At 69.7% G+C, this 55,957-nt stretch carries 52 protein-coding genes and 1 tRNA gene (1 of these 53 cut by a window edge); 29 read left to right on the top strand and 24 right to left on the bottom strand.

All coding sequences use genetic code 11. The features are described from left to right. Nucleotides 1–254: 254 nt before the first annotated feature. From galE to galT, 3 genes are read right to left on the bottom strand one after another with little or no spacing between them, the layout of a single operon-like run. Entirely contained in the window at nt 255–1,232 is a 978-nt protein-coding gene (gene galE / locus HWD99_RS17185) for a UDP-glucose 4-epimerase GalE (RefSeq protein ID WP_241797412.1), read from the bottom strand. 56 nt (nt 1,233–1,288) lie between these two features. After that, complete coding sequence (gene galK, locus HWD99_RS17190; RefSeq protein ID WP_241797413.1) at nt 1,289–2,473, bottom strand: galactokinase; 1,185 nt, start codon at nt 2,471–2,473, stop codon at nt 1,289–1,291. Beyond that, complete coding sequence (galT, locus tag HWD99_RS17195) at nt 2,470–3,678, bottom strand: galactose-1-phosphate uridylyltransferase (RefSeq protein ID WP_241797414.1); 1,209 nt, start codon at nt 3,676–3,678, stop codon at nt 2,470–2,472. Before galT ends, galK begins: the two co-directional genes overlap by 4 nt. 143 nt (nt 3,679–3,821) lie before the next feature. On the opposite strand from galT, the gene HWD99_RS17200 reads away from it, so the two are divergent. Beyond that, nucleotides 3,822–4,772 carry a LacI family DNA-binding transcriptional regulator gene (locus HWD99_RS17200; RefSeq protein WP_241797525.1) on the top strand — a complete coding sequence of 317 codons (951 nt, stop codon included), beginning with the start codon at nt 3,822–3,824 and terminating at the stop codon, nt 4,770–4,772. 2 nt (nt 4,773–4,774) lie between these two features. Here the strand turns inward: HWD99_RS17200 and HWD99_RS17205 are convergent, their stop codons facing one another. Together HWD99_RS17205 and HWD99_RS18730 are read right to left on the bottom strand one after the other, a co-directional pair. Beyond that, nucleotides 4,775–5,863, bottom strand: coding sequence for a substrate-binding domain-containing protein (locus HWD99_RS17205; protein WP_241797415.1), 1,089 nt, complete (start codon nt 5,861–5,863; stop codon nt 4,775–4,777). Next, entirely contained in the window at nt 5,860–7,659 is a 1,800-nt protein-coding gene (locus tag HWD99_RS18730) for a heparinase II/III family protein (protein WP_241797416.1), read from the bottom strand. The genes HWD99_RS17205 and HWD99_RS18730 overlap by 4 nt, the downstream gene beginning before the upstream one ends. Before the next feature lie 145 nt (nt 7,660–7,804). Between HWD99_RS18730 and HWD99_RS17215 the strand changes: the two genes are divergently transcribed. The 13 genes from HWD99_RS17215 to HWD99_RS17275 all read left to right on the top strand — a co-directional run bounded on the left by HWD99_RS17215 (nt 7,805) and on the right by HWD99_RS17275 (nt 23,079). Beyond that, nucleotides 7,805–9,754 (top strand): DUF2264 domain-containing protein, encoded by a 1,950-nt coding sequence (locus HWD99_RS17215; protein WP_241797417.1) that lies wholly within the window; start codon nt 7,805–7,807, stop codon nt 9,752–9,754. Nucleotides 9,755–9,820: 66 nt separating this feature from the next. Beyond that, a complete protein-coding gene (locus HWD99_RS17220) occupies nt 9,821–11,101 on the top strand; it encodes an extracellular solute-binding protein (protein WP_241797418.1) in 1,281 nt (426 codons plus the stop codon). Between the two features lie 67 nt (nt 11,102–11,168). Next, complete coding sequence (locus HWD99_RS17225) at nt 11,169–12,107, top strand: carbohydrate ABC transporter permease (RefSeq protein WP_241797419.1); 939 nt, start codon at nt 11,169–11,171, stop codon at nt 12,105–12,107. Beyond that, nucleotides 12,107–13,009 (top strand): carbohydrate ABC transporter permease, encoded by a 903-nt coding sequence (locus HWD99_RS17230; protein ID WP_241797420.1) that lies wholly within the window; start codon nt 12,107–12,109, stop codon nt 13,007–13,009. Before HWD99_RS17225 ends, HWD99_RS17230 begins: the two co-directional genes overlap by 1 nt. Nucleotides 13,010–13,012: 3 nt before the next feature. After that, on the top strand, nt 13,013–13,699 hold the full coding sequence (locus HWD99_RS17235) for a DUF624 domain-containing protein (RefSeq protein ID WP_241797421.1): 687 nt from the start codon (nt 13,013–13,015) through the stop codon (nt 13,697–13,699). Next, the gene (locus HWD99_RS17240; RefSeq protein ID WP_241797422.1) at nt 13,696–14,670 is read left to right on the top strand and encodes a hydroxyacid dehydrogenase; all 975 of its coding nucleotides are present in this window, start codon (nt 13,696–13,698) and stop codon (nt 14,668–14,670) included. Before HWD99_RS17235 ends, HWD99_RS17240 begins: the two co-directional genes overlap by 4 nt. Further along, the gene (locus tag HWD99_RS17245; RefSeq protein ID WP_241797423.1) at nt 14,667–16,388 is read left to right on the top strand and encodes a DapH/DapD/GlmU-related protein; all 1,722 of its coding nucleotides are present in this window, start codon (nt 14,667–14,669) and stop codon (nt 16,386–16,388) included. Before HWD99_RS17240 ends, HWD99_RS17245 begins: the two co-directional genes overlap by 4 nt. A 267-nt stretch (nt 16,389–16,655) precedes the next feature. Next, nucleotides 16,656–17,819, top strand: a complete 1,164-nt coding sequence (locus HWD99_RS17250) for a Gfo/Idh/MocA family protein (protein ID WP_241797424.1) — start codon at nt 16,656–16,658, stop codon at nt 17,817–17,819. A 2-nt stretch (nt 17,820–17,821) separates the two neighbouring features. Then, entirely contained in the window at nt 17,822–19,009 is a 1,188-nt protein-coding gene (locus tag HWD99_RS17255) for a dihydrodipicolinate synthase family protein (protein ID WP_241797425.1), read from the top strand. Beyond that, on the top strand, nt 19,006–19,893 hold the full coding sequence (locus tag HWD99_RS17260) for a sugar phosphate isomerase/epimerase (protein ID WP_241797426.1): 888 nt from the start codon (nt 19,006–19,008) through the stop codon (nt 19,891–19,893). Before HWD99_RS17255 ends, HWD99_RS17260 begins: the two co-directional genes overlap by 4 nt. Before the next feature lie 149 nt (nt 19,894–20,042). Next, nucleotides 20,043–20,840 (top strand): sugar phosphate isomerase/epimerase, encoded by a 798-nt coding sequence (locus HWD99_RS17265; RefSeq protein WP_241797427.1) that lies wholly within the window; start codon nt 20,043–20,045, stop codon nt 20,838–20,840. Nucleotides 20,841–20,923: 83 nt separating this feature from the next. Next, nucleotides 20,924–21,982, top strand: coding sequence for a LacI family DNA-binding transcriptional regulator (locus HWD99_RS17270; RefSeq protein ID WP_241797428.1), 1,059 nt, complete (start codon nt 20,924–20,926; stop codon nt 21,980–21,982). After that, entirely contained in the window at nt 21,979–23,079 is a 1,101-nt protein-coding gene (locus HWD99_RS17275; protein ID WP_241797429.1) for a glycerate kinase, read from the top strand. The genes HWD99_RS17270 and HWD99_RS17275 overlap by 4 nt, the downstream gene beginning before the upstream one ends. A 152-nt stretch (nt 23,080–23,231) precedes the next feature. On the opposite strand, the gene pgm is transcribed toward HWD99_RS17275, so the two are convergent. After that, the gene (gene pgm / locus HWD99_RS17280; protein ID WP_241797430.1) at nt 23,232–24,875 is read right to left on the bottom strand and encodes a phosphoglucomutase (alpha-D-glucose-1,6-bisphosphate-dependent); all 1,644 of its coding nucleotides are present in this window, start codon (nt 24,873–24,875) and stop codon (nt 23,232–23,234) included. 62 nt (nt 24,876–24,937) lie between these two features. Between pgm and pheA the strand changes: the two genes are divergently transcribed. Continuing rightward, on the top strand, nt 24,938–25,888 hold the full coding sequence (pheA, locus tag HWD99_RS17285; RefSeq protein ID WP_241797431.1) for a prephenate dehydratase: 951 nt from the start codon (nt 24,938–24,940) through the stop codon (nt 25,886–25,888). 80 nt (nt 25,889–25,968) lie between these two features. Here the strand turns inward: pheA and HWD99_RS17290 are convergent, their stop codons facing one another. From HWD99_RS17290 to HWD99_RS17320, 7 genes are all read right to left on the bottom strand, one after another. Continuing rightward, entirely contained in the window at nt 25,969–26,253 is a 285-nt protein-coding gene (locus HWD99_RS17290) for a DUF6457 domain-containing protein (RefSeq protein WP_241797432.1), read from the bottom strand. Beyond that, nucleotides 26,250–26,876: a molybdenum cofactor guanylyltransferase gene (locus HWD99_RS17295; RefSeq protein WP_241797433.1), complete on the bottom strand. Its 627-nt coding sequence runs from the start codon at nt 26,874–26,876 to the stop codon at nt 26,250–26,252. The genes HWD99_RS17290 and HWD99_RS17295 overlap by 4 nt, the downstream gene beginning before the upstream one ends. Beyond that, a complete protein-coding gene (gene glp / locus HWD99_RS17300; protein WP_241797434.1) occupies nt 26,873–28,138 on the bottom strand; it encodes a gephyrin-like molybdotransferase Glp in 1,266 nt (421 codons plus the stop codon). Before glp ends, HWD99_RS17295 begins: the two co-directional genes overlap by 4 nt. Nucleotides 28,139–28,205: 67 nt before the next feature. Next, nucleotides 28,206–28,415 carry a methyltransferase gene (locus HWD99_RS17305; protein WP_241797435.1) on the bottom strand — a complete coding sequence of 70 codons (210 nt, stop codon included), beginning with the start codon at nt 28,413–28,415 and terminating at the stop codon, nt 28,206–28,208. Between the two features lie 306 nt (nt 28,416–28,721). Further along, nucleotides 28,722–29,642: an endonuclease domain-containing protein gene (locus tag HWD99_RS17310; protein WP_241797436.1), complete on the bottom strand. Its 921-nt coding sequence runs from the start codon at nt 29,640–29,642 to the stop codon at nt 28,722–28,724. A gap of 199 nt (nt 29,643–29,841) precedes the next feature. Further along, a complete protein-coding gene (locus tag HWD99_RS17315) occupies nt 29,842–30,882 on the bottom strand; it encodes an LLM class flavin-dependent oxidoreductase (RefSeq protein ID WP_241797437.1) in 1,041 nt (346 codons plus the stop codon). A gap of 93 nt (nt 30,883–30,975) precedes the next feature. Beyond that, nucleotides 30,976–31,398 (bottom strand): Hsp20/alpha crystallin family protein, encoded by a 423-nt coding sequence (locus tag HWD99_RS17320; protein ID WP_241797438.1) that lies wholly within the window; start codon nt 31,396–31,398, stop codon nt 30,976–30,978. Between the two features lie 122 nt (nt 31,399–31,520). Here HWD99_RS17320 and HWD99_RS17325 point away from each other — a divergent pair, with 122 nt between their 5' ends. Beyond that, complete coding sequence (locus tag HWD99_RS17325; protein WP_241797439.1) at nt 31,521–31,805, top strand: MerR family transcriptional regulator; 285 nt, start codon at nt 31,521–31,523, stop codon at nt 31,803–31,805. Between the two features lie 49 nt (nt 31,806–31,854). Beyond that, on the top strand, nt 31,855–33,585 hold the full coding sequence (locus HWD99_RS17330) for a sodium:proton antiporter (RefSeq protein ID WP_241797440.1): 1,731 nt from the start codon (nt 31,855–31,857) through the stop codon (nt 33,583–33,585). A gap of 74 nt (nt 33,586–33,659) precedes the next feature. Here HWD99_RS17330 and HWD99_RS17335 read toward each other — a convergent pair whose 3' ends face one another. The 5 genes from HWD99_RS17335 to HWD99_RS17355 form a co-directional block, all read right to left on the bottom strand. Continuing rightward, on the bottom strand, nt 33,660–35,084 hold the full coding sequence (locus tag HWD99_RS17335) for a dicarboxylate/amino acid:cation symporter (RefSeq protein WP_241797441.1): 1,425 nt from the start codon (nt 35,082–35,084) through the stop codon (nt 33,660–33,662). A 169-nt stretch (nt 35,085–35,253) separates the two neighbouring features. Further along, nucleotides 35,254–35,595: a hypothetical protein gene (locus HWD99_RS17340; protein WP_241797442.1), complete on the bottom strand. Its 342-nt coding sequence runs from the start codon at nt 35,593–35,595 to the stop codon at nt 35,254–35,256. Nucleotides 35,596–35,690: 95 nt separating this feature from the next. Further along, complete coding sequence (locus HWD99_RS17345; RefSeq protein ID WP_241797443.1) at nt 35,691–35,921, bottom strand: helix-turn-helix transcriptional regulator; 231 nt, start codon at nt 35,919–35,921, stop codon at nt 35,691–35,693. After that, complete coding sequence (locus tag HWD99_RS17350; RefSeq protein WP_241797444.1) at nt 35,918–36,553, bottom strand: DUF2975 domain-containing protein; 636 nt, start codon at nt 36,551–36,553, stop codon at nt 35,918–35,920. The genes HWD99_RS17345 and HWD99_RS17350 overlap by 4 nt, the downstream gene beginning before the upstream one ends. Then, nucleotides 36,553–37,197 (bottom strand): DUF2975 domain-containing protein, encoded by a 645-nt coding sequence (locus tag HWD99_RS17355; RefSeq protein WP_241797445.1) that lies wholly within the window; start codon nt 37,195–37,197, stop codon nt 36,553–36,555. The genes HWD99_RS17350 and HWD99_RS17355 overlap by 1 nt, the downstream gene beginning before the upstream one ends. A 233-nt stretch (nt 37,198–37,430) precedes the next feature. Here HWD99_RS17355 and HWD99_RS17360 point away from each other — a divergent pair, with 233 nt between their 5' ends. From HWD99_RS17360 to HWD99_RS17375, 4 genes are all read left to right on the top strand, one after another. Next, nucleotides 37,431–39,956 carry an ATP-dependent Clp protease ATP-binding subunit gene (locus HWD99_RS17360; protein WP_194764997.1) on the top strand — a complete coding sequence of 842 codons (2,526 nt, stop codon included), beginning with the start codon at nt 37,431–37,433 and terminating at the stop codon, nt 39,954–39,956. Nucleotides 39,957–40,093: 137 nt separating this feature from the next. Continuing rightward, nucleotides 40,094–40,597, top strand: coding sequence for an amino-acid N-acetyltransferase (locus HWD99_RS17365; protein WP_241797446.1), 504 nt, complete (start codon nt 40,094–40,096; stop codon nt 40,595–40,597). A gap of 9 nt (nt 40,598–40,606) precedes the next feature. Then, a complete protein-coding gene (locus HWD99_RS17370) occupies nt 40,607–41,290 on the top strand; it encodes a hypothetical protein (RefSeq protein WP_241797447.1) in 684 nt (227 codons plus the stop codon). A gap of 278 nt (nt 41,291–41,568) precedes the next feature. Further along, entirely contained in the window at nt 41,569–41,979 is a 411-nt protein-coding gene (locus HWD99_RS17375) for a dehydrogenase (protein WP_241797448.1), read from the top strand. Nucleotides 41,980–41,991: 12 nt separating this feature from the next. On the opposite strand, the gene radA is transcribed toward HWD99_RS17375, so the two are convergent. Next, complete coding sequence (gene radA, locus HWD99_RS17380; RefSeq protein ID WP_241797449.1) at nt 41,992–43,359, bottom strand: DNA repair protein RadA; 1,368 nt, start codon at nt 43,357–43,359, stop codon at nt 41,992–41,994. A 100-nt stretch (nt 43,360–43,459) separates the two neighbouring features. On the opposite strand from radA, the gene HWD99_RS17385 reads away from it, so the two are divergent. The 5 genes from HWD99_RS17385 (at nt 43,460) to cydC (ending at nt 50,053) form a co-directional block, all read left to right on the top strand. Next, the gene (locus HWD99_RS17385; protein ID WP_241797450.1) at nt 43,460–44,119 is read left to right on the top strand and encodes a metalloregulator ArsR/SmtB family transcription factor; all 660 of its coding nucleotides are present in this window, start codon (nt 43,460–43,462) and stop codon (nt 44,117–44,119) included. A 109-nt stretch (nt 44,120–44,228) separates the two neighbouring features. Beyond that, nucleotides 44,229–45,644: a cytochrome ubiquinol oxidase subunit I gene (locus HWD99_RS17390; protein ID WP_241797451.1), complete on the top strand. Its 1,416-nt coding sequence runs from the start codon at nt 44,229–44,231 to the stop codon at nt 45,642–45,644. Nucleotides 45,645–45,658: 14 nt separating this feature from the next. After that, complete coding sequence (cydB, locus tag HWD99_RS17395) at nt 45,659–46,681, top strand: cytochrome d ubiquinol oxidase subunit II (RefSeq protein ID WP_241797452.1); 1,023 nt, start codon at nt 45,659–45,661, stop codon at nt 46,679–46,681. Nucleotides 46,682–46,739: 58 nt separating this feature from the next. Further along, nucleotides 46,740–48,386, top strand: a complete 1,647-nt coding sequence (cydD, locus tag HWD99_RS17400; RefSeq protein ID WP_241797453.1) for a thiol reductant ABC exporter subunit CydD — start codon at nt 46,740–46,742, stop codon at nt 48,384–48,386. Between the two features lie 5 nt (nt 48,387–48,391). After that, entirely contained in the window at nt 48,392–50,053 is a 1,662-nt protein-coding gene (gene cydC, locus HWD99_RS17405; protein WP_241797454.1) for a thiol reductant ABC exporter subunit CydC, read from the top strand. A gap of 159 nt (nt 50,054–50,212) precedes the next feature. Here cydC and HWD99_RS17410 read toward each other — a convergent pair whose 3' ends face one another. Then, complete coding sequence (locus HWD99_RS17410) at nt 50,213–50,989, bottom strand: hypothetical protein (protein ID WP_241797455.1); 777 nt, start codon at nt 50,987–50,989, stop codon at nt 50,213–50,215. A 164-nt stretch (nt 50,990–51,153) separates the two neighbouring features. On the opposite strand from HWD99_RS17410, the gene HWD99_RS17415 reads away from it, so the two are divergent. Next, nucleotides 51,154–51,244 (top strand) — tRNA-Ser (locus HWD99_RS17415). A gap of 204 nt (nt 51,245–51,448) precedes the next feature. Here HWD99_RS17415 and HWD99_RS17420 read toward each other — a convergent pair. Genes HWD99_RS17420 through HWD99_RS17435 form a run of 4 tightly spaced genes read right to left on the bottom strand, consistent with a single transcriptional unit; the run spans nt 51,449 to nt 54,584 of the window. Continuing rightward, nucleotides 51,449–52,369 (bottom strand): hypothetical protein, encoded by a 921-nt coding sequence (locus HWD99_RS17420; RefSeq protein ID WP_241797456.1) that lies wholly within the window; start codon nt 52,367–52,369, stop codon nt 51,449–51,451. A gap of 3 nt (nt 52,370–52,372) precedes the next feature. Next, the gene (locus HWD99_RS17425) at nt 52,373–53,317 is read right to left on the bottom strand and encodes a hypothetical protein (RefSeq protein WP_241797457.1); all 945 of its coding nucleotides are present in this window, start codon (nt 53,315–53,317) and stop codon (nt 52,373–52,375) included. Next, nucleotides 53,311–53,859, bottom strand: coding sequence for an SdpA family antimicrobial peptide system protein (locus tag HWD99_RS17430; protein ID WP_241797458.1), 549 nt, complete (start codon nt 53,857–53,859; stop codon nt 53,311–53,313). Before HWD99_RS17430 ends, HWD99_RS17425 begins: the two co-directional genes overlap by 7 nt. Before the next feature lie 11 nt (nt 53,860–53,870). Further along, nucleotides 53,871–54,584 carry a hypothetical protein gene (locus HWD99_RS17435; RefSeq protein ID WP_241797459.1) on the bottom strand — a complete coding sequence of 238 codons (714 nt, stop codon included), beginning with the start codon at nt 54,582–54,584 and terminating at the stop codon, nt 53,871–53,873. Nucleotides 54,585–54,702: 118 nt separating this feature from the next. Here HWD99_RS17435 and HWD99_RS17440 point away from each other — a divergent pair, with 118 nt between their 5' ends. After that, complete coding sequence (locus HWD99_RS17440) at nt 54,703–55,614, top strand: CPBP family intramembrane glutamic endopeptidase (protein ID WP_241797460.1); 912 nt, start codon at nt 54,703–54,705, stop codon at nt 55,612–55,614. Continuing rightward, a protein-coding gene (locus HWD99_RS17445) for a Cpe/LpqF family protein (RefSeq protein WP_241797461.1) crosses the window boundary here: on the top strand, nt 55,604–55,957 show its 5' portion. The gene runs 51 nt beyond the window's last position; only the first 354 of its 405 coding nucleotides appear in the window; the start codon lies at nt 55,604–55,606; its stop codon lies off the right edge, out of view. The genes HWD99_RS17440 and HWD99_RS17445 overlap by 11 nt, the downstream gene beginning before the upstream one ends.

Genomic DNA, 55,957 nt, shown 5'->3' on the forward strand with positions numbered 1-55,957 from the left:
AAGCTAAGCCTCACAGCGCCGATGGTACTGCAGGGGGGACCCTGTGGGAGAGTAGGACACCGCCGGACTTCTTTTAAACAGAAAAGCCACCCAATGCTGGGTGGCTTTTCTGCGTTAACGCGTCGTAAGTGATCGTCGGGAGCGGGCCTTCAGGGGTTCGCATCTCGATCGGATGCCACGGCACATCGTGACCATGACCAAGGGCCCTTCCTCTGCTGAGGAAGGGCCCTTGGTCGTTCTGTGCGCGGTTGCGGCTAGGAGGCGTTGCGGCGGGCCTCCCAGCCCGTGCGCACCATCTCGTCCACCGAGTAGCGCATCTTCCAGTCGAGGTCGCGCGCAGCGAGCTCACCGGTCGCGACGATGCGGTCGGGGTCTCCGGCACGGCGGGGGCCGATCTCCGGCGTGAAGTCGATGCCGGTCACCCGGGCGACGGCATCCATGATCTGCTTCACGCTCAGGCCGTCACCGGACCCGAGGTTATACGCCGGCTCGATCGGCTCTCCCGAGGCGAGACGCTGCGCGGCGGCGACGTGGGCCGCGGCGATATCGCCGACGTGCACATAGTCGCGGACGTTGGTTCCGTCTTCGGTGTCGTAGTCGTCGCCGTTGATGCGCGGGGTCTTGCCCGCCAGCAGCGCCTCGAACACGATCGGGAAGAGGTTGTGCGGGCTCACGTCGTAGACCGTGGGGTCGGCCGAGCCCACCACGTTGAAGTAGCGCAGCGACGTGTGCCGCAGGGGGCTGTCGCTCTCCGCCGTCGCGACCGCCTGGTCACGCAGCAGCCACTCGCCGATGAGCTTCGACTCCCCGTAGGGACTGGCGGGCTTCTTCTCGGTGCTCTCGACGACGAGAGGCACATCGGGCGTGCCGAAGACGGCAGCCGACGAGGAGAAGACGATGTTCGCGACGCCCGCGGCCTCCATGGCCTCGAGGATCACACGCGTGCCCTCGACGTTCTGTGCGTAGGTGTGCAGCGGACGCTGCACCGAGACGCCGGCGTACTTGAAGCCCGCGACGTGGATGACACCGTCGGCGTCGTGGTCCCGCAGAGCCTTCTCGACGATGTCCCGATCGAGGATGCTCCCCTGCACGAACGGCACACCCTCGGGGATGAACGAGGCGACCCCGCTGGAGAGGTCATCCAGGATGACGGGCGCGAGCCCGGCATCCGCCAACGCGCGTACGACGTGCGATCCGATATAGCCGGCGCCGCCGGTGACGATCCAGGACATTCGTTCTCCTCCAGTGGTCAGGTGTCCATTGTTTCAGGCTCCGGCCGGAGAGTCCGTCAGGCGTCGCGGTGCGCGCCCGCCGCCGGAGTCACGGTGAAGATCACCGGTGCGGCGAAGCCTGCATCCGCGAAGGCGGCCGTGACGGCGTCCGACACCTGCTGCACAGCAGCCTGCTCGATCAGCGCGATGGCCGCGCCGCCGAATCCGCCCCCGGTCATCCGCGCACCCAGCGCGCCGGACGCGAGAGCCGTCTCCACGGCGGTGTCGAGCTCCGGAACAGAGATCTCGAAGTCATCGCGCATCGACGCATGCGACGCCACCAGAAGGTCGCCGATCGCGCGGGCGCCCTTCTCGCGGAGGATCGCCACCGTATCGAGCACGCGCTGGTTCTCGGTGACGACGTGGCGCACGCGACGGAACGTCACATCGTCCATGAGCTCCTCGGCGCGGACGAGATCGTCGACCGACACGTCGCGCAGGCTCGGGACGCCCATGATGCTCGCACCGCGTTCACACGCGGCACGACGCTCGCCGTAGCCGCCGGTGGAGTGCGCGTGCATCACACGCGTGTCCATCACGAGGATCGCGAGTCCCGCCTCGGCGATGCCCACGGGCACCAGCTGGGCCTCGAGCGAGCGGCAGTCGAGGAAGATCGCGGCGTCGGGCTCGCCGAGCATCGAGGCCATCTGGTCCATGATGCCGGTGGGGGCGCCGACGGCTTCGTTCTCGGCGCGGCGGCCGATGCGGGCCAGAGCCGTGCGGTCGAGACCGGCGTTCCAGAGATCGTTCAGTGCGGATGCGGTCGCGCCTTCGATGGCCGCCGACGAGGACAGCCCCGCGCCCACAGGCACATCGGAGGCGAGTGCGATGTCGAGGCCGGAGCCGGAGGCTCCCGCCTCGAGCAGCGCCCACGCCACCCCCAGCGGGTACGCGGCCCACTCCGGAACCGCGGGGGTCGCGCCCGACGGCGTCGGGAACAGCTCGCCGAGTTCATCGAGCGAGACCTCGACCGGCTCGTCGGCGAAGGTCGAGGTGACGCGGATGCGGGCGTCATCGCGAGTGCCGACCGCGGCGACGGTGCGGTGCGGGATGGCGAACGGCAGCACGAAGCCGTCGTTGTAGTCGGTGTGCTCGCCGATGAGGTTCACGCGGCCCGGGGCAGACCAGACCCCTGCGGGCTCGGCGCCGGTGAGCGCGGTGAAGAGAGCGGTCGCGGTGTCGCGGGTCGGTGCGATGGTCATGCGGATGCCTCTTCTGCGTCGTTCGTCGTGGCGGCGTCAGCCCGGGCGATGGCCTCGCGGATGCGGGCGGCGCCCTGTTCGGGGGTGACCTCGGCGGCCCAGGCCCACATCGCGGCCTCGGAGCCGGCGAGGAACTTGAGCTTGTCGGCGGCGCGCCGAGGACTCGTGAGCTGCAGGTGCAGGCGCACGCTCTCGCGGCCGACGTTCACCGGGGCCTGGTGCCACGCGGCGATGTAGGGGGTCGGGGAGTCGTACAGCGCGTCGACGCCGCGCAGCAGGCGCAGATAGAGAGGCGCCAGCTCGTCGCGCTCGGCATCCGTCGTCTCGGCGAAATCGGCGACATGGCGGTGCGGCATGAGGTGCACCTCGAGCGGCCAGCGGGCGGCGAACGGCACGAAGGCCGTCCAGTGCTCGCCGCGGAACACGACGCGCTCGGAGTCCTGCTCGAAGTCGAGGATGCGCTGGAACAGGTCGGGAGCGGTGCGATCGATCGAGTCGAGCACTCGCGTCGTGCGCGGTGTCACGTACGGGTACGCGTAGATCTGACCGTGCGGGTGCGGCAGGGTGACGCCGATCGCCTCGCCGCGGTTCTCGAACGGGAAGATCTGCTCGATGCCGGGGAGCTTCGAGAGGGCGGCGGTCCGATCGGCCCACGCCTCGATCACTGTGCGCGCACGCGTGACCGACTGGGTTCCGAAAGACCCGGCGTGCTCGGGGCTGAAGCACACGACCTCGCATCGGCCGACCGACGTGCGGGTGCGACCGAGGCCGAGCGCCGCGAGGTCGTCGAGTCCTCGCGGCGCGTTGCCCGCCGCGGGGGCGATGCCGACGGCTTCGGCGAGTGCGGGGCCGAAAGCGGGGGAGCGGTTCTCGAACACCGCGACGTCGTAGCGCGAGGGCACCTCCGACGGGTTGGTCGGGGACTGCGGAGCGAGCGGGTCGGCGTCGGCGCTCGGCATCATCACGCGGTTCTGCCGGTTCGCGGCCACCGTGATCCAGTCTCCGGTCAGCACGTCGAGTCGCATCGAGGCGGTCTCGCCGCGCGGGTCGAGGGTGCGCGCGTCGACCGCGCGCTCCTCGCCGAGCGTGGTGTCGGGATCGTCGAAGTAGATCAGCTCACGGCCGTCGGCGAGCGTCGTCGCTCGCTTGACCACTCCGGCGGACAGGGTCTCGGTTCGCAACTCGGCAGAATCGTGCGTGTTCACGTAAACATGGTACGCACACCGTCGTGGTAACGTCAACATTGCTGAGGTGCGAACGGCTGACGGAGGTGCCCGTGATGGATGACGACCACCTGCACGACCCTCGAGGGCCGCGCCGACGCCGCCCGTCGTCGGGACGCGTCTCGATGGCGATGGTCGCCGCCCGCGCCGGGGTCTCGGGGCAGACGGTCTCGCGCGTCGTCAACGACAGCCCCCGCGTCGACCCGGCCACCCGCGACCGCGTCGAGAAGGCGATGGCGGAACTCGGCTACCGGCCGCATCGAGCCGCCCGCGCGCTGCGCACGGGCCGCTCGCAGACGATCGGCCTCGTCGTCACCACTCTTGCGACGGTCGGCAACTCGCGGATGCTGCAGGCCACCGCCGAGGCGGCGGCCGAGCGCGGCTACGCACTGACCCTCGTGACCGCCGCCGAGAGTGTGGCCGACGCGTTCGAGCGCCTCGCCGAGCAGGAGGTCGACGGGGCGATCGTGCTGAACGAGGCATCGGCTCTGGTGCCCGCGGCGCAGCGCCCCGCCGGACTGCGGCTGGTCGTCGTCGACGCTCCGGGGTCGGCCGACCTCGCCGTCGTGCACAGCGACCACGTCGGCGGTGCGGCAGCGGCGACCGCCCACCTGCTGGGACTCGGACACGACACCGTGCATCACCTCGCGGGCCCGGTCGACTCGTTCGCGGCCGTCGAGCGCGAACGCGGCTGGCGTGACACGCTCGTCGCCGCGGGCATCGAGCCTCCCGCAGTGGTGCGCGGCGACTGGAGCGCCGAGGCCGGTTTCGTGGCGGGCGATGCGCTGGGCGGAGCATCCGCCGTCTTCTGCGCGAACGACCAGATGGCTCTCGGGCTGCTGCGCGCGCTCGCCGAGGCCGGCCGTCGGGTTCCGGAGGACGTCAGCGTGATCGGCTTCGACGACGTGCCGGATGCCGCCAACTACCGCCCTCCGCTGACGACGATCCGGCAGGACTTCACCGCTCTCGCCCACCGCGCCGTCGACCTGCTCGTGGCAGAGATCGAGGGAACGCCGGGGGAGGACGCCTCGGTCGTGGTGCCGACCCGTCTCGTCGAGCGCGCCAGCACCCGCTGAGGTCAGGCGGGCGGCGCCGACGACTCCCTCGCGTGCATGGTCGGGCTCAGCGACACCCGGTGCACCGGACGCGTGGGGTCGGCGATGCGTCGGGCGAGCAGATCGATGGCCGCGGCCCCGACGGCGGCCCGCGGCGGGCTGACGGCGCTGAGCGCCGGCGTGAACAGCTGCGCGACCTCGTCGTCGTAGGCGACGACCGAGAGGTCCTCGGGCACCGAGAGCCCGCGATTCAGTGCGATGTCGATGAACGCCATCGCCTCGGGGTCCGAGTGGATGAGCAGACCCGTGACTCCGGCATCGAGTGCCTTGTCGATGGCTGCGTTGACGGCGGTCGCGAACCCGGGTCCGTTGCGATCGGGGAACAGACTCTCGAAATGGTCGTCCGGAGCGAGTCCGAGCTCGTCACAGGCCGTCGCCCACCCGGTCAGGATCTTGCGGCCCGTGGGTGACTCCCGCGACAGGATGAGCCCTATGCGGCGGTGGCCGAGGCTCGCGAGATGACGGGCGGCGAGCACGGCGCCGAGCGCATGGTCGGTCGTGACGTTCTCGACGGGCGCGCGGTCGGGCAGCACCACGGCGTCGCGCTCGACGAACACCGACGGGATGCCCGCGGCGTCGAGCCACTGCACCACATCCTGTGCGTGGGTCACATCGGGGTTGGGGGCGACGATCAGTCCGCGGATGTCGTCGGCCGCGATGAGGCGCTCGAGCACCGGCCGTTCGTCCTGCAGCTCGTACGAGGCGCCGCGCAGCACGAGACGAAGCCCGCGCTTGCGGGCCTCGGCCTCCATGCCGCGCACGACTCCCGGCCAGTAGTAGGCGAGCGACGGCACCAGCACGCCGATCGCTCCGCCGGTCTGCGCCGCCACGGGCACATCGGCGTCGGGCGTCTGCGTCGGTACGGCGCCACCGTGCACGCGCTCGAGACGCCCCTCCTCTTCGAGCTGCTGCAGGTCGCGGCGCAGCGTCACGGGAGCGACCCCGAGCTCTTCGGTCAGGCGCGACACCCGCACGATCCCCTCGCGTTCGAGCGCGGCGATGATGTGCGCGTGACGCGCGGGCGCCAGCGGAGCGTGCTGCTGATCGGTCATCGGTCGTCCTCGCTGTCGCCCGTCGCCGGGGTGGCGTCGTCTCTTTCTACCGTGATCCACGCCTGATCGTGCGCGCTCACGTCCAGTTCGATGCGGGTGAGTCGCTCGCCCCACACGTCGCTCAGCATCGGGTCGTCGAGCGGGCGCACGGTGTGCGCGGAGCGGATGCCGGTGGGCCAGCGGATCACGACGGGCGTCGCGCCGTCGAGCGGCACGACGCGCACGCCGTCATCGAGGGGCGCCACGGCTCCGGCGACGACGAGATGGAGGGTGCTGGATGCGGCGGACGAGGGCGCGTTCCACTCGTCGGTCACTCGCACGATCCCGTGTGCGCGGTCGAGCGCGGCGGTCCGGCGCCACCGTACGTCGTCGAGCGCGTACGCCCCGCCGATGTCGAGGGCCAGCGACGACGCGGCATCCGTCGTCGAGACGACGACATCGGACGCGGCGAACTCCCGTCCCACGGACTGATCGACACCTGCGATCGTGGGGGTGCTGTGCCAGGCGCTCTGCATGGTCCAGATCGAGTAGCGATCGGGTCCGAACGTGGCCTTCGTGTAGGTCGGGCGCCCGGCGTCGACGATGACCGGCACCCCGTCGGATGTGACGATGAACGAGCCGACGTCGTTGTGGTTGTGGTGCTCGGCGTTGTGCCCGCCCTTGATCACGAGGCCGAGGCCGTCGACCGCGCCGGCCCGCTCGCGCGCGAGCAGCACCTGCGTCGACGGCAGCCACACGTCGCGCGGCAGCGGAGGGTCTGCGGGGGTGGCGGCGAGCCAGTCGGCGTCGGTCAGCTCCTGGACGAGTCGCCCGAGCCCCGCGGACTCCGACGGCGACGCTCCGCGGTACGAGGCGGCGTGGGCGGCGGCATCCGCATCGCCCATCCGCCGGGCGGCACGGTGCAGCGCCTGCCAGGGAAGGTCGGTCTGCGGGCGGGCCTGCCCGTCGGCGAGATTCGCGTACCAGTCGCCGCCGAGGTGGCAGCGGTGCGGGAACGCGACGGTCTCGCGCATCCCGGGGAGGACCGGCACGGGGCGTCCGGAGTGCTCGAGCAGGTGGATCGCCTCGAGAGCCCGGCATGCCCCGTTCCACCAGTACGAGTACCCCTCGTCGATCGCGCCGTCGTCGGGCAGCGAGACGAGATAGCGGTGCAGTCCCTCGACGACCAGATCGATGAGGTCGTCCGGGTCGCCGTGCAGCTGCATGGCCGCGGTGAGCACTGCGGAGTGGATCCACGGATTCCAGTTGTGCACGTCGCCGTCGAGCCCCAGCCAATGCCAGTCGCGGCGTTCGACGAAGGGGCGGAAGACGCGCACCTGCGCCTCGTGTCGGATGCGGGAGCGGATGCCGGGGGCGCGCGCGTCGAGCTGCGCGCCGAGCACGTGATCGATCCAGGCCAGCTGAGCGACGACCTCACCTGCGCCGAGGTCGACGTAGGGGTCGGTGACGGTCGCGAGCACGCTGCTGTGCCGGTCGAACGTGTCGTCGTGTGCCGGCCAGCACCACGAGCTCTGCTCGCACAGCAACTGCACGCCGTCGACGACCTCGTCGATCCACCGCTCGTCCAGGGTGACCGCCGCGGCGATCGTCGCGCGGCTGAGCCGGTGCTGACGCGCGAAGGCGGGGTCTTCCCACGCGATGCGGTCGCCGTCGCGGTGCACGCGGGCGGCCTGACTGGCGAGGGGCTGCGGCCACGGCGAGCCGAGATCGGCCGCAGCGCGGGCGAGCAGGTCGGCCGCATCGACGTGCGCCCAGGCGGCGCGATCGTCGGCGGTCGGCGCGGGAAGCGTGTTCACGGAACCAGCATAACTGATCGAAAATGATCGATCTAGAGATATTTGAGTCTTGTCTTGATCGAAATGCGATGATAATCTCCCAACGATCGCGAAGGGACGAGAGTCGCCGCGATCCACCTCGAAGCAGTCTTCAAAGGAGAACCCTGTGACGTACGAGCGCACCGTCGCACCGACGGCGATGAGCACCCGCGAGGGCGAGGCGTCTGTCGGCGCCGAGTGGTCGCGCGACGATCTGCTCGCCTACGCCGACGGACTGCTCGCGGCCGTGCGTCCCTGGGCCTCCGAGAACGGCGCCCGCATCACGCTCCCCGGGGCATCGGGCGGATACGGAATCGACGTCGACGGCCTCGAGGGATTCGTCCGCACCTTCCTGCTCGCCGGCTTCCGGATCGCCGGGGCGCGCGGCGAAGGAGTCGACGACCTCATCGACGTCTACTCGCGCGGCATCGTCGCCGGGGTCGACCCCGAGGGCGCCGACCGGTGGGTGCGGCTCGACGAGCACGCGCAGGCCAAGGTCGAAGCCGCATCGATCGCGCTGATCCTCGACATGACCCGCCCCTGGATCTGGGACCGCCTCGACGAGACCACCCAGCGCCGCATGATCGACTACCTCGCACCCGTCGTGGGAGACGACAGCTACCCCCGCAACAACTGGCTGTGGTTCCGCGTGGTCGTGCAGACCTTCCTCCGATCGGTGGGCGGCCCGTGGTCGCAGGCCGACATCGATCAGGATCTGGCGCAGCACGACTCGTTCGTGCGCGAGGGCGGATGGATCTCCGACGGCGACGACCGCTCCTACGACCACTACGTCGGCTGGGCGCTGCACCTCTACCCGGTGCTGTGGTCGCGGATGCAGGGTGCCGCCGAGCTCGCCGGCGGTCGCACCGAGGGCGACCTCGCCCGGCTCGACGCCTTCCTGGAGGATGCGATCGCCCTCGTCGGCGCCGACGGCTCGCCGCTCATCCAGGGCCGCAGCCTCGTCTACCGCTTCGCGGCGGCAGCCCCCTACTGGGCAGGGGCGATCGCCGAGACGCCGTCGGTCCCGCTCGGGCAGCTGCGCCGCGCGGCATCCGCCATCGTGCGCCACTTCGCCGAGAACGGCGCCCCGAATGAGCAGGGACTCCTCGACCTGGGGTGGCACGGCGAATGGCGGCGGCTCGCGCAGAACTACTCCGGCACCGGCTCCCCGTACTGGGCGTCGAAGGGGCTGCTCGGCATCGCGCTGCCCGCCGACCACCCGGTCTGGTCCGCGCCGTCGGAGCCGCTGCCCATCGAGACCGCCGACGTGATGCGTGTCGTCGAGGCCCCGGCATGGATCATCTCCGCCACGGCCGACGACGGCATCGTGCGCGTGATCAACCACGGAGCCGACCACGCACGACCCGGCGACCTCGTCGGCGACTCCCCGCTTTACGCCCGCCTCGGCTACTCGACCGCCGCGAGCCCGCTGCTGAACGGCGACGCCTGGGCGGAGCCCCTGGAGCAGTCGGTCGCGCTGCTGCACGCCGACGGGCGGGCGACGCATCGTGCGGGCATGCGCGTGCAGGGCATCCGTCGCGACGGGGATGCCGCGATCGCCGGATCCGAGGCGACCGCGCACTGGATCACACCGGCCACCACCCAGACCCGCCACGGTTCCGGCATCACGGGAGACGTCGAGATCGCCGGCACCCTCACCACCTGGTCGATCGTGCGCGGTGCATGGGAGGTGCGGTTCGTGCGCATCGATCGGATCGAGGCGGATGCCGCTCCCACGGCCCTGAGGGTCGGCGGCTGGGCGCTCGCCGCGGATGCCGTCGACGACTCCGTCACGGCGAACGCCGCCGCATCGTCCGCTCGAGGCCGTCACGGCACCGTCGTCGCGCTGACACCCGGGGGAGTGCCCTCGATCGAGACGCGGCGCGACGCGAGCCCGCTCGGCGCGGTCGCCTCCGTCCCCGTCGTGACGTATCCGGTGTCGATCGGGGAGTGGATCGTGACCGCGGTGCACCTGTCCGACCGCGCCCCGGCATCCGCTCCCTCCGCCCGTGTCGACGGCGACGACGTCGCCGTCACGTGGCCCGATTCCCTCACCACCGAACACCGGCTCGCCTGAGCCGTCATCCCGACCCGTCATCCCGACCCGTCTTGGGCACCCGCAATTGCAAAGGAGCAGTACCCCATGAACCGCAAGATCCTCGCCGCCGGCAGCATCGCCGCTGTCGCGGCCCTCGCCCTCGCAGGCTGCTCCGGCAGCAGCGACGCCGGAGAGAGCACCGACCCCGACGCCCCCGTCACGCTCACGCTCTCGGGCTGGAGCATCGACACCACCCCCGAGTTCCAGACCCTCGCCGACGCCTTCACCGCGGACCACCCGAACGTGAAGATCGAGCTCAAGGAGTACGACGCCGCCGAGTACAACACGCTCGTCACCGCCGACCTCGCCGCCGGATCCGGCCCCGACATCATCACGCAGAAGGAGGTCAAGTACGTCACGACCTTCCAGGAGGGCGGCCAGCTGCTCGACGTCTCGGACGTGGCTCTGCCCGACGGCATCAGCGGTGCCGACTCCTACGAGGTCGACGGCGCCGCCTACGCCGTGCCGTACCGCCAGGACTCGTGGGTGCTCTTCTACAACAAGGCACTGTTCGACGCGGCGGGTGTCGCCCAGCCCGACGGGTCATGGACGTGGGACGACTACGCGGATGCCGCGGAGGCGCTCACCACCGACACCTCCAAGGGTGCGTACCTGCACCGGTGGCAGTCCACCGTGCAGGGCTTCGCGAACGCGCAGACCGGTACGAGCGTGCTCGACGGCGACTTCGACAACATGAAGGACTACTACGACAGCACGCTCGCCCTGCAGGACGCGGGCGACCAGGTCGACTTCAACACCTCGACCGCCAACCAGCTCACCTACCAGGGCGAGTTCGGCACCCAGAAGGCCGCGATGATGCTGATGGGCACGTGGTACACCGCGACCCTCATCGCGCAGCAGGCCTCGGGTGAGGCGAACGACTTCGAGTGGGGCATCGCCCCCGCGCCGCAGCTCGACGACGAGACCACCGGCACCGACAACACCCCGGTGACGTTCGGCGACCCGACGGGCTTCGGCATCAACGCGAACATCGACTCCGCCAAGGTCGACGCCGCCAAGCAGTTCCTCGAGTTCGCGGCATCGGAGGAGGGCGCGCAGGCGCTCGCCGCGATCGGCATCTCGCCGGCGCTCACGAACGACGCGGTCGTCGACACGTACTTCGCGGTCGACGGAGCACCGGCCGACGAGCTGTCGACGTTCGCCTGGTCGACCCACGACGTGCTGCCCGAGAACCCCACCTCGAGCAAGACGGCGACGATCCAGGGCATCCTGGCCGACCTGCACACGGCCGTCATGTCGGGCTCGGCGTCGGTCGACGACGCCATCAAGACCGCCGAGGACCGCGTGAAGAACGAGGTCGGCTGACCCCCTCGGGGGCCGGCCGCCGGCCGGCCCCCGACACCGCCCTCGCGCAGCATCCAGGAGACGAGACATGACCACCACCGAGGCCCCGCGTCGTGACGCGGCCCCGCCGCAGACGAAGCCGCCCCGCCGCCGCTCGGCGCTGCGTCGCCGCAATGCCCTGATCGGCTGGAGCTTCATCCTGCCGAACTTCATCGGATTCGGGTTCCTCACCCTGCTTCCGGTGCTGATCCTCTTCTACATGGCGTTCACGAACTGGAACGTCTTCGGCAAGGCCGACTGGGTGGGCATCGCCAACTTCCAGCGCCTGATGGGCGACGGCAGCTTCCACGTCGCGTTCTGGAACACCATCTACTACTCGGTGATGCACATCCCGCTGACGATCGTCGTCTCGCTCGGGCTCGCACTGCTGCTCAACAACAAGCTCCGCGGCGTCGCGTTCTTCCGCACCGCCGCCTTCTTCCCCTACATCACCTCGATCGTCGCGATCGCCGTGGTGTGGAACCTGCTCTTCAGCCCCGACTACGGTCCCATCAACGAGGTGCTCCGGGCGATCGGCATCTCCGAGCCGCCCGGGTGGCTCACCTCGTCGGAGTGGGCCATGCCCGCCGTCGTGATCGTCAGCACCTGGCGCGACATGGGCTACTACATGATCCTGTTCCTCGCGGGGCTGCAGACCGTGCCGCGCGAGCTGCACGAGGCGGCGCGCGTCGACGGCGCCAACGTGTGGCAGCGCTTCGTCAACGTCACGCTCCCGTCGCTGCGGCCCACCATGTTCTTCGTCACGGTGATGCTCACCATCAACTCGTTCAAGATCTTCGACCTGATCCTCGTCATGACAGACGGCGGGCCCGGGCAGTCGACCCTGGTGCTGTCGCAGTTCATCTACAAGAAGGGCTTCGAGGAGTCGCAGTTCGGATACGCGTCGGCCGCCGCCGTCGCGCTGTTCTTCCTCTGCATCCTCGTGACCATCGGCCAGTTCCTCTGGAACAGGAAGCGGAGCGCATGATGACCGAGACACAGGTGCTCGTCACCGGCGGCACGCTGCGCAAGCTCACCGCCCCCGCCCCCGCCGGCCGTGCGCGCTCCCGGCTCACGATCGGCCGCACCCTCGGCTACATCGCCCTGATCATCGCGGCGGTCGGCCTGCTCGCCCCGTTCTTCTGGATGGTCATGAGCTCGCTGAAGAACGCCAACGAGGTGTTCTCGGTGCCCGTCGTCTGGGTGCCCGAGACGTTCGTGTGGCAGAACTACATCGACATCTGGACGAAGTCGAACATGCTCGTCTGGATCCGCAACACGCTGTTCCTCGCGGTCAGCGTGACCTTCCTGCAGGTGCTGACGGGCTCGTTCGCGGCGTACGGCTTCGCGCGGATGAAGTTCGCCGGCCGCGACATCCTGTTCCTCGCCTACATCGGCACCATCGCGGTGCCGTGGCAGTCGTACATGATCCCGCAGTTCATCCTGCTGTCGAATCTGAAGGTGTCGAACACCCTGTGGTCGATCATCCTGCTCCAGGCGTTCGGAGCCTTCGGCGTCTTCCTCATGAAGCAGTACTACGAGACCATCCCCGAGGAGCTCAGCGAGGCCGCTCGTCTCGACGGGCTCAGCGAGTACGCCATCTGGCGGCGGATCATGCTGCCGCTGTCGGTGCCCGCGATCGCGAGCCTCACGCTGCTCACGTTCGTGAACACCTGGAACGACTACCTCGGGCCGCTCATCTATCTCCGCAACCCCGACCTGTGGACGATCCAGCTCGGACTCAAGAGCTTCGTCTCGAACCTCTTCGACACGAACTACGCGCTGCTGTTCGCCGGGCTCACGATCTCGGTCGTGCCCATCGCGATCATCTTCCTGCTCGGGCAGAAGTACTTCGTCGAGGGCATCGCCACCAGCGGATTGAAGGGCTGACCGATGAAGCGCGTATCCCACGACGCCTGGGCCACGATCCTCGGCGTCGTCTACCTGGGCCTGATGGTGAACTTCCTCGTGCTCGTCGCCGCATCGCCTCTCGTGGTGCTGCTGATGACGACCGACCCCGCTCTGTCGTGGCCGCTGGTGGCGCTCGCGGCTCCGCTGGCCGCCCCCGCGCTGAGCGGCGCCTTCACGGCGTTCCGGGAGTTCGGCCGCGGCGAGCCCCAGGTCGTGCGCTCGTTCCTCCGCGGCTGGAAGGCGACGGCGCGCAAGGGCATGCTGATCGGTGCGGCGGCGGCGGCATCCGTCGTGGTGCTGCTCGTCGACGTGCGCGCGGTCAGCGCCTCGCCCGCATCGGTCATGATCGTGCCGGTGCTCGCGCTGCTCACCGTGATCACGGTCGCGACCGCCCTGGTGGCTCTCGCCGCCCTCGCCGAGGAGCCGGGCGCGCGCCTGCGCGACATCGTGAAGGCCGCGCTGTACCTGTGCGTGCGTCGCTGGTACCTCACGGCGCTGTCGCTCGTCGTGTTCGGCGTGCAGATCGGGCTGTTCACGACGATGCCCGCGATCGCGATCGGCCTCACGTGCGCCCCCGCGCTGTACGTGGCGTGGGCGAACAGCCGGTACACCCTGCGCCCCGTGCTCGACATGGACGCCGAGCTCGAGGCCGCGGAGGTGCGCGCGTGACCGTCCGCACCGCGATGAGTCCCGAGGTGTTCGACCTGCTCTTCGACGATGCGCGTCTGCGGCGCCTGCGAGCGCTCGCTCCGTCTCCCCGTCTCCCGATCGACGACGGAGATCTCTCCGACACCGAGATCCTCCTGACGTCGTGGGGTGCTCCGCGTCTCGACGCCGAGCTCCTCGACCGGATGCCGCGGCTGCGCGCCGTGGTGCACGCGGCGGGCAGCGTGCAGCAGCTGGTCTCCGACGAACTGTGGGAACGGGGCATCACCGTGACCTCGGCCGCCGACGCCAACGCGGTGCCCGTCGCGGAGTACACGTTCGCGACGATCATCCTCGCCTTCAAGCGCGCCTTCGTGCACATGCGGTCGCCCTCGACGGTGCTGGAGTGGCGCGACCTGGTCGGCTCGACCCGGTACGGAAGCGTCGGCCGCACGGTCGGCGTCGTCGGCTTCTCGCGGATCGGACGTCGGGTGGTGCGGATGCTGGGCCAGCTCGACAGCATCCGGATCCTCGTCGCCGACCCGTTCGTCTCCGCAGAGGCCGTGGCGGATGCCGGCGGCGAACTGCTGCCCCTCGACGACATGCTCGGACAGGTCGACGTGCTGTCGCTGCATGCCCCCGCGCTGCCCGAGACCAGGCATATGATCGGTGCAGCCGAGCTCGCGGCGCTGCACGACGGCGCCACCGTCATCAACACCGCGCGCGGATGGATCCTCGATCACGATGCGCTGCTCGCCGAATGCACCTCGGGGCGACTGGATGCCGTGCTCGACGTCACCGAACCGGATCCGCTGCCGACCGATTCGCCGCTGCGAGCGCTGCCGAACGTCGCCCTCACCCCGCACATCGCCGGATCCATGGGCAACGAGGCCCGGCGTCTCGCCGATTCGGCTCTCGACGACGTCGAGGCGCTGCTGCACGGCGGTGTACCGTCGCAGGTGATCACCCGACTCGACATGGAACTGAGCGCATGAGCACGCCCGTCGACCCGCACGAGTTCTCGCCCTGGGACTTCTGGCGCGATGCCGACCCTGCGCAGCGCGAGTCGCAGCTCGAGCGTCAACGAGCCCTGGTCGACGGGCGTCCGGAGCGGCGACTCGGCGACCTCTGCTTCGTCTCGGAGCTCGCGTCGGTCGACCACGACGCACTCCGGCTCGGCGATCGCACCTACATCGCCGCCGGGGCGTATCTGACCGGCGAGCTCGTGGCGGGCGCCGACTGCAGCATCAACCCGTACACCGTCATCCGGGGGAGGGTCGCGCTCGGCGACGCCGTGAGGATCGGCGCGCACACGTCGATCCTCGGCTTCAACCACTCGATGGAACCGGGCACGCCGGTGTTCCGGCAGCCGCTGACGAGCAGGGGCATCGTGATCGGCGACGACGTGTGGATCGGCTCGCACGCCGTGATCCTCGACGGCGTCACGGTCGGCGCGCACTCCGTGATCGCCGCCGGTGCGGTGGTCACCAAGGACATCCCCGCGGGCGCGATCGTCGCCGGCAATCCCGCACGCTTCCTGCGCTGGCGGGTCGAGCCGGAAGATGCGGCGGCGGAGATGTCGTCTCCCGTCTCGGGCGCATCGGCGGTTCGCGACTCCGAGTCCGCCGGGTTGGGCGAGCGGGTGGCGCGGTTCGCCGAGCGCGCGCGGGCCGAGGTGTCGGCGGTGCTCGCGCGCTCGTGGAGCGAGGAGGCGGGGCTGTTCGTCGACCGCCCCGGCAGCGCCCCGACCGTTCGGGCGCAGGCGGATGCGATCGAGATCGCCGATCTGCTGAGCGGCTCGGCTCCCGCGCAGCTCTCCGCCGAGGCGCAGATCCGCCGCCTGCACGAGTGGCAGGATCCGTCGACCGGCGCTGTCGCCCTCCTCTGCCCCGACGGTCAGCCGCAGCCGGACCTGGACTTCTCGCACGAGGACGTGGCGTATCACGTGCTCAGCGCCGGATACGCGCTCGACCTGCTCGGCTCGCGGTTCCCCGCCGCGCTCACCTGGGTGACCGAGGCGACCCCCGAGAGCGTCGTGGAGTTCTGCCGCGGGCTGCCGTGGGCGACGGATGCCTGGAAGGCCGGTCACCACATCGACGGCTTCGGCACCGCCCTGCTGTGGACGAAGCGGGCGGGCGTCCCCGTCCCCGCGGGGGTGGAGGAGGCGCTGTTCGGCTGGCTGCTGCTGAACGCCGACGCACGCACCGGCATGTGGGGGTCGCCGACTCCCGACCGCGGACTCCTGCCCGTCGTGAACGGCTTCTATCGGGCGTCGCGCGGAACGTTCGCGCAGTTCGGCGTGCCGCTGCCGCATCCCGAGAAGGTCGTCGACACCGTGCTCGACCATGCGCGCGACCCGCGGTGGTTCGCGCCGGGAATGCGCGACGCATGCACCGTGCTCGACGTCGCGCATCCGCTCTGGCTGACCCGCGGCACCGGTCACCGCTCCGACGAGGTGCGGCGTCTCGCGGCGCGACTGCTGTCGGACTCCCTGCCGATGTGGGCGCCCGACGAGGGGTTCGGATTCCGGGAACCGTCGGCGGCCGGTCGCGGTCTCGCGGCGACCCGGCCGGGGCTCCAGGGCACGGAGATGTGGCTCGCGATCATCTGGTACCTCGCCGACGTCCTCGGGATCGCCGGCGAACTGGGGTACCGCCCGCGGGGCGTGCATCGGCCGGAACCGGCAGCGGCCCTCGGCGGCTCCAGCCCCTGAGCCGGGCTCGCACGCGGGTCGAAAGTGCGCCCGGCGCCCGGTGCGGGGTCACAAGAGCACCCGAAACGGTCGGTTCGGAAGCGATATCGACCTCGCACGCGGCATCCCGGTTGGACGTGCCGCGCACAGCCACGGAGAGCGTTTTCCGTCAGTGCTTGCGTCAGGCGCCCGAGCATGGCATGCTGTCGGAAAGCGCTTACCCGCAGAGTTTCCCCACGAGTTTCCCCGCAGAGCGTGCGGGAGCTGAGAGAAGAGAACGGACCAGCAATGCCACAGGCGACAACCCGCGAGATCGGGATCATCATGAACGGCGTCTCCGGACGCATGGGCTACCGCCAGCACCTCGTGCGGTCGATCCTCGCGATCCGCGACGAGGGCGGCATCGAGCTGCCCGACGGCTCGCGCATCACGGTGAAGCCGCTGCTCGTCGGCCGCAACGAGGCCAAGCTCGCCGAGCTCGCCGCGAAGCACGGCATCGAGGACTACACCACCGACCTCGACGCGGCGCTCGCCGACCCGAAGTGGGAGATCTACGCCGACTTCCTCGTGACCAAGGCCCGTGCATCCGCTCTCCGCAAGGCGATCGCGGCCGGCAAGGCCATCTACACCGAGAAGCCCACCGCCGAGTCGCTCGACGAGGCCCTCGAACTCGCGCGTCTCGCCGACGCGGCGGGCGTCAAGACCGGCGTCGTGCACGACAAGCTCTACCTGCCCGGCCTGCAGAAGCTCAAGCGCCTCATCGACTCGGGCTTCTTCGGCCGCATCCTGTCGGTGCGCGGCGAGTTCGGCTACTGGGTGTTCGAGGGTGACTGGCAGCCCGCGCAGCGCCCGAGCTGGAACTACCGCACCGAAGACGGCGGCGGCATCATCGTCGACATGTTCCCGCACTGGAACTACGTGCTCGAGAACCTCTTCGGCGAGGTCAAGAGCGTTTACGCGCAGGCCGCCGTGCACATCGCCGACCGCTGGGACGAGAACGGCGAGCACTACACCGCCACCGCCGAGGACGCCGCGTACGGCATCTTCGAGCTCGAGGGCGGCATCGTCGCCGAGATCAACTCCAGCTGGACGGTGCGCGTCAACCGCGACGAGCTCGTCGAGTTCCAGGTCGACGGCACCCACGGGTCCGCCGTCGTCGGACTCTTCGGCGCCAAGATCCAGCCGCGCAACGCCACACCGAAGCCCGTGTGGAACCCCGACCTCGAAGACAGCCACGACTATGACGCCGACTGGCAGAAGGTCCCCACGAACGACGTCTTCCTCAACGGCTTCCGCCAGCAGTGGGAGGATTACCTGGTCTCGTTCGTCGAGGGCACGACGTACCCCTTCGACCTGCTCTCGGGCGCCCGCGGCGTGCAGTTCGCCGAGGCCGGCCTGACCTCGAGCGCCGAGGGCCGCAAGGTCTCGCTCTCCCCGCTGACGCTGGGCTGAGCATGACCACTCTCCGACTTCTCGACGCCGCAGGCGCGGTGACGGATGCCGAGCTGCGCGAGGGCGGCGGGTACACCCGTCCGTCCGCGCCGCTGCAGAGCCGTGTCGCCTACGCCGCCGCCCACGTCGTGCCGAAGGTGCACGCCGACAACACCCCCGGCCAGCCGGCCGACATCGACTGGGATTCGACGCTCGCGTTCCGACGCAACGTCTACTCGTGGGGTCTCGGCGTCGCCGACGCCATGGACACCGCTCAGCGCAACATGGGTCTGGATGCCGCGGCCACCCGCGAGCTCATCGCCCGCAGCGCCGAGGTCGCCCGTGAAGAGGGCGGGTCGGTCGTGGTCGGTGTCAACACCGATCACATCGCCGAGTCGCACATCTCGCTCGACCAGGTGATCGATGCCTACAAGGAGCAGCTGCACTTCACCGAGGAGCAGGGGGCGGGCCCCGTGCTCATGGCCTCCCGCCACCTCGCGCGGGTCGCGACGGGCGCCGACGACTACCGCCGGGTCTACCGCGAGGTGCTCTCGTCAGCCACCGTGCCGGTGGTGCTGCACTGGCTGGGCACGGCCTTCGACCCCGAACTCGCCGGCTACTTCGGAGCGGATGACTGGCAGACCGCATCCGCCGTGCTGCTCGACGTCATCGCCGAGAACCCCGACAGGGTCGCGGGCGTGAAGATGAGCCTGCTGAATGCCGAGTCGGAGATCTCGGTGCGCGAGCGACTCCCCGAGGGTGTGCGCATGTTCACGGGCGACGACTTCAACTACGTCGGACTCATCGGCGGCGACACGGTGGGTCAGGGCGACGGCCACTCCGACGCGCTGCTCGGCGCGTTCGCGGCGATCACCCCCGTGGCGTCCGCGGCGATCCAGGCGCTGGATGCCGGCGACCCGTCGCGGTACCTCGAGATCCTCGGTCCGACCGAAGAGCTCAGCCGTCAGGTGTTCGCGGCTCCGACCTTCTACTACAAGACGGGCGTCGCGTTCCTGGCCTGGCTCAACGGGCACCAGCCCGCATTCCAGATGGTCGGCGGTCTGCACTCGGCGCGGAGCCTTCCGCACCTGAGCCGCATCGTCGAGCTCGCGAACGCCTCGCTGGCGCTGGAGAACCCCGAGCTCGCGCGCGACCGCTGGCACGGGATGCTGCGCCTGAACGGCGTCGATTCAGGGAGGGTGTACGCATGACCGTGGATCCGCGCCTGTCGATCAATCAGGCGACCATCAAGCACGCCGACCTCGCGACCGCGCTGCGGGTGACGGCCGATGCCGGCATCCAGGCGATCGGTCTGTGGCGCGAGCCCGTGAACGAGGTCGGGCTCGACGTCGCCGCGCGCATGCTCGCCGACTCCGGCCTGCGCTTCACGACGCACTGTCGTGGCGGCTTCTTCACCCTGCCCGAGGGGCCCGAGCGCGTGGCCGCACTCGACGACAACCGCCGTGCGATCGAGGAGACCGCGACGCTCGCCGCCGCGGGAGCCGAGGGATCGACCGCCGTGCTCGTGCTCGTCGCCGGTGGCCTGCCCGCCGGTTCCCGCGACCTGATCGGCGCGCGTGAGCGTGTGCGCGACGCGATCGGCGTGCTCGCGACCGACGCGAAGGCGGCGGGCGTGACGCTGGCGATCGAGCCGCTGCATCCGATGTACGCATCCGACCGGGCCGTGGTCTCGACCCTGGGCCAGGCGCTCGACATCGCCGCGGACTTCGAGCCGGAGGTGGTCGGCGCGGCCGTCGACACGTTCCACATCTGGTGGGATCCGCAGGTGCTCGACCAGATCGCCCGCGCCGGCCGCGAGGGCCGCATCGCGACCTATCAGGTGTGCGACTGGAAGACCCCGCTCGCCGCCGACGTGCTGCTGTCGAGGCACTACACCGGAGACGGCGTGATCGACTTCGGCTCGCTCACCCGCGCCGTGATCGACACCGGGTACGACCGCGACATCGAGGTCGAGATCTTCAACGCCGACATCTGGGCGGATGCCCCCGAGAACGTCGTGCGGCGCACGGCCGAGACCTTCGGGGCCGCGGTCTCGCCGCACCTGGGTGCAGAGGTCGGGGTCGTCGGACGCTGACCCGCGCAGACACCGGGGCCGCGTGTCCGCGGCCCCGGTGTCGGCACGCCCCGTGTCGGCACGCACCCGCGACGGCGCGCCCCGTGTCGGCGGCGCTGAGATATCGGTCGACCCGTGAGACTCCGCCGCGCCCCTGAGAGGATGACCCCATGACGAAGATCCGACCCGGACTCTGCTCGGTGACCTTCCGCTCGCTCGAGGCCGAGGAGGTCATCGGGCTCGCGGCCGAGGCCGAGCTCGACGTGATCGAATGGGGGGCCGACGTGCACGTCCCCGCCGGCGACATCGAGCGGGCGGCGCAGATCGCCACCGAGACCGCGGATGCCGGACTGACCTCCTGCTCGTACGGCTCGTACTTCCGCGCCGGGGCGGAAGAGTCTCTGACCCCCATCCTCGACAGCGCCGAGGCGCTGGGGGTCGACCGGGTGCGCATCTGGGCGGGACACCGAGGCTCGGCCGAGGCGTCGCCGGAGCAGTGGGGCGAGATCGTCGCCCGGCTGCGCGACGCGGCGGCCGAGGCGGATGCGCGCGGCATCGGCCTCGCCCTCGAGTTCCATTCCGGCACGCTCGCCGACACGGCACCCACCACCCTCCGACTTCTCGCCGAGGTCGACAGTCCGGCACTGAGCACCTATTGGCAGCCGACCGTCGGCGCGAGCGTCGAGGCGGTCCTCGCCGAATACCGGGCGCTCGCCGCCCACACCAGCGCGGCGCACGTCTTCTCGTGGTGGCCGGCGCAGGAGCGGCTTCCCCTGCGGGCGAGGGATGCGCTGTGGACGCGCTTCTTCGCCGAGGCGCTGGGGTCGTCGACGGGCTCAGGAGCCCCCGGAGCACGCGGCGCCGCGACGGGGGGCGTGCGCGATGCGCTGCTCGAGTTCGTGCCCGGCGACGACCCGGCCCTGCTGCGGGGCGAGGCTGCGGCGCTCCGCGCGTACCTGTCGGCGTAGCCCGCGATGCTCGTCGGACGCAGACGGTGCGCGACGCCGCCACGCTCCCTCGTCGGGGCGTCACACCGCAGTATGCTCAGGGCATGAGCCAGCCGGAAAGCCCTTCCCGCGTGCGTCAGCCGCGTCACGCGCGAGGCGCCGCCCCGACCCTGCACGACGTCGCCCGTGAGGCGGGGGTCTCGCTCGCGACGGCATCCCGGGTCCTCAACGGGTCCGAGCGCAAGGTCGCCGAATCCTTCCGCGAGCGCGTCGAGCAGGCGGCAGCCGAGCTCGGCTACACGGCCAACGTCTCGGCCCAGGCGACCGCCCGGGGCACCTCGCCGGTGATCGCCCTGCTGGTCGCCGACATCGCCGACCCGTACTTCGGGCTCATCGCCGCGGGTGTGGCGCGGGGCGCCGACGAGCAGGGCCTCGTGGTCACGATCGCGATCACCGAGCGCGACCCGGTGCGCGAGGCGCGCATCGTGCGGGCGCTGCGCGGACAGCGACCGCAGGGACTGATCCTCGCGGCATCGCGCACGGCACAGCCGACCGACTCCGACACCACGCGCGAACTGGCCGAGTACGCCCGATTCGGCGGGCAGGTCGTCACGTTCGGCGCCGGCAGCGCCGAGAACCGCCACGTCGAGATCGACAACCGGGCGGGCGCCGAGGCGCTCGGGCGTCGCATGGCGGGGCTCGGCTACCGCTCGGCCCTGGCGATCGCCGCGGCCGAGGGCGTGCTGACCTCCGACGAGCGTCTGGTCGGGTTCCGCGCCGGATTCGAGTCCGAGGGCGGCACCGTCGAGCGCGTGATCCGCGGCGACTTCCGTCGCGAGTCGGGCGCGCAGGCGATGTCGGCCGCGCTCGCCGACGGCGTCGAACCGGGCACGCTCGTGTTCGGGATGAGCGACGTGGTCGCGATCGGCGCCATGGCGGCGATCCGTGAGGCCGGGCGCGAGGTCGGCACCGACATCGCGGTGTGCGGTTTCGATGACGTCCCCTCGAGCAGCGACGTGACCCCGGCTCTCACGACCGTGCGGGTGCCGCTGAGCGAGGTCGGCTATCAGGCGTTCCGTGCGACGGTCGACGCCGACTGGCAGCAGGCGGTGCTGCCGCTCGAGGTGATCGTCCGCGCGAGCACGCCGGGCGTCACCCCATGACCCGGGTCGTCCTCGCCCCCGACAGCTTCAAGGGCACGATCACCGCGGCCGACGCCGCGGTGTCCCTCGCCGAGGGCTGGGCGTCGGTCGATCCCTCTGCGACCTTCGTACACCGGCCGATGGCCGACGGCGGTGAGGGCACTGTCGCGGCGTTCGCGGCAGCGGTGCCCGGTGCCCGTCGGATGCCGGTCGTCGTCGACGGGCCCGCGGGGGTGCCGATCGAGACGAGCTGGCTGCTGCTGCCGTCGACGGCCGAGAGCCCCGAGGGCACCGCGGTCGTCGACCTGGCCTCGACCTCGGGCATCGAGCTGCTCGACGAGCTGCGGCCATGGGACGCCGACACCGCCGGATTCGGCCAGGCGATCGCCGCGGCCCTCGACCACGGCGTCTCCCGTCTCGTGGTCGGCATCGGATCGAGCGCGTCGACGGACGGCGGCACGGGGATGCTGTCCGCCCTGGGGGCCCGCTTCCTCGACGCCGCCGGGGCGCCGGTCGCCCGGGGCGCTCGCGGCCTCGCCGACATCGCGACGGTCGACCTGACCGCCCTGCGCGCCGCCCCCGACGTGCGCGTGCTCACCGACGTCACGAATCCGCTCGTCGGACCGCGCGGGGCCGCGGCGGTGTTCGGTCCACAGAAGGGGCTCGTCGCCGACGACATCGCCCCGGTCGATGCCGCGCTCGCGCACCTCGCCGACCTGCTCTCCCTCGATGCGACGCTCCCCGGCACCGGGGCAGCGGGAGGCACCGGAGGAGCGCTGGTCGTGTGGGGGGCGACGCTCGCCCCCGGCGCCGCCGAGGTGGCAGAGCTCATCGGCCTCGCCGACGCGATCGCCGAGGCCGAGGTCGTCGTCACCGGGGAGGGCTCGTACGACGGGCAGTCCGGCGACGGCAAGGTGCCGTCGTTCATCGCCGGCATCGCGGCGTCCGCACAGGTGACCGCCGTGCTGGCCGCCGGTCGCATCACGGCCGACTCCGACACGACGCTGTTCGCGGCATCCGCCTCGCTCACCGACCTCGCCGGATCGTCGGCTGCCGCTCTGGCCGAGCCCGCGCGCTGGCTGCGCGACGCCGGCGCCTCGCTCGCCCGGTCCGTGTGACCGGCGCACCCGCTCACGCGAGCGGGGTCAGAAGCGCGCCGGAGAACGCTGATTCGGGCGCTCTTTCGACCCCGCACGCATCTCTGCCCCCGGCACGGGGCGGTGCCGGGGGCAGAGAGAGCGGCGCGGGCAGAGAGCGGCGGGTGATGGGCTCAGCCGCCGAGGGCTGCCGACACGACGGCGCGGGCCTCGGCCTGCACCTCGGCGAGGTGCTCCGGGCCGCGCAGGCTCTCGGCGTACAGCTTGTAGACGTCTTCCGTGCCCGAGGGGCGGGCCGCGAACCAGGCGTGCTCGGTCTGCACCTTGAGGCCGCCGATCGCCGCACCGTTGCCGGGGGCGTGCGACAGCTTGGCCGTGATCTCCTCGCCGGCGAGGGTCGTGGCCGACACCGCATCGGGCGCCAGCTTGCCGAGCGTGGCCTTCTGCGCGGGCGTCGCCGGGGCGTCGACGCGCTGATAGGCCGAGGCGCCGAACGCCTGCTCCAGCTCGGCGTACCGCTCCGACGGGCTCTTGCCGGTCACGGCGATGATCTCGGCCGCGAGCAGGCACAGCAGGATGCCGTCCTTGTCGGTCGACCAGACCGTGCCGTCCTTGCGGAGGAACGACGCACCGGCCGACTCCTCGCCGCCGAAGGCGACCGAGCCGTCGAGCAGTCCGGGCACGAACCACTTGAAGCCGACGGGGACCTCGAGCAGTCGGCGTCCGAGCGACTCGGCGACACGGTCGATGATCATCGACGACACGAGCGTCTTGCCGATCGCGGCGTCGCGCGGCCACTCCGCACGGTGCGAGAACAGATAGTCGATCGCGACAGCGAGATAGTGGTTCGGGTTCATCAGCCCGGCGTCGGGGGTGACGATGCCGTGGCGATCGGCATCCGCGTCGTTGCCGGTGAGCACGTCGTAGTCGCCCTTCTTGGCGACCAGCGATGCCATCGCCGAGGGGGAGGACGGATCCATGCGGATCTTCTCGTCCCAGTCGAGCGTCATGAAGCGCCACGTCGGGTCGACCTCGGGGTTCACGACGGTCAGGTCGAGGTCGTAGACCTCTTTGATGAGCGCCCAGTACTCGACGGATGCGCCGCCGAGCGGGTCCGCCCCGATGCGGACGCCCGCCTCGCGGATCGCGTCGATGTCGATGATGGTGGCGAGGTCGCGCACATAGGCGTCGCGGAAGTCGTAGCCGGGGATCGCATCCCAGTCGACGTCGGCGAAGCGCTCGCGCTTCACTCCCTCGAGGCCGCCGGCGATGAGCTCGTTGGCGCGGTCGGCGATCCAGCCGGTCGCGTCGGTGTCGGCAGGGCCGCCGTGCGGGGGGTTGTACTTGAACCCGCCGTCGCGCGGCGGGTTGTGCGACGGGGTGACGACGATGCCGTCGGCGCGGCCCGGAGCATCCGCCGCGAGCTCGCGGTTGAAGGTGAGGATCGCGTGGCTGAGCGCGGGCGTCGGCACCCACGAGTCGCGCGAGTCCACGCGCACGTCGACGCCGTTCGCGACCAGCACCTCGATGGCGCTGCGCTCGGCCGGCAGCGACAGGGCGTGGGTGTCGCGGCCGAGGAACAGCGGACCGGTGATGCCCTGGCCCGCGCGGTAGTCGACGATCGCCTGGGTGGTGGCCAGGATGTGGTTCTCGTTGAAGCTGTTCGAGAGCGAGGAGCCCCGGTGGCCGCTCGTGCCGAACGCGACGCGCTCGGCGGCGACATCGGGGTTCGGGACGCGGTCGTAGTAGGCGGCGATCAGCTCGTCGACATCGATCAGATCGGATTCTTCGGCGGGAAGGCCGGCACGGCTCGTCATGCACACAGTCTGCCCCCATCTCGGCATCCGCGCATCTTCTATCGCCTCGCAGGTGCCCTAAGGTGAAACGCGTGACTGAACGCCGCACCTACAGCTATCTCGGCCCTGCCGGCACCTTCACCGAGGCGGCGCTCGACCAGGTCGCCGACGCGCGCGGTCAGGACCGCCGTGCGGTGCACAACGTCGGCGAAGCGCTCGCCGACGTGCTCGAGGGGCGCAGCGACGCGGCCATGATCGCGATCGAGAACTCGATCGAGGGCGGCGTCTCGACCACACAGGATGCTCTGGCCACCCTGCCCGGTCTGCGCATCGTCGGCGAGTACCTCGTGCCCGTGAACTTCGTGCTCGTCGCGCCCCGCGGGACCACGCTGGACGACGTGAAGATCATCGCGGCGCACCCGGTGGCCTACGCGCAGTGCCACGGCTGGCTCGGCGCGAACCTGCCGACGCACTCGCACGTGCCGGCGGCGAGCAACGTCGCCTCGGCGATCGGCGTGCTCGACGGATCGCTGCCCGCGCAGGCGGCGATCGCGGCCCCCGGCGTCGTGAAGCACCTCGACGTCGACGTGCTGGCCGAGGGCATCGGCGACAACGCGCAGGCGGTCACCCGCTTCGTGCTCGTCACCCGCACCACCACCGCACCGGCGCCGACCGGGGCCGACAAGACCTCGCTGATCGTCGAGCTGCCGAACGACCACCCCGGTTCGCTGCTCGAGATGCTCGAGCAGTTCTCGACCCGCGGCATCAACCTGTCGCTCATCCAGTCGCGGCCGATCGGCGACGAGCTCGGGCGGTACCGGTTCGTGATCGACGCCGACGGGCACATCGAGCACGAGCGCATGGCCGACGCCCTGCTCGGCATCCGCCGCTTCAGCCCGCGCGTGGTCTTCCTCGGGTCGTACCCCCGCGCAGACCGGCAGATCGTGCAGTACCCCGAGCGCTACGACGACGACGTGTTCGTCGAGGCGCGCGACTGGCTGCGGGGCATCCTGAGCGGCGAGCCCGAGGCCTGACGAGGCTCCCACGGCCGTTCTTCTCGATCAGTCCTCGATCACTTCCGGATCACATCGGGGAGGCAGCCACGGAGAGGGCGTCAGGAGTCCGTCTCGGATGCGCGCCAGGTCACGGCGAGCCCGGTGATCGCTGAGACCGCCGCTGCCGTGTCTTCGCGGGTGCCCCCGGCGCGACCGGCCGCGAGGCCTGCGAGGTAGGCGCTGAGCGGTGCGGCGGGGCGGGCGACGCCGTGCGCGACGTCACGGGCGAGGTTCAACAGCAGGGCGACATCGACCGACTCGCGGTCGATGTCCAGGGCCTCGCAGACGGCCGTGGTCCAGTCGTCGAGTGCCTCGACCGGAAGGTGCGTCGGGGTGTCGGTCATGTCGTCTCCTCGTCGAGAGTGCCGGCACGCCGGGGTGCGCGTGTGGCGTCGCTCATGCGTGCGCGGGCTCGTTCCAGATCGTCCCACGTGTCGATGTCGGCTGCCAGCCCACCCGCGTCCACCGTGGTGAGCGTCAGCCCGCCGAGCAGCGACCGTGCCGAGGCATCCCGGCCCGCGTCGGGGAGGGCCTGCACCGCAGCACGCAGGGGGCCGACGCGGTAGCGGGCGGTCAGCCACTGCATCCGGCCAGAGCTGTCCGTCAGGCAGATGCCGTCTTCGTCGGCGGAGAGCGGATGCCGGCGCAGCAGCGCGACCGCCGCGTCGGCGTGCGGCACATCGGCCGCGAGCACGTAGACCTCGGCCGTGTCGAGGCGCGCGAGCCCCGCGGCGATCGCCGCGACCGGGCCGCCGAACGGCGGGGTCTCCTGCGTCCAGACCACGACTCCGCTGACCGGCATCCGCGGGCCGACCACGATCACCGGGTCGCAGTCCGCGACCGCGGCGACCACGTGATCGAGAAGCGTGCGCCCGCCGACCTCGAGCAACGGCTTCGCGGCGCCGCCCAGGCGCGATGCCCGTCCTCCTGCGAGGACGATCGCCGCGGTCCCGGTCGACGAGGTCACGACAGCAGCATCACGTCGACGAGGTCCCCGGGCGCGATGCCGGCCACCTCTGCCGGCACGACCGCGTAGGCATCCGCCCGGGCGAGGCCCGCGGCCAGGTGCGAGCCCGACGACCCGTCGGCCGCGGCCGGGCGCACCGTCCACGCCGCAGGAACGGAGCGATCGAGGGTCACCGGCACGTACTGCGTACGCCCGAGCGGGCTGCGCCACCCGGCCCCGGCCGGCATCCGCAGCGTCGGACGCCGCAGGTCGGAACGCCCCTGCAGCGCGAGGAGCGCCGGCCGCACGAACGCCTCGAACGCCACCGCGACGCTCGCCGGGTTGCCGGGCAGGCCGAAGACCAGGGCGTCGTCGATGCGGCCGAACGCCTGCGGCCTGCCGGGCTGCATCGCCACGGCGACGAACGCGATGCGATCGCGGAGCACGTTCTTGACCACCTCGTGAGCCCCCGCGCTGACTCCGCCCGAGGTGACGACGACATCGGCGCGGGCATCCGTGATCGCGCGGTCGAGCAGGGCCGAGAGGGCGGCGTCGTCGTCCGTCACCGTGTCGACCGAGACGATCTCGGCTCCCGCCTCGACGCACAGCGACGCGAGCAGTACCGAGTTCGACTCGGGGATCTGGCCAGGGGCGAACTCGCCGCGGGACGGGGCGAGTTCGCTGCCCGTCGAGATCACCGCGACGCGGGGGCGGCGGCGGACGAGGATGCTGTCGACCCCGACCACAGCGCACGCGGTCATCTGCAGAGGGCCGACGACGGAGCCGGCCGGAGCGATCTCGCTGCCCGCTCGCAGCTCCTCGCCACGCCGGCGGATGTTCGCGCCCTCCCGGGCGGGTGCTGCGGTGACCACTGCGGGCGCCTCGATGCTCTGCAACCCGTCCCGTGTGTGCTCGAACGGCACCACGGCGGTGGCCGTGGGCGGAACCGGGGCGCCCGTCATGATCCTGACGGCGTCGCCGGGGGTGAGCTCGGGCTGCGCGGTCGAGCCGGCAGGCAGGTCGGCGATCACCCGCAGCTCGATCGGATGCTCGGCGGTCGCCGCCGCGACGTCGGGGTGGCGCACGGCGTATCCGTCCATCGCGGAGTTGTCGAACAGCGGCACGTCCACGCGGGCGAGCACCGGCGCGGCGAGCGTGCGCCCGGCGGCGTCCCTGACCCGGACGCTCTCGCCCGCGAGTGGGGCCACGGTCGCGAGCAGCGTCGCGAGATGCTCCTCGACCGTCACCAGTGCGGGAGGGGCATCGGAGTGCGCGAGGGGCATGGAGTCAGCGTACGACGGTCGCGGACACGGCCCGCGACCGTTGCACCCCCTGCGCTCCCCGTCTGTGTCAGTGCTCGCGGAACATCGGCCAGGCGCTGCCCGGCGTCATGTGCGAGTGCAGCGCACCCTTCGCCGACTCGAGGGTCGGATAGGTGCCCGTCGCGGCATCGGATCCGGCCATGACGACGGTGTATCCCTCGTCATCGTGTCGGATGCTGCCGACGACCCCGTTCGTCCCGTACGCCACCCAGAGGGCCAGGGTCTTGGTCGTGCTCATCATCGAACCCCTTCCGTTGCTCGTGACGCTACGCCCAGGCGCACCGGAATACCAGCCCTTGATCCGGGCCTGTCTCATCCCCTTCATCCTCTCCCGCTCGCCCTCCTGTCCCCCCTGCGGCGCCCCTGCGGTGCCCCGCGCGGCGCCCGTGCTGGGGCGGGTCAAAATCGCGCCCGATATCCGCGTTTCCGGTGCGACTTTGACCCCGCATCGTGTCGCGGCGCGGTTTTGACCCCGCCCAGCTGCGGGGCGGGCGATCGTCGGCGGAGAGGGGCCGCCGAGGGCGCGGTGACTCCGGGCGGAGCATCAGCGGGATGCGATCGCACGGCGAATGCGGTCCAGAAGCGACCGCCCGCGCTCGGCCAGGTCGAGCTGGGTCACTCGGATCACGATCCATCCGAGGTCCTCGAGCTCCCTCTGTCGTTGAATGTCCCGACGCCACTGGGTGCGGCTCGTGCGGTGACCGTCGCCCTCGTACTCGATCGTGATCCTGAGGTCGGGGTACGCCAGGTCGGTCCTCGCCACGAGACGCCCGCCCTCGCGGATCTCGTACTGCACCTCTGGTTCGGGAAACCCTCCATCCACGATGAGGAGTCGCGTTTCCGTCTCTTTGGGAGATTCGACTCCATCGCGCGCTCGGGGAAGCGCATCGCGGACCCGTCGGCTTCCCGGAAATCGACCCCAGAGCCGGAGATGGTGCTCGATGTCGGTCACTGTCAGGCGAGGACGTCCGGTCCGCAGCCCGGGATAGTTGTCGGATGCGGTGATGAGAGCGTCGATCGCGACGACGATCTCGTCGCTGCTGAGTGCTCCGGCGCACATGAACAGCGCCGTCACCGGATCGACGATCGGGATATCGCCGATGTGCCATGTGCGTGCTCTTCCGTCCGCCAGTCGGCGGCCAATGATCCCGCGACTTCGGATACGCGCCGAGCCCGTCGTGACCACGACGATGAGCGGATCGTCGATGTCCCAGAGTCCCGGGTGCGGACACCCCCACATTCTCATCGCCGTCTCGCCGCCGATGAGCTGCCCCTGGCGGAGCCGGGGAGCGAGAGCCGCGACTCGTTGCAGCGGAGTCGCGGGCGCCGTGATCGATCGCACGCCGTGGAACGGGCGCTCGAGGTCGCGGGCCGAGGCGCGATGCCGGCCTATCCCCGCGGCCTCAGCCTGTCGAAGCGTGAAGTGATGTCCGAGTTCGTCGGGTAGTGGGATCCGATGTCGCATCGGCTCAGGCTCGACCACCGCGGTCGAGTCCGGATGCACCATCGCCCGGCATCCCCGAAGGATGTGGACAAGTCGTGCATGTGGAAGACCCGTCAGCCCGTCACAAGCTGTCGTGCGGGGTCGATTCCGCACCCGAATCGGCCCCGTGCGGTGCAAAAATGACCCCGCACAGACACAGGGGGCCTGTGGGTGAACGCGATCAGAGCGCGGCGGCGACCAGCTCGAGCGTCTGCGCGCGCCCCGCGGCCGAGTCGCGCGGCTCGGACTCGTACGCCCCGGCGACCGGCGACAGCATGACCTCGTCGACGCCCCACTTCGCGGCGAACGCGCGCACCTCGTCGGCGACCGACTCGCCCGTTCCGACGAACCACCGTGCGCGGGCGGCCTCGACGACCTGGTCGGTCGCGGCATCCGGCTCGGCTGCCAGCGCCTCTTCGACCGTCTCGAGGGCGATGAGCGGCTTGTTCAGCCGCAGGCGCGACATCATGCGCAGCTGCGGGAGAGCGCGAGCCTCCGCCTCTTCCTGCGTGGGCGAGGCGACGACGTTGACCGTGAGGAACGTGCGCGGCTCGGGATGCTCCTCGCTCGGCTGGTAGCCGGTGCGGTAGAGGTCGAGCGCGCGCTCGAGGCCCTGGCCCGAGAAGTGGTTCGCGAAGACATAGGGCAGGCCGTGCGAGGCCGCGAGCTGGGCTGAGTAGTCGCTCGATCCGAGCAGCCACACCTCGGGGCTGCCGGTGGCCGAGGGCGTCGCGTGCACGGTGTACTCGCCGCCAGAGGTGAAGCGCACGGTCGCGCCCTCTCCCGAGATGAGGGCGGCGATGTCCTGCACGTTGCGCGGGAACTGCTCGACGTCGCTCGTCGTGCCCGATCCGCGCAGGAGCTGGGTGATCACGGGGTCGCTGCCGGGTGCGCGGCCGAGGCCGAGGTCGATGCGGCCCGGGGCGATCGCCTCGAGCGCGGCGAACTGCTCGGCGACGATCAGCGGAGCGTGGTTCGGCAGCATGACGCCACCGGACCCCAGGCGGATCTGCGTCGTGCGCATAGCGGCCGCGGCGATCAGCACCGGGGGAGTGGTGGATGCCACGGCGGGCATGTTGTGGTGCTCGGCGAACCAGTAGCGACGGTAGCCGAGCCGGTCGGCCGTCGCCGCGAGAGACAGGGAGGCGGAGATCGCCTCGGCGCTGGTCTGCCCGGTGCGAACCGGGACGAGGTCGAGAACGGAGAGCGCTGTGGAAGTCATCCCGGGGTGCAACGACGGGGGCGGGTGCAGAATTCCCACCCGCCCCCGTGTGAGAGGCCGTAATCAGGGGTGCGTCGGCGCCACCCCTGAGCCTCAGGCGGCGATCGACTGCCGGCTGTCGCTGGACTCGACCTCGATCTTGCGTGGCTTCGCGCGCTCGCTGACCGGGATGATCACCGAGAGCACGCCGCTGTCGTACGAGGCGCTGATCGCATCGAGATCGACGCCGTCGCCGAGCGAGAACTGACGCAGGAAGGAGCCGGCGCCGCGTTCGCGGGCGAGCCAGCGGACCCCTTCGCGACCGTCTGCCGTGCGCTGGGCGCGGATCGTGAGCTGTCCGCCGTCGAGGTCGACGTCGATCGACCCCGGATCGATGCCGGGAAGGTCGGCGTGCAGCACGTACCTGTCGCCGTCGCGGTAGAGGTCCACCGGCATGAGACGCGGTGCGCGGACGGAGTCCAGCACGCTCGCGGCGAAGCGGTCGAGCTGACTGAACGGGTCGAAGGACATGGCCATGAGTGTCTCCTTTCGTGTGGCCCTGATGGGCACGAGCAGTGCAGATTATCTGCACCAATGAATATAGATTTTTTATAGAACAGATCGGGATAGGATGCAAGTCCCGCGGGAGGAAGGTTCTGATGGCAGATCGCGACTCGAGCATGCCGGTGTACGGAATCGCCGTCGCCGCCCAGCTCAGCGGCGTTCCCGAGGCCAGCCTGCGACTGTTCGAGGCGAAGGGACTGCTCTCGCCCGCCCGCAGCGACGGCGGAACGCGTCGGTACAGCGATGACGACCTCGAGCGCATCCGTCGGGTGACCGGGCTCCGTGTCGAAGGCATCAACATCGTCGGCATCCGACGTGTGCTCGACCTGGAGGACGAGAATGCCGTGCTCCGCGACGAACTGGCCGACGGCCAGGGCTGATCGGCCCCAGACCTCCGGCTGACGAGCGGCGGCCCAGTACCGTAAAGGCATGGATGCGGAGATCTTCTACGTGCTCGTCGGTGCTGTGATCGTCGCGGCGATCGCCCGATGGCGCGGGTGGCCGGCGCCGCTGCTCGTCACGGTCGTCGCGCTCGCCGCATCCTTCCTGCCCTTCGTGCCCGACGTCGAGATCGACGGGCACCTGCTGCTCAACCTCGTGCTGCCGCCGCTGCTGTACTCGGCGGCGCTGGACGTGTCGTTCGTCGGCTTCAAGCGCAGCCTCCCGCAGATCCGCCGCCTCGGCATCACCCTCGTGCTGCTCACCGCGCTGGCCGTGGGGCTCGTGGCGTGGTGGATCCTGCCGTCTCTGACGCTGCCCGGAGCCCTGCTGCTCGGCGCGATCGTCGCGCCGCCCGACGCCGTCTCGGCCGCCGCCATCGGCCGCAAGCTCGGGCTGCCCCGCCGCATCATGACCGTGCTGTCGGGGGAGAGCCTGATCAACGATGCGACCTCGCTCACGCTCTACCGCGTGTTCGCCGCGATCATCGCGGGAGCCACCCTCACCGTCTGGGACGGCGTGTGGCAGTTCCTGCTCGCCGTCGGTGTCGGCATCGCCGTGGGGCTCGTGTTCGGCATCGTGCTGCATCAGCTGCGCATGCGCATCAACGACGCCGTCGTGATCGGCACGTTCGGGCTGCTCGCACCCTTCGGCGCCTATGCGATCGCCGAGCACCTGCTCGGATCGGGTGTCCTCGCCGTCGTCGCGATGGGCCTGTACGTCGGATACAACTCCCCGCGCACCGACTACACGACCCGTCAGCAGGAGGCGCCGCTCTGGCTCTCGGCCGACCTGCTGCTCGAGAGCTTCGTGTTCGCGTACATCGGACTGCAGTTCCCGCGTGTGCTCAGCGACCTCGGTGGCGAGGAGGTCGGGCGCATCCTGCTGCTCTCGGGCGCCGTGCTGCTCGTCGTTCTCGTGGTGCGCCCGCTCTACGTGTATCCCGCGAACGGGTGGGCGAATCGCCAGGACCGCCGGCGTCTCGAGCGCTGGGACCGCACGGTCGAGTCCGGCGCGTTCGACGAACGGCGCCGGGAGTCTAAGCGATGGAAGGACTACAGCGCCGAAGAGCTGCGGTCCAAGATCGTGCGCGACCGCATGGCCGGTCTGCAGCTGACCTGGAAGGACAACGCCGTCATCTCGTGGGCGGGCATGCGCGGCGTGGTGACGCTCGCGACCGCGCTCGCCGCGGCCGATCTCGCGGCGCTCGACACCGAGCCCTCGCACGCGATCGTGGTGGTCGCCTTCGTCGTGACCGTGGGCACGCTGCTGCTGCAGGGGCTGACGCTGCCGCTGCTGATCCGCGGACTCGGCATCGCGAGCGACGTCGATGATGACGACGACGAGAAGGCGATCGCCGAGGTCAAGGCCAAGAGCCGCGAGGCGGGCAAGGCGTTCCTCGCCGAGAAGCGCATCGAGTGGGAGGCCAAGTACGGCAGCGTCGACATCGGGGTGTTCGACGCGTTCACGAAGCGCATGACCCGGGTCGAGAGAGACACCGATGAGGCGCAGCAGGTCGAGGATGCCGTCGCGAGGCCCTCGTACGACGACCTCGTCGCACTCTCGCGGGGGTGGCTGCAGGTGCGACGCGACATCCTTCTCGCCGAGCGCGACGCGGGCAACCTCGACGAGGAGGTCATGCGCGAGCTGATGACCGCGATGGATGCCGAAGAACTGGCGCTCGACACCCGCGGTGCGACTCGTCAGCAGGGGCGCGCCTAGCGCGGAGCGCGCCCACCGCACGAGAGAGCGCCCCGTCCCGGTGGGGGCGAGGCGCTCTCTCGTGCGATGCGGGGTCAGCGGCTGCCGGCCGGCTCCTTCTCGGATGCCGCGGGATCCGTCTCCGGGGCGTCGTCCTCGGAGTCGTCGGCGAACGGAAGGCCCTCGCGCGGGGCGTTGTAGAGGTCCTCGTCGAGGATGCCTTCACGCTTGGCGACGATGGCCGGAACGAGTGCCTGGCCTGCGACGTTGACCGCGGTGCGGCCCATGTCGAGGATCGGGTCGATCGCGAGCAGCAGGCCGACGCCCTCGAGCGGCAGGCCCAGGGTCGACAGCGTGAGGGTGAGCATGACGGTCGCGCCGGTGGTGCCCGCGGTGGCCGCGGAGCCGACGACCGACACGAGCACGATCAGCAGGTACTGCACGAGGTTGAGCTCGATGCCGAAGAACTGCGCGACGAAGATCGCGGCGATCGCCGGGTAGATCGCGGCGCAGCCGTCCATCTTGGTGGTCGCGCCGAACGGCACGGCGAACGAGGCGTAGGAGCGGGGCACGCCGAGGTTGCGCTCGGTGACGCGCTCGGTGAGCGGCAGCGTGCCGATCGACGAGCGGCTGACGAAGGCCAGCTGCACGGCGGGCCACACACCCGAGAAGTACTGCCTGATCGACAGGCCGTTGGTCTTGATGAGGATCGGGTAGACGACGAACAGCACCAGCGCGAGGCCGATGTAGACCGCGATCGCGAACCAGCCGAGCGAGGCGAGCTTCTCCCAGCCGTACTTGACGACCGCCGCGCCGATGAGGCCGAAGGTGCCGAGCGGGGCGATGCGGATGATCCACCACAGCACGCGCTGGATGACCTTGAGCAGCGACTCGGTGAACGCGAGGAACGGCTCGGCCTTCTTGCCGGCCTTGAGGGCCGCGATGCCGACGGCGACCGCGATCACGATGATCTGCAGGATGTTGAAGTTCACGCTCGACGAGAACGTGCCGTCGGTCGCGCCGGCGTTCGTGCTGACGCTCAGCCCGAGGAAGTTCTGCGGGATCAGCCCGAGTAGGAAGTTCCACCAGGTGCCGACGGTGTACGGGTCGCTCGGCTCGAGGCCGTCGCCCGCGCGTGCGCCCGGCTGGATGACGAGGCCGAGCACGATGCCGATGGTCACGGCGATGAACGCGGTGATCGCGAACCACAGCAGGGTCTGTCCGGCCAGGCGCGCGGCGTTCTGCACGCGGCGGAGGTTCGAGATGCTGGCGACGATCGCCGTGAAGATCAGCGGCACGACGGCGGTGCGCAGCAGTGTGACGTACGAGCTGCCGATCGTGTCGAGGGTCGCGGAGAGGCCGTTCGGCTCGGCGGCGGTCGCGCCGAGCTGACGGGCGATCAGGCCGGCGGCGATACCGAGGACGAGGGCCGCGAGGATCTGGAAGCCGAACGAGGTCAGCAGCTTCCGGACGGGTCCGCGGGTGTCTGGCGCCTTCGCGGCGCGGACGGTGGTGCTCATGGGGGTGGAACTCCAGAATCGGTGCGCGCCGAGTGCGCGCGATGTCTTCCACGCTAGGAGCGCGGTCGGATCGTCGGGGCCGACATGACGAAGGATGACGGATGCCGAGGCATCCGTCATCCTTCGTGGTCAGCGGTGGGCGCTGCCGGCCCGGTGGTCCGTCGCGGTGCTACTTCGCGAAGCACTCCTCCTGCTTGTCGGTGAGGATCTGCGTCGTGAGCGCCTTCTCCTCCTCGTTCTTCTGCTTGTCCTCGCCGTCGGCGATGTAGCCCAGGGTCTCGTCGCTCAGCTCGGAGTCGACGAGGGCCTCGGCGAAGCAGGTCGCGGCGTCGTCCGAGATGGCGTCGGGGAGGCCCTGGTCTTCGTAGACCTGCTGGATGCCGTCGGCGACCTGGTCGGCCGTGGGCCGGGCGGACCCGCCGCAGGCCGCGAGCGAGAGCGCGAGAGCGGCGAGGGGAAGAGCCATCAGCAGTCGGGAGCGGGTGCGCGGTGTCCGGTCAGTGGCGATCATGGTGCTGACGGTAGCGGCCCAGCGGGAAGGCGCCGATGGGGTTGCGCTCGGGCGCCGCGCCTCGCTAGCGCCGTCAGCCAGGACGCTCGGCGGGCTCAGGCGAGGACGAGCAGCTCGCCGACCTCGCAGCCGAGGGCATCGCAGATCGCACGCAGTGTGGAGTAGCGGATCGCCCGCGCCCTGTCGTTCTTGAGCACCGACAGGTTCACGATGCTCACGCCGACCCGGGTGCTCAGCTCGGTGAGCGTCATGCCCCGCTCGGCGAGCAGCTCGTCGAGACGGCAGTGGATGCCCGTGGCCTCGTCGTCGTTCTCCGCCGGAGTCATACGAGACCCCTCGTGTCGTTCTCGAGCGCCGCGTTCTCGCGCTGCAGGCGGATGCCCTGGCGGAACGCGGCGGCGATCAGCCCGACCGCCACTCCGGCGGCGAAGAACGGGACGATCGACCAGAACTCGATCGGGTGCACGGGTTCGCCGGCATCGAAGCCGAGGGCCGCCGTCACCCCGTTCAGACCCACGTTCTCGAGGAGGACGATGATCATGGGCGCGAGGGTCAGAGTCCATCCGATCGCGTCGAACGCCCGCGCATTGCCCCGCACGAAGAAGCGTCCACGGAGGAAGTTCCATGCCACGAGCATGATCCCGGCGATCACCACGAGCGGGGCGAGCGCCCACAGCACGAGGGATCCGATGATGGCGGCGGTCGAGACGGCGTCCACCCCGGTGGCGAAGACCATCGCCGACTGCGCGATCCCCTCGACCGACCCCGCCCCGGAGTCCGTGGTCGCGCTGATGGGCTGCTCGTCGATGGGGATCGACCAGGCGATGCCCTGGTCTCTGAACGTACCGAGCACGCGCAGCACGGTGCTGATCGCGGTGACGACCACGGCGGCCGCGCCGAAGAGGATCACCGTGATCGCATCCGCGCTCTGCGACCGTGTCGCGGTCGTCGTGCTCATCAGACGAGTCCCTTCGTGTCGTTCTCGAGGGCCGCATTGTGGCGCTGCAGGCGGTCGCCGATCGCGAAGACCGTCGCGATGAGGGCGATCACGAACGCGGCGAGGATGAAGGTGAACGGCTCGACGGTGATCACGGCGTTGTCGACGGCGTTGTCGGTCACCGCGGCGACGGTGGCGTTGGCGAGCATGTTGTCGAAGAAGCGCACGACCGAGAAGCCCACGAGCCCCGTGATCCCCGCGGTGGCGACCAGGGCGGTGTGGCCGCGGCTGAAGATGCGACCGCGCACGATGCTGCGCGCGAGCAGGATGAGGCATCCGATCACGACGACGATCGTGATGATCTGCGCGACCTGGCCGAGGATGCCGGGCACGGCGGCGGTCGCCGGCAGCTGCGGCGCGGTGATCGTGGCGCTGTCGAGGCCGACGGGGATGCTGCCGCCGGTGCTGAGCGGCAGATCGACCGGCTCACGGTCGCCCGCGAACTCCACGAGCACCGGCACGTTCACACCGCCGGCCAGTTCGATGATCCGGATGATCGAGAACACCGTGATGTACGCGGCGATCACGAATCCCGAGATGCAGAACCCGGTCAGGGCTCCGATGTCGCCGCGGCTGAGGGCGCGGTCCTTGTCCGTCGAGGTCATCATCCACTCCTTATCGATCTTCGATATTACCGATAGTCGTTAACATAACGAGAATCGATAACAGTCGTCAAGACCCCTGCCGGATCGGTCGCCGAGATCGCCGCATGACGCGGCGCTATGCCGACGGCGAACACGGGCATACGTCATCCGCACGGTGGTTACTCTCGATGTACAGGCGCGGAGACCGTCGCAGGACTCAGCGCTTCGCCCCAGTGCGAATAAGGAGTCACAGCATGTTCGAGAGATTCACGGACCGAGCCCGTCGAGTGGTCGTCCTCGCCCAAGAAGAGGCGAAGATGCTCAACCACAACTACATCGGCACCGAGCACATCCTGCTCGGCCTCATTCACGAGGGCGAGGGTGTCGCAGCCAAGGCCCTCGAGAGCCTCGGCATCTCCCTTGACGCCGTTCGCGAGCAGGTTCAGGACATCATCGGCCAGGGTCAGCAGCAGCCGACCGGGCACATCCCGTTCACGCCGCGCGCCAAGAAGGTGCTCGAGCTCAGCCTCCGCGAGGCCCTGCAGCTCGGCCACAACTACATCGGCACCGAGCACATCCTGCTCGGCCTCATCCGCGAGGGCGAGGGTGTCGCAGCCCAGGTGCTCGTCAAGCTGGGCGCCGACCTCAACAAGGTGCGCCAGCAGGTCATCCAGCTGCTGTCCGGTGCCCCCGGACGCGAGCCGGCGGCCGTCGGCGCGCAGTCGAACGACACCCCGAGCGCCCAGGGCGGCTCGCAGGTGCTCGACCAGTTCGGTCGCAACCTGACGCAGGCCGCTCGCGACAACAAGCTCGACCCGGTCATCGGGCGCGAGAAGGAGATCGAGCGGGTCATGCAGATCCTGTCTCGCCGCTCCAAGAACAACCCCGTGCTGATCGGCGAGCCCGGCGTCGGCAAGACCGCCGTCGTCGAGGGCCTTGCGCAGGCGATCGTCAAGGGCGATGTGCCCGAGACGCTGAAGGACAAGCAGCTCTACTCGCTCGACCTCGGCTCCCTCATCGCCGGTTCCCGCTACCGCGGTGACTTCGAGGAGCGCCTGAAGAAGGTCACCAAGGAGATCCGCACGCGCGGCGACATCATCGTCTTCATCGACGAGATCCACACCCTCGTGGGTGCGGGTGCCGCCGAGGGCGCGATCGACGCGGCCAGCATCCTCAAGCCGCTGCTCGCCCGTGGTGAGCTGCAGACGATCGGCGCCACCACGCTCGACGAGTACCGCAAGCACTTCGAGAAGGATGCCGCTCTCGAGCGCCGCTTCCAGTCGATCCAGGTGAACGAGCCGAGCCTCCCTCACACGATCAACATCCTCAAGGGCCTGCGCGACCGGTACGAGGCGCACCACAAGGTGCAGATTACCGACGGCGCGATCGTCGCGGCGTCGAACCTCGCCGACCGATACGTCTCCGACCGGTTCCTGCCGGACAAGGCGATCGACCTGATCGACGAGGCCGGCGCCCGCCTGCGCCTCAGCATCCTGTCGTCGCCGCCCGAGCTGCGGGAGTTCGACGAGAAGATCGCGAACGTCCGCGAGCAGAAGGAGCAGGCGTCCGAGGACCAGGACTTCGAGAAGGCCGCCTCGCTGCGCGACGAGGAGAAGAGTCTCCTCGCCGAGCGTCTGCGCCTCGAGAAGCAGTGGCGTTCGGGCGACGTCGCGACCCAGGCGGTCGTCGACGAGGGCCTGATCGCCGAGGTGCTCGCACAGGCCACCGGCATCCCCGTCTTCAAGCTGACGGAAGAGGAGTCCTCGCGACTCGTCTTCATGGAGAAGGCGCTGCACCAGCGCGTCATCGGTCAGGAAGAGGCCATCGCGGCTCTCTCCAAGACGATCCGTCGTCAGCGCGCCGGCCTCAAGGACCCGAAGCGTCCCTCGGGCTCGTTCATCTTCGCCGGCCCCACGGGTGTCGGAAAGACCGAGCTCGCCAAGGCGCTCGCCGAGTTCCTGTTCGACGACGAGGCCGCGCTGATCTCGCTCGACATGAGCGAGTTCGGTGAGAAGCACACCGTCTCGCGTCTGTTCGGTGCCCCTCCCGGATTCGTCGGATTCGAAGAGGGCGGCCAGCTCACCGAGAAGGTGCGCCGCAAGCCGTTCAGCGTGGTGCTGTTCGACGAGATCGAGAAGGCCCACCCCGACATCTTCAACTCGCTCCTGCAGATCCTCGAAGAGGGTCGCCTGACCGACGGTCAGGGTCGCGTGATCGACTTCAAGAACACCGTCATCATCATGACCACCAACCTCGGTGCTCGTGACATCGCCGGTGGTCCGGTCGGATTCCAGATCGAGGGCGTCAACGCCACGACCTACGAGCGGATGAAGGGCAAGGTCAACGAAGAGCTCAAGCGCAACTTCAAGCCCGAGTTCCTCAACCGTGTCGACGACATCATCGTGTTCCCGCAGCTGTCGAAGGACGAGCTCGTGCAGATCGTCGATCTGTTCACGAAGCGTCTGGGCGAGCGTCTGCTCGACCGCGACATGACGATCGAGCTCTCGCAGGCCGCCAAGGAGCGGCTCATCGAGATCGGGTTCGACCCGGCACTCGGTGCCCGACCGCTGCGTCGCGCGATGCAGCACGAAGTCGAGGACCGTCTGTCCGAGAAGATCCTCCACGGCGAGCTGAACCCCGGCGACCACGTGAAGGTCGACTCGAAGGACGGCGAGTTCCTCTTCGAGCACGGTCCGCGCGGCGAGCAGGTCGCGGTCGGCGTCAACACCGGCGGAGCGATCCCCGGCACCCCCGACCTGGCCATCGCCAGCGGCGAGTGATCACCGACACAGCGGACAATCCCTGAGACAGAAGGGGCGGATGCGAGAGCATCCGCCCCTTCTGCGTGCGTGCGGGACATCGGGGATGCGGCGTCGATTCAGGCTCCGCGGAGGTGGCCGGTTCTAGGCTGGATGCCGTGAGCGAGTACATCGTCCGTCCGGCGCGCAGCGCCGACATCGTCGGCATCCGCGCCCTCCTGCAGCCGATGGTCGAACAGCGCATCCTGCTCGGCAAAGACCTGGCGGTGCTCTACGGCGCCGTGCAGGAGTTCGTCGTGGCCGAGGCCGGCGGGCAGCTGATCGGGTGCGGGGCGCTGCACGTGTTCTGGGAGGACCTCGGCGAGGTGCGCACCCTGATGGTGCGCGATGACTGGCTGCACCACGGTGTGGGCGGCGCGATCGTCGGCCACCTCGAGCAGAACGCCCGGGTCCTCGGGCTGAGCCGCCTCTTCTGCCTGACGTTCGAGGTCGACTTCTTCGGCCGGCGCGGGTACACCCCCATCGGCGAGCAGGTCGTCGACCCCGACGTGTACTCGCAGCTGCTGCGCAGCGGCGACGCCGGAGTCGAGGAGTTCCTCGACCTCGCGCATGTGAAGCCGAACACCCTGGGGAACACCAGGATGATCAAGAGCCTCAACTAACCTGGATACATGCCCCGTCAGTCTGCTGCCGTCTATCGTCGCCGGCGACTGGTGACCCTGGTCGCGCTGATCGTGGTTCTCGCGGTGGTCGGCGTCTCGGTGTGGCTCGTGATCGCGCGGCCGTGGGCCGCGGCGACCGAGGCGTCGCCGGTGCCGACCTCGTCGTCGACGCCGGATCCTGCGCCGACACCTGCGCAGAGCGAGCCGCTCACCCCGACGCCCGAGCAGACGCAGGCGGGCGAGACCCCGACCGACGGCCCGAGCGTCGAGGAGTCGCCCGGTATCGTCGCATGCCAGGTCGGCGACATCGAGGTCACGGCGATCACGGATGCCGAGTCCTACCCCGCGGGGGTGCTGCCGAACCTGTCGATCTCGCTCACGAACCGCGGATCCGCGGACTGCACGATCGACGTCGGATCGACCACCCAGCGGTTCACGGTCTCGAGCGGTGACGACGTGTGGTGGCGATCGAGCGACTGCCAGGAGAACCCGAGCAGCATGATCGCGACCCTCGCCGCCGGGGCGACCGTCACGAGCAAGGTCCCGGTCGTGTGGGACCGCACCCGGTCGAGCGTCGACACCTGCGCGCAGGAGAACCGTCCGCGTGCTCCCGGCGGCGGATCGTCGTATCACGTGTCGGTCGAGATCGGCGGCTTCCCCGCGGCGACCACCGCGCAGATCCTGCTGTACTGACCGGGCCCGCGTCGGCGCGCCCGCGCCCGACCGGTGCTGACACCACCCCTTCTTTGGGATACCATAGAGATGGTTCTCTTGAACTCTGCGGCGCATGCCATCCCCAGTGGCGTCGACTCATAGCGTCCCCAGCGCTTCGACATGCCGCTCGAGAGCCCCGCGGGCCCTTTCGACTGCTCCCATCCCCAATGGACACTCGAGAGGGCCCCACTCTTTTCCGCGACGGCGCTTCCGGCCCGGGAGAGCTGTGATGCCCGCACCGTGAATAAGCTGGAGTCATGGCATCGAAGAAGGCGAAGTCCGGCAAGAACAAGCCCGCACCCGAGGACTTCCGGTCGGATGCTCTCGCGCAGGCCCTCGAGAAGCAGGACATCGCTGCGGTCGCTCTGGCGCTGCGTCACGGCACCACCGTCGTGCCGCTGATCAAGCCCGGCGCGCGCGACAACCCGCTCGACAGCGGCGAGGTGTGGACGTACCGCGACCCGAACTCCGGCGACCTCGCGCTGCTGCTGTTCAGCGATGCGAAGAACAAGCCCGAGAACCTGCCCCCGGGCGTCGGCATCTACACCGCGGAATGGCTGCGGAAGTTCCTGGCCACGCACCCGATCACGACCGTGTTCCTCGACATCGCGGGGCCGCACCCCATGCAGGCCTCGCCCGAGGAGATCCTCAAGGCGCTCGACGCCTGACCCGCCCGCTGCTCAGAAGGGCGGGATGTCGCGTTCGGGTCGTCGCGACGTGTTGCGGGCGCGGACGTCGTTCAGCGCCGCGCGCAGCGTCTTGGATCGATCGTCGACGACCTGCTCGTAGCCGAGGCGCGAGGCCTCGGATCGGCGCTGCGCCGACTGCGTCACGGGGCGGATCTCTCCGGCCAGGCTGAGCTCGCCGACTGCGGCGACGGTGCGCGGAACCCGGATCTGCTGGATGGAGCCGGCGACGGCGACCGCGATCGCCAGATCGGCCGCAGGCTCGGTGAAGCGCACGCCGCCGACCGTCGACACGTACACGTCGAGGTTGCTCGTCTTGATGCCCGCGCGTCGTTCGAGGATCGCGAGCACCATGGCCACGCGTGACGCGTCGAGTCCGTGCACGACGCGGCGCGGGTTCGGTGCGGCGGTGTCGATCGTGAGCGCCTGCACCTCGACGGGCAGAGCGCGCCGGCCCTCGAGCGAGATGGCGACGCAGGTGCCTGGCTCGGTCTCGCCCTGCGAGAGGAAGAGGCCCGAGGGATCGGGCACCTCGGCGATGCCGTCGCCGGTCATCTCGAAGCATCCGACCTCGTCTGTCGGCCCGAAGCGGTTCTTGAGCGCGCGGATGAAGCGCAGCGAGGTCTGCCGGTCGCCCTCGAAGTGGCAGACCACGTCGACCAGGTGCTCGAGCACGCGCGGCCCCGCGACCTGACCGTCTTTGGTCACATGGCCGACGATGATGATCGGCAGCCCGCGGTCCTTCGCGACCCGGATCAGCGTGGCCGCGACCTCGCGCACCTGGCTCGGCTGACCGGCCGCGCCGTCGATGAGCGACGACGAGACGGTCTGCACCGAGTCGACGATGACGAGCTGAGGCTGCACCGCGTCGATGTGGCCGAGGATCGTCGCGAGGTCGGTCTCGCTCGCGAGGTAGAGCTCGTCGTGCAGCGCCCCGGTGCGCTCGGCGCGCAGACGCACCTGCCCGGGGGATTCCTCGGCGCTCGCATAGAGCACGCGTCGGCCGCCTCGCGCGGCCTGCGCCGCCACCTCGAGCAGCAGCGTCGACTTGCCGACGCCCGGCTCGCCGCTGAGCAGGATCGCGGCGCCGGGCACGATGCCGCCGCCGAGCACCCGGTCGAACTCGCCGACCCCGCTCGTGCGCCGAGGCGCGTCGCGCGTGGTGATCTGCGTGATCGGCCGCGCGGCACGGTCGGCCGTCGGCGCGAGGGCGGTGACGCGGCTCAGGATGCCGGTCTGCGCGCTCTGCTCCTGCACGGTTCCCCACTGCTGGCATTCACCGCACCGACCCACCCACTTGGCGGTCGTCCATCCGCATTCCGTGCAGACATAGGCAGGGGGAGCGGGTTTGCGGGTGGCCATGCAGCCAGGCTATCGCCGGTATCCGACATCCCTATTGCGTGGCGCATTATTCACGGCCGAACCCCTCCCGTCGGCGGTGGCACAACGGGATACTGGGTTCATGGCCAACGGCGGGCCCGTCTGCGGGCCGATCTCGAGCTTCTCGCGCGTGCGGATACTGCACGCGCTGTTCGAGGGCGGCGCCGGACAGGCCGGCAGCGGACAGCCGCGTTCCGAGCGCACGATCGGCGAGCTGTGCGAGGCCACCGGGCTCCACCCCAACACGGTGCGCGAGCACCTGCAGCGCCTGATCGAGGGCGGCTACGTCATCCAGGCCAGCGAGCACCGCACCACCCGCGGGCGGCCGCGCACCCTGTACAGCGCCGCGACCGGAACCAGCGACGCCTCCAGCCCCATCGCTCGCGACAAGGCCAAGGCCGCCGCCGAGCGCGGCGATCTCCTGCGCCGCGTGCTTCCCGCATCCGCATCCGCTCTGGGCCGCGACGCGACCTACCAGCTGGACGCCCTGATCGAACACTTGGAGGAGAGCGGCTTCGAGCCCGTCGTCGATGACGAGCAGCTCACCGTCGATCTCAGCCCGTGCCCGCATGCCGCGGGTCGCGCCGAAGACCGTCCGATGCTGTGCTCCGTGCACCTCGGTCTCATGCAGGGGGTGCTCACCGAAGCCGGTGGGCCGCTCGCTGCCGAGGCCGTGCGCGCCTCCGCCCTCCCGGCGGACTGCGTTGTACAGCTGCGCCTGACGGAGATGACCGCCGCCTAGGCGAGCATCTGACTTATTCACGGTCTGCGGCCCCACGGGGGCGGCGGGCCCGTCGCTAGCGTGGCGCGTGGCGCACAGAAGTACCAGGGCACGGAAGAAGGAGTGGCTCATGGAATGGCTCGACCCGCTGGTCCTGTCTCGATGGCAGTTCGGTCTGACGACCGTCTACCACTACCTGTTCGTGCCGCTCACGATCGGCATGGCGCTGGTCGCCGCGATCTTCCAGACCGCGTGGGTGCGCACCGGCAAGGTGCAGTACCTGCACCTCACGCGGTTCTTCGGCAAGATCTTCCTCATCAACTTCGCCATGGGCGTCGTGACGGGCATCGTGCAGGAGTTCCAGTTCGGCATGAACTGGTCGGACTACTCGCGCTTCGTCGGCGACGTCTTCGGCGCCCCGCTCGCCTTCGAGGGACTGCTCGCGTTCTTCTTCGAGGCGACGTTCATCGGTCTGTGGATCTTCGGCTGGGACAAGCTCCCGCAGAAGCTGCACCTCGCCACGATCTGGTGCGTCTCGATCGGCAGCATCCTGTCGGCGTACTTCATCATCGCCGCGAACGCCTTCATGCAGAACCCGGTCGGATACGTCTTCAACCCCGAGACCAACCGCGCCGAGCTCACCGACTTCTGGGCGCTGCTGACGAACCCGGTCGCGCTCGCGGCCTTCCCGCACACGATCTTCGGCGCGCTGATGTTCGCCGCGGGTGTCGTGATCTCGGTGTCGGCCTGGCACCTCGCCCGCGGCCAGCACTTCGACACCATGCGCATCTCGCTGAAGTTCGGCCTGTGGGCGATGATCGTCTCGACCGCCGGCGTCGTGCTCACGGGTGACCAGCTGGGCCTGGCGATGTACGCCGCCCAGCCCATGAAGATGGCGGCCGCCGAGGCCACCTTCAACACGGTCTGCGGCGCGGACGCCTCCTTCAGCATCTTCACCCTCGGCACGCCGGACGGCAGCTCCGAGCTGTTCTCGATCCGCGTGCCCTACCTGCTGTCGCTGCTGTCGACGCACACGTTCGACGCCTGCGTGCACGGCATCAACGACCTGAACGCCGAATACGCCACGACCTTCGCCGACACCGGCCTCACCGAGTTCGCCCCGATCCTGTGGGTCACGTACTGGGCGTTCCGCTGGATGATCGGCCTCGGCATGGCCGCAGCCCTCGTGGCTGTCGTGGGACTCTGGGTCACCCGCAAGGGCGCCAAGAACCCGCCGGCTCCGTGGATGTGGAAGCTCGCGATCTGGTCGTTCCCGCTGGCGCTCGTCGCCAACATCATGGGCTGGGTCTTCACCGAGATGGGCAGACAGCCCTGGATCGTCTTCGGGCTCATGACCACGCAGGACGGCGTCTCACCGGGGGTGAGCGGCGTCGAGGTGCTCATCTCGCTGATCGCCTTCACCGCGATCTACGCCGCCCTCGCCGTGGTCGAGATCCGCCTGATCATCAGGGCCGCCCAGAAGGGCCCCGACACCGAAGAGCAGCCCCACGAGGAGACGGCCCAGCTGCCGTCCGTCGTGTACTGAGAGAGGGAGCAGTCATGGAATACATGTGGTTCTGGATCGTCGCCTTCCTCTTCGTCGGCTACTTCGTGCTCGACGGATTCGACTTCGGCGTGGGCATGTCGCTGCCGTTCCTCGGCAGGAACGACGTCTCGCGACGCCAGGTCATCAACACGATCGGTCCCATCTGGGATCTCAACGAGACCTGGGTCATCGTCGCCGGTGCGTGCCTGTTCGCGTCGTTCCCCGAGTGGTACGCGACGCTGTTCAGCGGCTTCTACCTGCCGCTGCTGCTGATCCTGCTCGCGCTGATCCTGCGCGGGGTGTCATTCGAGTACCGCCACCAGCGGGAGTCGGAGAAGTGGAAGCGCGGCTTCGACCGGATGATCGTGATCGGCTCCGCCGTGCCCGCGTTCCTCTGGGGCGTCGCCTTCGGCAACATCGTGCAGGGCGTCGCGATCGACGAGAACCACATCTACGTGGGCGGCTTCTTCGCGCTGCTGAACCCGTACTCGCTGCTGGTCGGCGTCACCACGCTGCTGCTGTTCTTCCTGCACGGCGTGCTGTTTGTGGCGCTCAAGACCGACGGTCAGGTGCACGAGGATGCTCGTCGCCTCGTGAAGCTCGCGGCCGTGCCGACCGTGCTCGCCGCCGCCGTCACCGTCGGGTGGACCGTCATGATGGCCGCGGGACGCGAGGCACCGTTGCTGTACTTCGTGATCGCCTGCGGGCTGGTGGCGGCTCTGGCGCTGATCGCGGCGATCGTCGCATCGCTGCGTCGGCTCGACGGGTGGGCGTTCACGTTCGGCGCCGGCACCGTGGCATCCGCCGTGGTGATGCTGTTCGCGGCGCTGTTCCCGTACGTCATGCCGTCGACGATCGACCCGACGTTCAGCCTCACGATCGAGAACGCGTCGAGCACGCCGTATACGCTGACGATCATGAGTTGGACCGCCCTGATCGCCCTGCCGCTCGTGCTCGCGTACCAGACGTGGACGTATTGGATCTTCCGCAAGCGCGTCACCCGCAGCTCGATCGAGGGAGCTCCGGCCCACGCGTGAGAGTCGTCTTCTGCTCGGCTCGCCGCTCGTGCCGCTTCCCTGATCGGGGAGCGGACACGTGAAGCCCGTCGACATCCGCCTGATCCGCTATGCGAGCGCGGCGCGGGGATTCCTGCTGCTCTCGGGTGTGATCGGCGTCGCGCAGACGGCGGTCACGATCGCCTTCGCGTGGATGCTGACCGATGCCGTCACCGGGGCGCTCGCCGGGCGCGACGTCACGACGACGCTGCTCTGGCTGCTGGCCCTCGCCGCGGTGCGCGGTGCGCTGATCGCCGCCTCGGATGCCGCGGGCATGCGTGCCGCGGCCAGGACCGGACTCCAGCTGCGCGCCGCGCTGATCGCGGCGGTCGGCAGGCTCGGGCCGGGCTGGCTCGCGCAGCGCAACAGAGCGGAGCTCGCCCTGACCGCAGGCCACGGCCTCGAAGCGCTCGACGCCTACTTCGCCCGCTACATCCCGCAGCTCGTGCTGACCGTGGTCGCGACCCCCGTGCTCGTGGCGGTCATGTGGTGGCAGGACTGGCCGAGCGGGCTCACCGCGGTCATCACGCTGCCGCTGATCCCGCTCTTCCTGATCCTGATCGGCATCGCCACGCGCACCGTGCAGCGCAGGCAGTGGCAGACGCTGCAGCGCCTCGCCGCGCGCTTCGCCGACACCGTGCAGGGGCTGTCGACCCTGCGGCTGTTCGGACGCGAGCGCCGCGCCGCCGCGCAGATCGAGCACACGGCCGACGAGTACCGCCGCGAGACGATGAAGGTGCTGCGGTTCTCGTTCCTGTCGGGGTTCTCGATGGAGCTGCTGGCCTCGATCGCCGTGGCGCTGATCGCCGTCGCGATCGGATTCCGCCTGCTGTCGGGCGACCTGTCGCTCGAGGTGGGGCTGTTCGTGCTGCTGCTCGCCCCCGAGGCGTTCCTGCCGATCCGGCAGGTCGGCGTGCAGTTCCACGCCGCCGCCGAGGGCGTCGCCGCCACGGAGGACGTGTTCGACGTGCTCGACGAGGCGGGTGCTCAGGAGGCCGGGGCGCGGGATGCGGGCGCGCGGGAGGCCGACGCTCAGGGGGCTGATGTTCTTGCGGAAGCGCGAACCCCGAACGTGCGAGCCCTGGTCGTCGCCGATCTGCGGGTGCGCGATCTGCCGCCGGTCTCGTTCGCCGCCGCCCCCGGAACCATCACCCTGATCGAGGGGCCGAGCGGTGCGGGCAAGTCGAGTCTGCTCGCGGCCCTGCGTGGTGCGGTCGCCTTCGAGGGCGCGGCCACGTGGGGCGACGTCGATGTGCGTCGCCTCTCGCCCGCGCAGTGGCTGGCCTGGAGCGGCCAGCGGCCCCAGCTGAGTCGCGGCACGCTCAGCGACAACGTGGCACTGGGCGATGACGCCCCCGACGTCGACGGCATCCGTCGGGCGCTCGACGACGCGTGTGCGAACGACCTCGATCCGGCGCTCGAGCTGGGCGTGCAGGGGAGCGGGCTCTCGGGCGGACAGGCGCAGCGCGTCGCGGTGGCGCGGGCGCTGTATCGGCAGTCCACGCATCCCGACGCGGTTCTCGCCCTCGACGAGCCGTCGAGTGCGCTCGACCCCGAGACCGAGCAGAGGCTCTGGCGCTCGCTGCGCGCGCGTGCGGATGCCGGGGCGACGATCCTGCTCGTGTCGCACCGCCGCACGGCGCGCGACATCGCCGATCAGGTCGTCGAGCTGGGGGTGAGCGTGTGAGCGCCATGCGCAGAGCGGCCCGCGTGCGCGGCATCCTCCGTCTCGCGCAGCCGCCGCTGCGGACCTTCCTGCCGGGAGCCGTCTGGGGCTTCCTCTCGGCGGGTGCCGCCGTGAGCCTGCTCGCCGTCAGCGGCTGGCTGATCGTGAGCGCATCCATCGTCGACTCGCTCGTGCCGCTGTCGGTGGCGGTCGTGGGTGTGCGCTTCTTCGCGGTGACGCGTGCCGTCACCCGGTATCTCGAGCGTCTGAGCGGACACGATGCGGCGCTGCGGCAGCTCGCATCCACCCGCGCCGACATGGTGCGCCGCCTGACCCCGCTGTCGCCCGCCGGGCTCGGCCGCACCGATCACGGCCGGGTGCTCTCGGCCCTGGTCGACGACGTCGAGAACCTCCAGAACCTGCCGCTGCGAGTCGTGCAGCCGCTCGCGGTGTCGGGACTCGTGGCGCTCGGCGCCGTCGGATTCCTCGCGTTCGTCTCGGTGCCCGCCGCGCTGACCCTCGCCGCCTGCCTGGTGATCGCCGCCGCCGCGGCCGTCGGACTCGGCTGGGTGTTCGGATCCCGCGCCGAGGCGGCCGTCTCGCAGCGCCGCGGTGATCTCTCCGCGGCGCTCACCGACTACTTCGGCGGGCTCGATGTGCTGCTCGCCTACGGTGCCGAGGCGCAGGCCCGCGAACGCGTGGCGGTGGCCGATGCCGCGCTGCGCCGTGCCGTCAGCCGGGCGTCGCTCGCGCAGGCGATCGCGGCCGGCATCGTGTCGGCCGTCGCCGGAGCCGCGTCGGTGTGGGCCCTCGCGGTCGCCGCCCCCGGACTCACCACGGGAGCGATCGACGGTCCCTGGCTCGCGGTCGCGGTGCTCGTGCCCATGGTCGTGTTCGAGGTGTTCGGTGCGGTGCCGATCGCCGCGTCGTCGTGGCGGAGCGTGCGATCGAGCGCCGAGCGCATCGTCGACGTGCTGCCCTCCGAGATGCCGGCAGAGCTGCGGTCGGACGAGGGTGACGACGTCGCGATCGCCGGGGTGCCCGCACTGCACCTGCGCGGAGTCGGAGCGCACTGGCCGGGAGGATCGGTGGCGTTGGACGGTGTGGATCTCGACGTGCGGCCCGGCGAGCGGGTGCTCGTGTCGGGCCCGAGCGGTGCGGGAAAGAGCTCCCTCGCGGCGGCGCTCGTGGGGTTCCTGCGGGTCGACGGCGAGTACCGGGTGGGCGAGGCCGACGCCGGTGCACTGTCGGGTCCCGCCCTGCGGCGCACGATCGGACTGTGCGAGCAGAGTCCGCAGCTGTTCGACGAGGACATCCGCCAGAACCTGCTGTTCGCACGCGACACCGCGAGCGATGACGAGCTTCTCGCCGTGCTGGATCGCGTCGGACTGGGGGAGTGGGTGCGCGAGCGCGGTGGTCTCGACGCCCGGGTCGGCGACCGCGGCGGCCTCGTCTCGGGCGGACAGGCGCAGCGCATCGCCCTGGCTCGCGCGCTGCTGCGCGGCTTCCCCGTGCTTGTGCTTGACGAGCCGACGGCGGGAGTCGACCCCGACGCATCCGATGCTCTGCTGCGAGACCTGCTCGGCGCGACCGGCGACCAGTCGGTGCTGCTCATCTCGCACGTCGCCCCGCCGGCGGGGACCGTCGACCGGGTCATCCGGCTCGAGGCCGGTCGAACGATCTCGTAGTCGAGTCGAGTCGAGTCTGGTCGGGGCGGATGCCGGGCGCAGCTGCGGATGTCGGGGACGCCACGCCGCGGCATCCGTCGTCCATCCCGAGACGTGTCGCGGTCGGGATTCCGAAGTTGTGCTCGGTGCGTGCGGTGCGGTGGGGTGGTACCGGACCCGTCAGACGCTGAGGTCGGCGCGCGGCTCCATCACGATTCCCTGAGCTTCGAAGACGCGGCGGCGCTCTTCGATGCGGCGATGCAGTTCGACCTGCGCGTCATCGACGAGCTGGGGGTCGAGGTCGACGGTCGCCGGGTGCGGGTCGCCGTGGTTGGCCTCGATGTAGGCGTCGAGCTCGGGGCCCGAGGTCCACGAGGTGATCAGCGCATACCGCGGCGCGACGCCCCGGTGCCAGACCGCGTGCCAGAAGCGCTGGGTGTCGACGATGATGCGCGACCCCTCGCGCAGCGGCAGGCGGATCTCGGTCGCCGGGTCGAACCGGTCGGAGCGCAGCAGCAGCAATGAATCGGAGTCATCGGAGAGGTTGTAGTAGCCGCGCACGACCCACCCGGTGCCGTCGTCGTTGAGGCGGTTGTTGTCGTCCTGGTGCAGGTTGTAGACGGCATCCGCGTACTCGTTCGGCTGCAGTTCGATGACCCGGCACCGGCCGACGCCCGCTCCCGGCTCGAGCGCGCGACGCTGCAGGGTCGGCGCGATCGCGACCTGCGACTCGACCCACACGCCGTCCTTGTCGGTGCGGGGCGGGGTGTGGTTCCAGAAGCCGTTGCACTCGATCTGGCCGGCGTAGCTCGCGAGAGGGGCGAAGCGGGTGACGCCGGAGGATCGCCAGCCGATGTACTCGAGATCGAGCCATTCGGCGGGGTCGGATGCCTGGTCATGGTCGTCGAGGACGACGTATCCGGTCTCTGCCAGCGCCTCCGATGTGATGAAGCCCATGTGCGTCCCCTCCGTCGTGCATGCCTTAGGCCATCCTAACCAGCGAGCTGCGTGCGGTGTTCGGCGGACGCCCGGGGAAAATCGGGTACGAGTGCGCGGCCGGGGCGGGGCCCGCGGCGACGCTCGATTCGCGCGGCGGCCCGTGGTGTCGTAAGCTAGTCCGCGGTGACGTGTCCGAGCGGCCGAAGGTGCAACTCTCGAAAAGTTGTGTAGGGTAACCCCCTACCGTGGGTTCAAATCCCACCGTCACCGCCACCACGAAGGCCCCGAATCCCTTGGAAACACTGGGATTCGGGGCCTTCGTCTTGTTCTGTCCGGAGTGAGCGGTGACGCGGCAGTAACAGTTCCACACTCCTAGGTGCGGGTCCCCGTGGCCCCACGGGGGGAGAACCGCCCGTGGGGCCACGTCGTGGAGGCGCCTGGATCAGGTGAGCGGGCCTTTGACCACGGAGAGCTTGATCAGGCCCGTGCCGACAGTTCGCGGGGGAGTTTCTGCTCCGGTATCGTCACAAGCACTTCGCCACCGTTCCGGAGGGATGCGCTCACTGCGTGGTGTCCGTTGACGATGAATGCCGTCGAACCGCTGCGCTTGCGAATACCCCAGCCGCCCCAGTCCGATGGTTGCACCGTTGTTGTCCGGATGTCGCCGAGATTGTCGGCGGGAACCTGCTTGAAAGGGAACCGCAAAAGGGCCGAGCGGATCTGGAGTCCTCGCTGATCGACGCGTACGTCGATGCCGATGAACGCGACCAGCGCAACAGCCGCGACCGCGAGGACAGCCCCGATGAGCGTGCGCACGATGACAGACGACTCCTGGGCCGCAACGAGTCCGGCCGTGCCAGCGACGAGAAAGATGGCGAACGCCACGCCGATCTGCGGGGAGTAGACCGTTGCCGCCCAGACTGGAGTGATCGTCCGCGCGGACGACTCTTCGGCTGCCTCATGCTGTTCCGTTGACGGGACCATGGTGCGCAGAAGCACGCCGTAGAGCAACAGTGCGGCGAGGAGAATCAGCCATCCGTTGAGTTCGGCGTCTTGTGCGCTTCCCGCTGTGTATGTGAGCCCTGCGGGAACGAGCCACAGCGCCATCCCGATTCCGGCGAAGAACCCTGCCCAGGTGAGGACATCGCGCTTGGTGCGCAAGCTCGGCGGCTTCAGCAGGACGACGATGGCGGCAATTGCGCCTGCGCCCGCGGCGATACCCAGGGCGAGTCCGAAAACTCCACCTGTCTCAGTGACACCGTCGACTCTGCCTCGAGCGTCCCAGTGGAACGCTACCTGCGAGCCGAGTCCGTCTTTCCAGAGCAGGTATGTCACCGCGATGGCGATGGTGGGGAGGAAGCTGGCGAGGGCCGCAAGGGCGCGGCGTGCGAGTGACATCGTTCATACTCCAGTTCTGGATTCGGCGAGCTCGTCGTCGGTTGTCTGGGTGAGCTCTGTCGGCGGCGATGAGGGAAGGAACGTCGAGAGCGCAGGGGCTGCAGCTGACATGACAGCACCGATCATGATCCAACCGAAGGAGAACAGCCCGATAGCGACGATGATCGCCAGATGGAGTGCGGCGCTGATGGCGAAAGCGACCGCCGGCCACCGCCCAGGCAGCAAGATGAATACCGCGATCGCGCATTCTCCGATGATGGTTCCCCAGGATATGGCGAGAGCGACGGCAGGCATCGAGGTGGCCCAGAGGAACAGATCGCCGATGGGTCCACTTGCGCCGAACCACTCCATCCGAGCGACGTAATAGATCGCGGAGCCTTCCTGCCACTCGGACACGGAGACCTTCGAGAGGCCGCTGTTCAGGTAGATCCAGGCGACCTGCGCGCGAACTGCCCACATTGCGCCGACCGCCATCGGGACGTTCAAGGCTCGGGGCGAGGCGGCGGGAGAGCGTTGCCAGTACCACCAGCGCCGGTGACCGATCGAGACGAACGCGAGGAAGAGGGTGGTGACCTGTGCGACGTAGTCGCCGCCGTCAGGGAGTGAGATCGTCTGAGCGAACGAAAACGACAGCCATGCGTGGACGAAGCCTGTGACCTGAGGAAGGAACCCGCTCGCCACCCACAGGAGTACGACGATGACCACGGTGCTCACGAGTTGGCGGTCGTCGGGGAACCAGCAGTAGGGGGAGATGGCGAGGAGTGGGCGTATGCAGGGGGACTCCGCCTGGCCGTTGGCGATGGGGACGAACAGAGCTGCCGCCGGCGTGAAGAGCAAGATGGATATCTGCGCGAGCGCGATAATGGTCCGTCCCGCCGCGAGCGGCAGGTGCCACCCGGGGAACGCTGCGATCTGCGCCAGGAAGGCGCGTTCTAACCGGCTCAGCATTCGATATCCAAGTGCACGGCGTTCTCATCGAGGCGCCATCCTTCGTACATGTCTCGATACGAGAAGGCGACTGGTGCGGTCTCCACGATGATCACGTTCCCGCACAGCGTCTGAGTCGGATAGTCGTTGACGATGGAGACCGGCTCTGTCTCCGCCGCGATCACGAGACAGTCGCGGGAGCGGTCTTCTGCACACTCGACCCAGTTCTCTGCCGGAAGCGGACTGGTGAGATTGGCCATCTCGGGTCCTTGCGCTCGTTGGGTGCGCAAGACGCCGAACCAGTTGTCGGGATGCGCGTTCGGAAAGGCCGACGCTGAGCGGAGTGTGCCGTCGTCCAGGACGTATGCGGTGATCTCCGTGTCGGACGGCGGCTTGGTGAAGAATGGCCAGCTCTCAGGGAGTACCGTCGTCATTACATCGCGCAAGGGCGACCCATCCCTCGGATACAGCACCGTGCTGGGCATCGATACGAAGATCGCGATACCCAGCACGGCGGCTGTGACGACGGACGAGACGAACGCGATGATCGTCTGCTTCGTCACTTTGATCGTTCTTAGGCGAGTGCAGCTGCGACGTCTCGGACCATGTTCGCCTGGTCGACCTCGTACAGCGTGTTCGGGTCATCGAGGTAGCGCGTGTAGACGTACGCGAACGCGAGGACGACGGCGCCTCCGATCGCCACGGCCGCGACATTGATGTTCGCGAGAACGTTGACGTTCACGACGAAGTTCACGTTCTGGACCGCCTGTCCGGTGGCGTTCGTGGTGACCAGCGGTTCGTCGCCGACGACCTCTCGGGCCTCAGCGAAGATGGGATCGGTCTCCCAGAACTCCACGACCGACTTGTAGAACTCGCCGAGCGACTCGCTCACCACATTGGGCGCCCCCGAGGTGAGGCCAGGCAGGACCTGCTCCCGGAAATTGGGGTTGAACGCGAGATACGCGTCGACGACCAGCGCGAGGTCCTCGTCGGAGATTTCGGCGCGATCGGGTGCGAAACCGAGCACGTCCACGATCTTCGGGTTCGCCTCAGCGATGGCGCCCTTGCCCGCGAGAAGGAGCTCGAGCACCTCACGGTCGGAGTACTTGCTGATCTGATCGGCACTGATCGCTGTCGCGCGGGAAGAGTTGGACTCCACGGAGACCGTCGCACTCTCCGTCGCGTTCTCTGTCGCAGAGGCCATGTGCCCGGTGCTCGCGATGAGCGCACCGGTGAGGACGACGCCGAGGAGTGTTTTCGGTAGGGCGCGGCCGAGTTGGTTCTTCATGTCTGGTCCTTTCATGGGTGGTGTGACTGTGCCCACAACATAACCGTTACAACAAGGCGTGTAAAGTAATTGTCAGCCACTGCCGGAGGTGATCGTGGAGACGCGCAGGAGTCGCTGGATGTTGATCGCGCTGTACGCCGTCGCGGTCCTGGTGATCGCTTGGGCTGTCGCTCTTCCGCTATGGAACGGCTCGGGACTGCTCAGCCCTTGGTTCGGCCTCACTGCTCTCGCGATGATGATGACGCCTGCAGCGGTAGCGCTCGTCATCGTCGTGTTCATCGAGCGCCCCCGCCAGAGGTTGGTGGCGTTGGGGCTGCGCCCGATTCGTCCCTGGCGGCGGACTCTCGGATACGCGTTCCTCGGGCTGATGGGGATGCTTCTGCTGTGTGTCGTCGCTCTCCCGGTCGGCACGGTGATCGGGGTATACCCAGGCGACTTCGCGGGCCTTTCTGGCCTTCGAGCAAGCACTGTCGTAGGAGACAGTGAGTCCGTCTGGCCGCTTGTCCTGACGCAATTCGGCGCCATCATCCTCGCCTCGTTCGTGAACCTTCTACCTGCGCTCGGGGAGGAGATTGGATGGCGAGGATGGCTGCTGCCGAAGCTGCTGCCATCGGGGATCGTCCCCGCTGTTCTGTTGTCTGGCGTGTTGTGGGGTGCGTGGCACGCGCCGCTGCTCCTGCTCGGCTACAACTACCCCACAGTGCCCGGGTGGATGGCCGTCCTCCTGATGATCGGCATGTGCACGATCGTGGGGTCACTCCTTGGCTGGTTGAGGGTGCGCTCCGGGTCCGTCTGGCCGCCGGCTCTCGCGCACGGTGGATTGAACGCCGCAGCGAGCGGAACGTTGTACCTGTTCGCCGCTGACGCGGCGACCGTGGACACCACTCAGGCGACCATTCTCGGCTGGTCAGGCTGGATCGTACCGGCCGTCCTCGCAGTGGCGCTCATCGCCACCAGCTCATTCCGGTCCCCGCCCACCACGACGCAATCCGAGACACACGTCAACGAAAGGACACACCATGTCGCTTAGCCGTATTCGGTTCCTCGCCTTCCTCGCGCCGATCGCTTTCCTTGCCGGTTGCGCACCGGGGGTCGTGGTCGAAGGCGAGATCGATGAGTCCACGGCCGTTGGCGAACGGTCGAGCTGGGTCGTGGAGATCCTGAACGACGAGTCGGATACCACCGGCAGTCAGTGGGAAACAGTGCTCGATGAGAGCTTCCTCGATCAGATGTCCGCGGACGAATTGGCGGAGCTCATCAACGAGGATCTGCGTCCCGAAGGGCCGTTCGAGATCGTCCGCTTCGAAGCGGCGGGTCCTGACGCGGTGACAACTCTTCAGGGCGCCGAGGAGGAGATCGCGTTGAGCATCTCA

It is taken from the genome of Microbacterium sp. C5A9 (genome assembly GCF_022627955.1).
In the GTDB taxonomy this organism is placed as follows: Bacteria; Actinomycetota; Actinomycetes; order Actinomycetales; family Microbacteriaceae; genus Microbacterium.

What these genes read in the sequence shown, in the direction of transcription:
- galE (WP_241797412.1), bottom strand. Translation starts at nt 1,232, where the DNA reads ATGTCCTGGATCGTCACCGGCGGCGCCGGCTATATCGGATCGCACGTC.
- galK (WP_241797413.1), bottom strand. Translation starts at nt 2,473, where the DNA reads ATGACCATCGCACCGACCCGCGACACCGCGACCGCTCTCTTCACCGCG.
- HWD99_RS17200 (WP_241797525.1), top strand. Translation starts at nt 3,822, where the DNA reads ATGGCGATGGTCGCCGCCCGCGCCGGGGTCTCGGGGCAGACGGTCTCG.
- HWD99_RS17205 (WP_241797415.1), bottom strand. Translation starts at nt 5,863, where the DNA reads ATGACCGATCAGCAGCACGCTCCGCTGGCGCCCGCGCGTCACGCGCAC.
- HWD99_RS17220 (WP_241797418.1), top strand. Translation starts at nt 9,821, where the DNA reads ATGAACCGCAAGATCCTCGCCGCCGGCAGCATCGCCGCTGTCGCGGCC.
- HWD99_RS17225 (WP_241797419.1), top strand. Translation starts at nt 11,169, where the DNA reads ATGACCACCACCGAGGCCCCGCGTCGTGACGCGGCCCCGCCGCAGACG.
- HWD99_RS17230 (WP_241797420.1), top strand. Translation starts at nt 12,107, where the DNA reads ATGACCGAGACACAGGTGCTCGTCACCGGCGGCACGCTGCGCAAGCTC.
- HWD99_RS17235 (WP_241797421.1), top strand. Translation starts at nt 13,013, where the DNA reads ATGAAGCGCGTATCCCACGACGCCTGGGCCACGATCCTCGGCGTCGTC.
- HWD99_RS17245 (WP_241797423.1), top strand. Translation starts at nt 14,667, where the DNA reads ATGAGCACGCCCGTCGACCCGCACGAGTTCTCGCCCTGGGACTTCTGG.
- HWD99_RS17250 (WP_241797424.1), top strand. Translation starts at nt 16,656, where the DNA reads ATGCCACAGGCGACAACCCGCGAGATCGGGATCATCATGAACGGCGTC.
- HWD99_RS17255 (WP_241797425.1), top strand. Translation starts at nt 17,822, where the DNA reads ATGACCACTCTCCGACTTCTCGACGCCGCAGGCGCGGTGACGGATGCC.
- HWD99_RS17260 (WP_241797426.1), top strand. Translation starts at nt 19,006, where the DNA reads ATGACCGTGGATCCGCGCCTGTCGATCAATCAGGCGACCATCAAGCAC.
- HWD99_RS17265 (WP_241797427.1), top strand. Translation starts at nt 20,043, where the DNA reads ATGACGAAGATCCGACCCGGACTCTGCTCGGTGACCTTCCGCTCGCTC.
- HWD99_RS17270 (WP_241797428.1), top strand. Translation starts at nt 20,924, where the DNA reads ATGAGCCAGCCGGAAAGCCCTTCCCGCGTGCGTCAGCCGCGTCACGCG.
- HWD99_RS17275 (WP_241797429.1), top strand. Translation starts at nt 21,979, where the DNA reads ATGACCCGGGTCGTCCTCGCCCCCGACAGCTTCAAGGGCACGATCACC.
- pgm (WP_241797430.1), bottom strand. Translation starts at nt 24,875, where the DNA reads ATGACGAGCCGTGCCGGCCTTCCCGCCGAAGAATCCGATCTGATCGAT.
- HWD99_RS17290 (WP_241797432.1), bottom strand. Translation starts at nt 26,253, where the DNA reads ATGACCGACACCCCGACGCACCTTCCGGTCGAGGCACTCGACGACTGG.
- glp (WP_241797434.1), bottom strand. Translation starts at nt 28,138, where the DNA reads ATGCCCCTCGCGCACTCCGATGCCCCTCCCGCACTGGTGACGGTCGAG.
- HWD99_RS17305 (WP_241797435.1), bottom strand. Translation starts at nt 28,415, where the DNA reads ATGAGCACGACCAAGACCCTGGCCCTCTGGGTGGCGTACGGGACGAAC.
- HWD99_RS17310 (WP_241797436.1), bottom strand. Translation starts at nt 29,642, where the DNA reads ATGCGACATCGGATCCCACTACCCGACGAACTCGGACATCACTTCACG.
- HWD99_RS17315 (WP_241797437.1), bottom strand. Translation starts at nt 30,882, where the DNA reads ATGACTTCCACAGCGCTCTCCGTTCTCGACCTCGTCCCGGTTCGCACC.
- HWD99_RS17320 (WP_241797438.1), bottom strand. Translation starts at nt 31,398, where the DNA reads ATGGCCATGTCCTTCGACCCGTTCAGTCAGCTCGACCGCTTCGCCGCG.
- HWD99_RS17325 (WP_241797439.1), top strand. Translation starts at nt 31,521, where the DNA reads ATGGCAGATCGCGACTCGAGCATGCCGGTGTACGGAATCGCCGTCGCC.
- HWD99_RS17330 (WP_241797440.1), top strand. Translation starts at nt 31,855, where the DNA reads ATGGATGCGGAGATCTTCTACGTGCTCGTCGGTGCTGTGATCGTCGCG.
- HWD99_RS17335 (WP_241797441.1), bottom strand. Translation starts at nt 35,084, where the DNA reads ATGAGCACCACCGTCCGCGCCGCGAAGGCGCCAGACACCCGCGGACCC.
- HWD99_RS17340 (WP_241797442.1), bottom strand. Translation starts at nt 35,595, where the DNA reads ATGATCGCCACTGACCGGACACCGCGCACCCGCTCCCGACTGCTGATG.
- HWD99_RS17345 (WP_241797443.1), bottom strand. Translation starts at nt 35,921, where the DNA reads ATGACTCCGGCGGAGAACGACGACGAGGCCACGGGCATCCACTGCCGT.
- HWD99_RS17350 (WP_241797444.1), bottom strand. Translation starts at nt 36,553, where the DNA reads ATGAGCACGACGACCGCGACACGGTCGCAGAGCGCGGATGCGATCACG.
- HWD99_RS17355 (WP_241797445.1), bottom strand. Translation starts at nt 37,197, where the DNA reads ATGACCTCGACGGACAAGGACCGCGCCCTCAGCCGCGGCGACATCGGA.
- HWD99_RS17360 (WP_194764997.1), top strand. Translation starts at nt 37,431, where the DNA reads ATGTTCGAGAGATTCACGGACCGAGCCCGTCGAGTGGTCGTCCTCGCC.
- HWD99_RS17370 (WP_241797447.1), top strand. Translation starts at nt 40,607, where the DNA reads ATGCCCCGTCAGTCTGCTGCCGTCTATCGTCGCCGGCGACTGGTGACC.
- HWD99_RS17375 (WP_241797448.1), top strand. Translation starts at nt 41,569, where the DNA reads ATGGCATCGAAGAAGGCGAAGTCCGGCAAGAACAAGCCCGCACCCGAG.
- radA (WP_241797449.1), bottom strand. Translation starts at nt 43,359, where the DNA reads ATGGCCACCCGCAAACCCGCTCCCCCTGCCTATGTCTGCACGGAATGC.
- HWD99_RS17385 (WP_241797450.1), top strand. Translation starts at nt 43,460, where the DNA reads ATGGCCAACGGCGGGCCCGTCTGCGGGCCGATCTCGAGCTTCTCGCGC.
- HWD99_RS17390 (WP_241797451.1), top strand. Translation starts at nt 44,229, where the DNA reads ATGGAATGGCTCGACCCGCTGGTCCTGTCTCGATGGCAGTTCGGTCTG.
- cydB (WP_241797452.1), top strand. Translation starts at nt 45,659, where the DNA reads ATGGAATACATGTGGTTCTGGATCGTCGCCTTCCTCTTCGTCGGCTAC.
- cydC (WP_241797454.1), top strand. Translation starts at nt 48,392, where the DNA reads ATGCGCAGAGCGGCCCGCGTGCGCGGCATCCTCCGTCTCGCGCAGCCG.
- HWD99_RS17410 (WP_241797455.1), bottom strand. Translation starts at nt 50,989, where the DNA reads ATGGGCTTCATCACATCGGAGGCGCTGGCAGAGACCGGATACGTCGTC.
- HWD99_RS17420 (WP_241797456.1), bottom strand. Translation starts at nt 52,369, where the DNA reads ATGTCACTCGCACGCCGCGCCCTTGCGGCCCTCGCCAGCTTCCTCCCC.
- HWD99_RS17425 (WP_241797457.1), bottom strand. Translation starts at nt 53,317, where the DNA reads ATGCTGAGCCGGTTAGAACGCGCCTTCCTGGCGCAGATCGCAGCGTTC.
- HWD99_RS17435 (WP_241797459.1), bottom strand. Translation starts at nt 54,584, where the DNA reads ATGAAGAACCAACTCGGCCGCGCCCTACCGAAAACACTCCTCGGCGTC.
- HWD99_RS17440 (WP_241797460.1), top strand. Translation starts at nt 54,703, where the DNA reads ATGTTGATCGCGCTGTACGCCGTCGCGGTCCTGGTGATCGCTTGGGCT.